This is a genomic window from Curtobacterium sp. Leaf183, from assembly GCF_001424385.1.
Classification (GTDB): Bacteria; Actinomycetota; Actinomycetes; order Actinomycetales; family Microbacteriaceae; genus Curtobacterium.
In genome coordinates this window covers 77295-134965 of the sequence record NZ_LMPO01000009.1, presented here as the reverse complement: position 1 = coordinate 134965, position 57671 = coordinate 77295, and the positions used below count along the sequence as shown (strand labels likewise).

Genomic DNA, 57671 nt, shown 5'->3' with positions numbered 1-57671 from the left:
GTCGTGCCGCCGTCCCGGCGCCGTCGAGCGCCTCGACCGCGGCCACCAGGCCCGCCCGACGCGGGGACCGCGGCGGCAGCACACCGAGCAGCGCGCGGAGCACTCGCGCGTCCTCGGCGCCGTCGGGCGTCCCCGCCCAGGCGAGCAGCGCGGCGGTGGACCCGTCGGACACCACCGCCTCGCGGAACCGGCTCCGGACCAGGTCACGGAGCGCGTCCACGCCCGGCGCGTCCGATGCGGGCAGGACGGGTCCGGGGTACCGGCTGACGGCCTGGAGGCGCGCCCCGCGGTCGAGCGCGGCCAGCACGCCGTCGACGTCGGTGCGCACACCGCCCACCCGGTACGGGCGTGAGGCCAGCGTCACGCGGGGGGCGCTCGCCGCGAGCACCCGACGCAGGCGCACGACCTCGGCGCGGACGGTGACGGTGGCGCCGGGGTCCCCGTACACGGCTTCGGCCAGGTCGGCAGCGGGCAGCCCCCCGGGTGCGGTCGCCAGGACGGCGAGGATCTCCGAGTGCCGAGCGGACAGCGCGACCGCGCGGCCGTCGACCCGCAGCACGGCCGTGTCGGCCCCGAGCAGGACGAGCTCGGCGTCCTCGGGCGCCGTCGTCCGGCCCCGGGCCGGCCGGCGGAGGGTCGCCAGCGCGAGTTCTGCCTCGGCGGCCGCGACCGTCGCGGCGAGGAGCGGGAGCGTGTGCCGTTCGACGGCACGGTCGTCACCGGTGACGTCGACCACGCCGATCGGTCGGCCGTCGGTGTCGTGCACGGGGACCGCGCTGCACGAGAACGGCTTGACCGCGGTGGCGTAGTGCTCCTCGCTGCGGATCTGCACCGGCCGGTCCAGTCGGAGCGCGGTGCCGGGGGCGCTGGTCCCGACGTGCTCCTCGGCCCAGTCCGCTCCGGCGACGAACCCCATGTCCTCGGCGGCGCGGCGGGCCTGCCGGGCCCCGTCGACGAACACGAGCCGACCGGCCGCGTCGCCGACCGCGACGATGCACCCGGCGGCCCGGGAGTCGTCGAGGAGCAGCCGTCGGACGATGGGCAGAAGCGTGGCGAGCGGGCCGCTCCGTCGGGCGGCGTCGAGCTCGTCGGTGCCGAGGGTGACCTCTGGCGTACTGTCCGGGTCGACCGACGCCGACCGCCGCCACGACGCAGCGACGAGGGGGCGGACGGACCCGGGACGGGGAGCGCGCATGCGTCCTCCGTCCGACCGGGTCCGCCCGTCGCGTCCTCGCGGCAGGTGCGGTCAGCCTACGTCCGCGCGCTCGACGGGACCAGGCCCAGGCCCTCCAGTTCGGTGTCGGTGAGCATGCGGGACCGGGTGAGGAACCGCTTGCCCTCGGGGACCTCGACCGAGAACCCGCCGCCGCGGCCGTCGACGACGTCGATCGTCAGGTGGGTGTACTTCCAGTACTCGTACTGGGACCGGGACATGTAGACCTCGACGGGCTCGATGCCGGTGACGTCGAGCGCCCCCAGCAGCACGTCGCCGGACCCGGTCCGGAACATCCCGACCGGGTAGCACATCGGGCTCGACCCGTCGCAGCAGCCGCCGGACTGGTGGAACATGAGCGGGCCGTGCCGGGCGGTGAGGGAGCGCAGGAGCTCCCCCGCCGCCGGCGTCACCGCGACACGTGCGGTGGGATGCGGCATCAGAAGAACCCCATCGGGCCTTCTGCGTACGACACCAGCAGGTTCTTCGTCTGCTGGTAGTGGTCGAGCATCATCTTGTGGTTCTCGCGCCCGACGCCGGACTGCTTGTACCCACCGAACGCCGCGCCGGCCGGGTACTGGTGGTACGTGTTCTCCCACACGCGTCCCGCCTGGATGTCACGGCCGGCCCGGTAGAGCGTGGTGGCCTCGCGGCTCCAGACCCCGGCGCCGAGTCCGTAGAGGGTGTCGTTCGCGATCGAGATCGCGTCGTCGTACCCGCTGAAGCTCGTGAGCGCGAGGACCGGTCCGAAGATCTCCTCCTGGAAGATGCGCATCGCGTTGTCGCCCTCGAACACCGTGGGCGTGACGTAGTACCCGCCGCTCAGTTCGCCGCCGAGGTCGGCGCGCTCGCCGCCGGTCAGGAGCTTCGCGCCCTCCTGCTTGCCGATGTCGATGTAGCTCAGGATCTTCTCGAGCTGGTCGTTGGACGCCTGCGCGCCGATCATGGTCGCCATGTCGAGGGGGTGCCCCTGCTTGACGGCACGGACGCGGTCGAGGCCGTCGGCGACGAAGCCGTCGTAGATCTCCTTCGCGACGAGCGCCCGGGACGGACACGTGCAGACCTCGCCCTGGTTGAGGTTGAAGAAGGCGAAGCCCTCGAGCGCCTTGTCGTAGAAGGCGTCCTTCTCCTGGGCGACGTCGGCGAAGAACACGTTCGGGCTCTTCCCGCCGAGTTCGAGCGTCACCGGGATCAGGTTCTGCGACGCGTACTGCATGATCAGTCGACCGGTCGTGGTCTCCCCCGTGAACGCCACCTTGCGGACGTCGGGGTGCTGCGCGAGCGGGGCGCCGACCTCGAAGCCGAAGCCGTTCACGACGTTGAGGACCCCGGCGGGGAGCAGGTCCTGGATCAGGTCGATGAGCACGTGGATGGACGCCGGCGTCTGCTCGGCGGGCTTCAGGACGACGCAGTTGCCGGCGGCCAAGGCGGGTGCGAGCTTCCACACCGCCATCAGGATCGGGAAGTTCCACGGGATGATCTGCGCGACGACGCCGAGCGGTTCGTGGAAGTGGTAGGCGACGGTGTCGTGGTCGATCTCCCCCGTCGACCCCTCCTGCGCGCGGATGGCCCCGGCGAAGTACCGGAAGTGGTCGATCGCGAGCGGGATGTCGGCGCCGAGGGTCTCGCGGATCGGCTTGCCGTTCTCCCACGTCTCGGCGACGGCGAGCATCTCGGTGTTCTGCTCCATCCGGTCGGCGATCCGGTTCAGGATGTTCGCGCGCTCGGTGATGCTCGTCCTCCCCCACGCCGGGAAGGCCTTCCACGCGGCGGCGACGGCCTTGTCGACGTCGGTGGAGTCGCCCCGTGCCACCTCGGTGAAGGTCCTGCCGGTGACGGGTGTCGGGTTCTCGAAGTACTGCCCACCGGTCGGCGGCACGTACTCCCCGCCGATGTAGTGGTCGTAGCGGGACCGGAAGGTGACGAGGGACCCGTCCTCCCCCGGTGCGGCGTAGGTGGTCGGCGAAGCTGCGATGGTCATGGTGGTGCCCTCTCGACGACGGTGTCGGTGGAGCGCGCGGTCCGTGCGCTCGGGAGCGACGCTACGAGCCGCGAGGTTGCATCCGGTTGCGAGTCCGGACGGTAGGGTCCATGCCATGGGGACGGAACACCCGCTGGTGGACGGGACCGGCGACGGGTACGTGGTGAGCGAGACGGTGCTGCCGGTCGTGGCACTGTCGCCGATGCGTGCCGACCTGTTCCTGCGGGCCGCGGCCGACGGCCGCCGGGTCGTCGTCCTGACACCGGACACCGCACGGCTCACCGAGTCCTTCCGCCAGGTGCTCGACGGCGCCGACGGACGCTGGGTCGTCCGCGCCGAGGACGGTGCGCTCCGCGACGGCATGACCGGGACCGCACTCACCCGGGCGGCCGACGCGTTCCGGACCCCCGGCAGCGGCGACGCGGTCGACCCCCGCCACCTCGCGGTCCCCGTGCCCGACCAGGTGCAGTTCGTCGTCTCCGCGTCCATCCGGCACCGCGCCGATGCCGGCATCCGACTCGGCCGGGCGTGGGAGACGTTCGCCGCACTCGGGCCGGGCTCGACCCCGGTCGGGTGGGGCACCCACGAACCCGTCGAGGACGCCTGGGACAAGGACACGCTGACCGCCGCAGCCCGCGCCCGCATGCCGCACGACGCCCGCTTCTCGGTCATCGGGTCCCCCGACGCACCGCTCGCCGGCTCGGTCACGGCGCGCCGCACCGACAAGGGCGTCGAGGAGGTCGTGACCGGCCTGGTCGGCGTCGGCGCGCCCGGCACCCCCGGCGTCCGACGCGCACACGACGCGGCCACCGTCCTGCTCGCCGACCTGTGCCGGACCGCGCTGCCGCTCGTCGCGATGGTGTTCGCCCGCGTCGGCTCGGCGGACCTGACCGTGCGCCCGGTGCTCGAACAGGACCCGGAGCCGGTCGCGATGCTGCTCGGGGCCCCCGCGGTGCAGGGCCTCGGGCTCGACGTCGACGAGATGCGGGAGCGCTTCGGCGCCGAACGCGTCGGCCGTCCACGCGTGCCGTCCCTGGTGCTGCGGTTCCGCGACGGCCCCTCGCGTCCGGACGCCACCGGGTGGGAACGCCTGCGCCCCGTGGTCGACCACCTCGGCCGCGACGCCGTCGAGCGGCTCACCGGACGCGACCTCGGCGCAGACCGGACCTCGGAGGATCACCCGCATGCCCCGTGAGCTCACCATCCTCGGGCCGGTCCTGGTCGGCGACGCCGAGTTCCGACCCGCCGCTGCCGCGGTCGACCCCGGACTCGGCATGCGCCTGGTCCGCGAGGGCCTGGTCGCCCGGTTCACCGACGGTGACGGTCGGCTCGTCGCCACCGTGCAGCACCCGCGCCGGGTCCGTTCGACGTCGGAGATCCGTCGGCTGCTGCCGGACGTGTCGATGCTGCCGCCCGAGGCGGACGGCGGCGGGTGGTGGTGGACGGACGTGTTCGTCCCGCTCGACGACGAGACCGAGCCGATCGGCAGTGCGCTGGCGACGGCGATCGCGGAGCGGGCGCACGGCGTGCTGTCCGCCCAGGACACGAGGCGACGATGACCGACGACCCACTGTTCACCAGCCTGTTCGCCGCGATGCAGGCGGCACCCGAGGACGTGGCTCTGCGTGGGCAGGTCGCGCAGCTGCTCCTGCAGCGCGGCCGTGCCGCCGAGGCGCTCCAGCACGCCGGGATGGTCCTGCAGCAGGACCCGGGCAACGCGCTCGCCCTGCAGGTCCTGACCGACGCGACCGCCGCACTGCGGCCGGGAGGCCCGGTGCCGGTCACCGACGACGCCACCGACACCGAGCCTCCCGCCCGGCCGGCACAGGAATTCGACTGGCGACGTGCCGAGGCGGAGCTGGGACGCAGCGTCCCGCCGCCGTTCGTCGAGCCGGCGGCGGACGACGCCGGGACGGACGAGTCGGCCGAGTCGGCCGACTCGGCCGGTGCGCCCGAGAAGATCCGCGTCGACGGCGAGGGCGAGCACGCCCTCGACATCGAGATCGAGCGACCCGACGTCACGCTCGACGACGTGGGCGGACTCGAGGACGTGAAGCAGCGCATCCGCGAGTCGTTCCTCGAGCCGATGCGCCACCCGGAGATCGCCGCCGCGTTCGGCAAGACCCTGCGCGGTGGGCTGCTGCTGTACGGGCCTCCCGGGTGCGGCAAGACCTTCATGGCCCGCGCGATCGCCGGCGAACTCGGGGCGCACTTCGTGACGGCACGGATCGACCAGATCCTCGACCCGTACGTGGGCAACACGGAGAAGAACCTGCACGCGGTGTTCCAGGCGGCCAGGACCCGGGGACCCTCGGTGCTGTTCCTGGACGAGATCGACGCGCTCGGCGCACGACGGTCGAGCATCGGCAGCGGGTGGAGCGGCCTGCGGCAGATGGTGAACCAGCTCCTGCTCGAACTCGACTCGGTCGGCTCGGAGAACGACGGCCTGTTCGTGCTCGCGGCGACGAACAGCCCGTGGGACGTCGACCCGGCGTTCCTGCGCCCCGGTCGGCTCGACCGGATGACCCTCGTGCTGCCACCCGACGCCCCGGCTCGCGAGGCCATCCTGCGGCACCACTTCGCCCGACGTCCAATCGCCGGCATCGACCTCGGCCAGGTCGTCGCGGCGACCGAGGACTTCTCCGGCGCCGACCTCGCGCACCTCGTGACCTCGGCCGCGGAACAGGCGATGGCGAAGTCCGTCGCCGCGGGCGAGATCCAGCCGCTCGGCATGGCCGAGGTCCGACACGCGCTGACCCAGGTGCGGCCGTCGACCGGGTCGTGGCTGGTCACGGCGAAGAACGTCGCGGCCTTTGCGAACGCGGACGGGCGGTACGACGAGCTGGTGGCGTACCTGAAGCAGAAGCGTGTCCTCTGACGCTCCCGCGGGTGCCGACGCGGTCGGGTCCGCTGCTGCTCGCGCGGGGTCGCTCCGCGCGCTCGGGCAGCTCGACATCGCCGAACGGGTGCTGCGCGAGGCGCTCGCCCAGGCGCCAGGCGACCCGGAGCTGCTCAGCGAGTGGGCCGCGCTCCACCAGGCGCGCGGTGAGCTGCAGCAGGCCGAACAGGCAGCGCGCGCCGCGGTCCAGGCCGCACCGGACACGCTGCCGCCGTACCTGCGGCTCGTCGCCGTCCTGATCGCCGCCGGCCGGGGTCCGGAAGCCCGTGTCATCACCGGCCGACTCGTCCCGATGGCGCCCGACGTGGCGGGGCTCTGGGCGCAGCACGCGATTGCGAGCATCGACGCACGGGGACGTCGACTGCCCGAGGTCCGGCAGGCGTACGAGCGGGCGATCGAGCTCGAGCCGGAGTCCCCGGACTGGTACGCCCTCGCCGCGGTCTGCGAGCGGGCGTACCGCAACACCCACTTCGCGCGCGAGCTCGTCGTCGAGGGACTGCAGCGGGCCCCACAGCATCCCGGGCTGCTCGCGATGCGCGCCGAGTACGCCCCGGTCGCCGACCAGCCGGACCTGCTGCTCGACCTGCTCGTGTCGAACCCGGGCGACGAGGAGTCCCGCGAGCTGCTCGACGCCGCCGTGACCTGGGAGCGCCGCGCCGCCGCGGCCGTTGCGCTCGTGCCGGCGCTCGTGGCCGTCGTGCTGCTCGCCGCCGGGCCGGGCGTGGTCGGCGCCGTCGTGACCACCCTCGCTGCTGCACTCGGCGGCGTCGGGTCGTGGTTCCTCCTGCGGCGCTACCGCCGTCGGCGGGACCGGCTCCCCGCAAGCTACCTGGGGACACTGCCGCGCCGCGGAGCGGTGCTCGCGCGGTGGGGCGGTCTCGCGGCGACGGCCCTGGTCGTCACCGCGGTGGCACTGCGGTGGGCTGCGCCGGTCCTGCCCGGGCCGGACGCGCTGCCCGCCGCCCTGGCCGCGGGCGGCGGCACCCTGCTCGGGCTGGCGTCGGTGGTCGCGCTCCTGCCCGGCGACGACCGTGTCCTGCGCACGGCACGGAACCGGACCGGACGGGTCCTGTGGGGAACGGCGTGGCAGTTCGGCAGCCTGCGGCAGGAGCTCGCGCTCTGGTCCGGCCTGGTGGTCGGCGTGCTCGGGATCATCGCGACGTCGACGTCCCTCGACGGTGCGGCCCCGGCCGGCCTGGTCACCGCCGTCGCGTGGCCCCTCGCGCTCGTGACCGCGTCGATGTTCGTCGAGGCGTTCCGCGCGGGACGGTTCGCCGCGCAGCGGTACTTCCGGAGCCTGGGGATCCGCTACCGGCTGTTCGCGCTGGTCGTGCTGACGGCGGGGCTGGTCGGGATCGGCGCCGCCGGGTTCCAGGCTCCCGGGGACCGCGGGTCGTCCGATGCGCCGGACCCAGAGCCAGGGTCGTCGTACTCGGTCCCGGGGTTCCAGGACCGCACGGTGACACCCGTGCCGGTGCCGACCTTCTCGATCCCCTCGTTCGACCTGCCGACCGTGCCGCCGATCACCGGCGAGGGCTGAGGGACCGATGGTCCTCACGCCGTCGTGCACGTTCCTGCAGGCCGTCCGGGTGCTCCACCACCGGGGCTGGCACTCGGTGCGGGTGTTCCCCGAGCTGTACGCGATCGGCGACTGGCGGTGCTGGCTCATCGCCTCGGGGTACGGATCCACCCGGAGGCCCTTTCGGATGACCCTGCACATCGGCTCCGAGGACTGGGCGATGCCGTTCTCCCACGACCCGACCGTCTCGCTGACGGCGGAGCAGATCGCTGACGGGCTCGAACCGCTGCTGGATCCCCGAGCACGCCAGGCGGACCCGGCGTACGGCCCCTGGTACGAGGAACTCCTCCGACAGAGCGGCCCCACCGCGCTGCCGGTGTTCCGGGGTGCAGGATTTCCGGGCGGGTCAGGTCCGGCGGTGATCGGTCAGGACGGCGAGGTCACGGTGCTCGACATCGCTCCGGAACCACCCGAGCCGGTCCGGGCAGGCGCTGTCGGCTGAGACCAGCGTCCACGCTGGTGCGTCCTCACCGGCTTCGCCCCGCGGAGGCGCCGCCGCTCGCGAGTCGCTGCGACACGGCGGTCACCTCGGCCGGCGCCACGGTGTCCACGTCAGCACCGTGCAGCGCGGCGAGCAGCACCCGGACGACACAGGCCGCGTCGTCGCCTGCACGTTCCGCCAACGCGATGGCCGCGGTCCCGTCGCCGACGTCCGGATGGGTCATGACGACGTAGACGGCCACAGCCAGCGTGTCAGCGTCGCTCGTGCCGCGCAGCGTTGCGAGCGCATCGCCGTGGTCAGACCCGTCCCGAGCCCGCGCTGCCGCAGCTCGGACGACAGAGTCCACTGCGGCACCTTCTGGCCGCTGACGAAGGCGGCGCAGAAGTGCCGAGGCGACACGCAGCCCCGCGAGCAGGTCGGCGCCGTTGCTGACGGCCCGGAGCACCGCCGCCAGAGCAGTACCGGCCACGATGCCGATCGGCCACGGACCCTCCGGTACCGAAGCCAGACCGAATCCCGTGAACGCCCGCTCCGGGGACCAGCCGCCGACGAGGCCGAACGGGACTGCCTGGATGATCGAGGCCGCGGAGCCGAGGACAGCCGACCGGCCAGGGACATCGGCGCGACCAGCCTGTGCTGCCAGGTCAGCAGCCGCGCGGATCCGCGCGCCGCCCTGATCAGCGTCCGGCTGCACCCACGCGGACAGTGCCGCCGTGATCCGTTCGACCGCCGGCAGGTCGGGGAGTGCGGACGCGGCGAGCCGTTCCCGGAGCACGGTCATCGTCGTGACGAACGGCTCGCTCTTCGCCTCCAACTCCAGGGCGAGGTCCATGACCGCGACGTCGGTCGGGACACCGGATCCACGAGCGGCCCGGAGTCGGTCGGCGACGAGGGACATCGCGCGGTCTGCAGCGAGACCACGGTCCGGAGCGGCAAGGAACCCACCGGCATCCGCACCACCACACCAGAGGAAGCCGTCGAACCGCGTCCGCTCGTCGCCGACCGCCCACGCCTGGATTGCACCCTCCATCGTGTCGGCAGCGAGGCCGATGATCTCTGGGACGACGCTGTCGCGCACGTGGCCGGACGGCGCAGGAACCAGCGGCTCGGCCGCTCCTCGCTCGTTCAGCGCGCCCATGAAGGGACGAACTGCGGCGCTCGTCCCTGCGATGCGAACTCCGCTCGCCACGCGTCGAGGTCCGGTACCGGCAGAGCATCTGTCCGCGGTACGCGGGGATCCGGAGCGCCGAAGTCGAGTCGTTCGTCGTACACGAACGAGAACGAGAACGAGCCCGCGGCGGTCACGTGCAGTCCGGCGCCGATCCACGTCCCCTTCTCTGGGTCTGCTCCGGCGCGGCGGAGAACCTGGAACTCGTCGACCATCGGGTCCGGAACTCCGATCGGGGTCGGCTGTCCTGCGGACGCAACGGAGCCCCGTGCGGTGTGTTCGCGGCCGCAGAACGCGACGAAGAAGTCCGCGGTGTCGAAAGACCCGCCCTGCGCCAACCACCGGTAGGCGTTGCCGGCAAGTGTCGTCTGCACCTGGTTCAACGCCTGGAGCGAACCCGCGGGCGGGTCCTGCTGCGATGCGGTCTCGTCTCCGGCGCTGTCCCGGGGCGCCGCCAGGAGCTGCGCAGGGATCTGCGGGTGCACGTGGGTAACGAGGGCGATCGGCAGGTACAGCTCCTGCGGACCGGGGTTGACCAGGACTCCGCGGTCTGGGTTGGCGAGATCGACGACCCGTGCCCCGTTCAGGACGACGACGTCGTTCGCTGCGGGGAGGTCAACCCGCAGACTGTGCCGTTCACCGGTGAAGACCACGAACGCGGCGCCGTCGGCCCGTGGCATCGAGATCGGGTAGGCCGTGCCGTCTTCCATCCGCATCGGTACGAGGAGCGGGCTGCCGAGGAACCCGTTGACGAACTCCCCGAGCGTGGAGGGATCGGTCAGGGCGCCGACGAGTCGGGCGTCGAGTTCCGGGTTGTCCATGCCGGTCATCGTTCGAACCGCCGCGCGAGCTGCCAGTCCACCAGATCGGTGATCGCGTCCGTCACGTCGTCCTCCGCCCCGGCCGGGCCGTTCGGGCCGTCGAGCTCTGCAGCGAGTGCCGCACAGGTCGACTCGTCGCTGACGAAACGGTGCAACAGCGGTCCGGTCGCGGACTCGCCGACCTGCTCGAGCGCCCGGTCGTCGACCTCGCGGCGGAGGAGCTCCGTCGCGGGAGTGTCCGCACGGAGTGCGCTCACGAGCTCCTCGGACACCGCATTGAACACCGTGGACCACCGCGGAGACGGCGCCAGCCGCGCCAGCGCCGGCGGCCACGTCGGTGTGGCCGCGACCCCGCGCTCGAGCGCCGCACCGTCGCCCTGTCCGGTGTCGTCGCCGGCGACCAGCGCCTGCAACCACGCCGGGATGTACGCCGGCGAGCGAGGGTGCTTGGCGAGCTCGTCGATCCACGAATCGTCGAGTGGCAGCGTCAGGTCGACCTCCGACGGGTCGAGATCCGGCACCAGACGATCGAACCAGACGCGTTCATCCCGGTTGTAGGAGAAGGTCGCCGAACCGGCAGCACGATCGAGGTCGAGCGTGCCGGAGAACCACGTTCCGCGCTCCGGCTCGACCATCGCCTCGCGCAGTTCGTCCCAGAGGGCAGTGAAGGGCATACGGACGCGGAGCGTCCCGAGTGTTCCGTCCGCCCGCGTGTACCTCGCGACCGACGTACCCTCCCCACCGATCTCCGCGATGGAGAACCGTGCAGTCTCCCAATCGTGTTGCGCGAGCAACCGACCGGCTTCCGCCGTGATCCGGGTCTCAAGGGCCTGCTGTTCGACTGTCACATGTCTCCTGGATGCTGTGTCGTCGCTCGGCGACTCACGAGGTCGGTTTGTTCGAGAAGCGGACCTGCCGAAGAGGGCCACCGTCGATCTGGTATTCCACATCGTAGCGAGACGGACGAAGTCCTTCCGGGTAGGACAGGTTCACCTCGACCCGGACCGACTTCCCCGAGTCGATCGCGGCAGCCCATTGGTTCTCGAGCGCCTTGTACGCGCCGAGGTTCACCTTGCTCCACTGCGCCGTCAGGTTGATGCCCTCGCCGGGTCCGCCGAAGAGCGTCGCGAAGATGTGGCCGCCGTGGTCGACGTCGAGGCGGTCAGCGCCGCCGGCCGACGTCTGCTGCCCCCCGTGGCGCGACCGGTCCTCGAGTTCCTTGACGACCTGGTCGAGGTTGCCCTCGGCGTGGACGACCCGAGCGTGCTCGTCGGTCTCGTAGACCCACTTGCCACCGTCGACCTCGTAGCGGGTGTTCGCCTCGATCGCCTTGTGGTAGAGGTCGGTGTTCCAGGCGCCCTTGCTTCCCGAGTCGTACTGACGGACGGCGCGTTCGACGCCGTCCTCCCCGACGTGCGTCCTCGGGGTTGCGTCGGTGGGTCCGTCCCCGTGCACTGCGGGTGCGGTGTCGCCGTGCTCAGTCGCCGGTGCTCCGTCATGCGCCGGTGCTCCGTCGTGCGCCGGTGCTCCGTCGTGCGCCGGTGCTCCGTCGTGCGCCGGTGCTCCGTCGTGCGCCGGCGTTCCGTCGTGGGCAGGTGACGGCGAGTCCCCGTGGCCGGATGTCGCATCACCGCGGGCGCCACCAGGTGCGTCGGCCCGATCCGGAGCGGGCGGGTCGCCACGCTCCGCAACCGGGGTGTCGCCACGCTCCGTGGGCGGTGCGTCATGGTGCGGGGCGGCCGGGGTGTCGCGACCGGCCGCGGGTGCCTCAGCGCGAGGCTCGGACGAGACCGGCGCATCACGGTGCGGCGCGGACGGGGCTCCGTCGTGGGGCCCAGCCGCGGACGGAGCGTCACTGTGCGGCGCCGGGGTGTCCACGTGCGGCGGAGGGACGTCCACCTTCGCGGCGTCACCGGCCAGGTCGACGCTCGTCGTGGGCAGCTCGCCCTCGCGGGTCACCTTCGCGACGTCGCCCGCGTCGATGCCCTTCGCGACACCAGCCAGGTCCGACCCCGTGATGCCCTTCGCAGCGTCGACGAACCCGTCGGCGCCACGGGCAGCCCGGGCAGCGTCGTCCGCGAACCCACCCGCACGGGCCACGTCGCCCGCGGCATCGGCAGCCGCGGCGGTCGCGTGAGCCCCGGCGCTCGCTTCGCCGGCGCCGGGGATGAACAGGGTGCCGATGTTGAACGCACTCGCGCCGGCGGCCCCGCCCGGGTCGTCGACCCACGACTGCGCGATGTTGTAGCCGTCCCACGACGACGACTCCCACCACTCGTCGGGGAGCTTCAGCCCGACGAGCCCGCCGACGGTGTCAGCCAGGGCGGTGGTGTCGTCGTGGCCCCAGTCGGACAGGAACTGCTGCGTGTCCTTCGGCAGGAAGTCGCCGAGCGGCGTGTTGCCGAGCGTGTTGACCACGGTGCCCACCGGCGACAACGCCGACGCCAGGTGGCCGAGACCGAGCCAGGACCCGGCGAACGTCTGCCCCGCGCGGTCGAACGCGTCGCCGACCATGTCGGAGCGCCCGGTGATCCCGCCGGCGATCGCCTCGGCGTACCAGGGGATCCCGGTGCCGTCCCACCCGGTCAGCAGCGAGCTCAGGCCCTTGGCCATGCCGCCGAGACCGTCGACCACGACGCCCTTGACCAGGTGCGCGGGGAACCCGGCGGCCTTCTCGCCGCAGGACTCCTTGCGGTCACCGGTGGAGCCCCACGGGGTGTCGATGTCCTGCTGGCCGGCCCACGGCATCGATGCCTCGGCCGCCGCCATGATCTGCGCCGGGGTCCCGGTGGGGCTGCCCGGCAACGGTGCCAGACACGCGGCCCCGAGGATCGCGTTCGCGCAGGTCTGCTGCGCGGCGAGCCACTCCTCGGCCAGGTCGGCGCCACGGCGGATCAGCCGGTTGTTCTCGTCGACCATGTCCGGGTCCTGGTCCCACGACGTGATCTCGACCTTGGTGCCGGTGATCAGGCTGACGCCGAGCGTGCTCACGGCCTGCGAGGCGATGACGTAGCCGTCGTCGGAGTTCTGCACCTTCGGTTGGAAGTGGTTCGCCCGGTAGACGAAGTCCTCGGCGTCGGTGCGCAGCGTGTCGAGCTTGGTCTTGATCGGGCCGACCGTCTCGGCATAGGTCGACAGTGCGGTCGCCACCGCGGTGAGCCCGTCACCGAGCAGCGTCGTCGCCGTCCCGACCGGGGTCATCACCGAGTACAGGTGTTCGGCGCCGTCCGACTGGTACGAGCCGGAGATCGCCTGCCAGGCGCGGACCGTGTCACCGCCACCGGTCGACACCGTGGTGCCGAGGGTCGAGATGGTCGACGCCCCCGTCGACACCGACGCGGCGTCGATCTTGTCCCCTGGCAGCTTGCTCGGGTCGATCAGGCTCACGGCGTGACACCCAGGATGGACAGGTCACCGTTGCCCGCGGCGATCCCCGCGTTGGTCTCCATGGTGGCCGCGATCTCCTCGTCGCCGTGCACGACGGCGTTCGTCGCGGCGACCGCACCGTCGATGGCCGCGGGGACGTGCCGTGTGATCGTCGTCACGTTGTCGGACATCGCGTCGAAGAACTGCGACAGCGCTCCGTTGATCAGCTCGGACTGGGCTCCGGTCGCGACGGTCTGCACCGCACCGTCGATCTTGCCGAGCGCGTCCATCACGGGCTGGCTCTTCGTCGCGACGTCGGTCAGGACGGTCTTCACCCCGGCGGGGTCGACGTTGTAGGTCATGGCTCACCTGTGTCCGCCCGGCCGTCGACCGGCCGGGCGATGTGCTCGGGTCGTCAGCCGATGCTGTCGACGGCGCTCTTGGCCTTCTGGATGGTCTGCTGCGCGGTCTGGTCGGTCGACTGCAGCGAGGTCCGGAGTGTCGCAATGATGCTGCGGACCTCGGATGCAGCGTTCTTCCAGCGGAGTTCCTTCGACTGGTACTCGTCGGAGACGCCGTCGGCCTGGTAGTCGCTCATCGCGGCGCGGACGTCTCCGTCGCGCTGGTCGATCAGTGCCTCGAGCTGGGCGGCGACGCGGTTGAAGTTGTCCTGCGCGCTCTGCGAGGCGGCGACGTCGTAGTCGCGGCGGTCTGCCTGGTTGCCTGCCATGGTGCTCCCCCTGGTGTCAGTGGCCGGCGCCGAAGCGCGCAGCGTCGAAGTTGACGGTGCCGGACGCCTGGGTGGCGTCGTCGGCCATCTGCTGGTCGCCCTGCCCGAACGCGGTGTCCATGCCGCCGATGCCGCTCAGCACAGCGGCGAGGGCGGCGTTGAGCTCGTTCGCCACCTGGTCCGACTGGGACTTGAACCGGTCGAAGGCCGCGCGGCCCGCACCGTTGAACTTGCCCTGCAGCGGCTCGGCCGCGGCGAGCAGCGCCTTCACCTGGGACCCGAGGTCCTGGGAGGCACTGCCGGTCTTCTTGCTCAGCTGGCCGAGTGTGTCGGCCCCCATCGCGAACTTCACGTCTGTTCCCCTCAGTCGGTCGTGCGCTCGTGCACCAACGACGACATTGTTCTCCATCGGAACGACTCGTGCAAGACGCAACGTGGCGTTCTCCTCTCGACTGCTAGCCTCTCCTCGCTGCAGTCCTGCGGATCCACGGGGAGGAACCGATGCCGAGCGCGCTCGTCGGCTCGTTGAGCTGTGCCCGGTGTTCGCGCATCCTGGCCGCCGCCGAACGGTTCTGCACCCGGTGCGGCGCACCCCAGGTGGGCGCGGCGACCGGGGCCGCCACCGCGACCGGTGCCGGCCTGCTGGCCGGGGTGGTACCGGCAGCCCCGCTCCGACGGCGGACCGCGGCCGTCGTCGACGGCCTGGCCACGATCCTCCCGGCCGGTGTCCTGGTGGTGTCGCTCGTCCGGACCGACACGGCGGGCGCCGTCGTCGCAGGCGTCGCGCTGGCCGTCCTCGTCGTCCTGGTCCAGCTGCTCGCCGTCTGCCGGACCGGCGTGACCCTCGGACTCGCCGTCACCCGGCTGCGCCGCGTCGACGTGCTCAGCGCCCTGCCGCCGACGGCCGCGACGGCGATCCGCGGCACCCTCGCCCCGTGGTCGCCGCACACCACGATCACCGCCGACGTGCGACGCGGCCGAGACCCGCTCACCCCGGCACTGCCGGCCCTGCACGTGCAGCAGCTGGGCCCGGCGGTGGTGCCGTCGGCACCCGTCGCGGGCGAGGGCCGCCGCGCAGCCCGCTCACGGCAGGACGGGACGACCGAGACCCGACGCGGCGCGCGCCAGCAGGTCGTGCCGCTCGCCGACGTCCGGCTGGTCCCCGCCTCGGGCGACACGATCGTCGTGCGCGGTACCGTGCTCGTGGGCCGCCGCCCCGAGGCGGACACCCCGGACGTGACCGTGCACGCGCTGCCCGACATCGCACGCACGCTGTCCCGCAACCACGCCGTGCTCGAGTGGGCGGACGACCTGCTCTGGGTGACGGACCTGCACACCACGAACGGCACGACGATCACCTCGCCCGAGGGTGCCGTCCAACCGCTCGTGCCGGGGCAGCGCACGGCCGCCGCGACCGGGTGGCGGGTCGAACTGGGCGAACGCGAGTACACGGTGACGGCCGGAGGACCGGCGTGATGCCCGGGCCCCGTCGCCACCACCACGAGGAGACGACCGAGCGTGCCTGACAACAACGACACGATCCTGCTGGAGTCGGTGCGCACGCACCGGGTCCGTCTGCGCGGGGCCTTCCTGATCGGCGAGCTGGCGGAGCGCCGCACGGTCAACGACAACGTCCGACGCCTGGTGGGCAGCATGGTGCTCGCCGCCGTCGTGTGTGCCGGGTGTGTCGGGACGGCCTTCGTCCTGAACGCCATCCAGAACGGACAGGCCGGCGGCCTCGGCGGGTCCACCGGCACCACGAGCACCACGGCACCCGCGAGCGGGACGAGCGTCGGGGGGAACCGGTGACCGACTTCACACGCCTGACCGTCGTCGGTGCCACCCGCCGAGCGACGCTCGTCATCCCGAGCGACGAGACCCTCGGGTCGCTCGTCCCACGGCTCGTCGAGCTGCTGGACGAACGGGTGGCGCCGGTCGCGCGTCCGCTCACGCTGCTCCGGTCGACCGGGGAACAGCTCGACACCACGGCCTCGGCTGCCGACCAGGGGGTCGCCGACGGCGAGGTGTTGCGGCTGCTGCGGCTCGACGAGGCCCCGCCGCCGCCCGAGGTCAGCGACGTGACCGACGCCGTCAGCGACGCGCTCGGGTCCCGCGCCGGTCTGTGGGGTCCGGGGCCACGCCTGCTGGTCGGCGGCGTGGGCATCGGTCTGCTGACGCTCGCCGCCGGGGTCGCCGCGCTCGACCTGCCGGGCCTCCGAGCCGTCCCGGCGATCGCGTGGGCCGTCTGCGTGGTCGCCGGGCTCGGCCTCGCCCTGGTCCGGGTCCGGACCGTGGCCTGGGCCCTCCTCGCCGCCGCCCTCGGGCTCGCGTTCCCGACGGCGGTCGGCCTGGAGGCCCTGCTCGCCTCCACCGGGCCGTCCGGCTCCGTCACGCTCGGCCTGGCCGCGCCCACCGCGACCGTCGCGTGGCTCGCGCTGTTCCTGGTGGCGGGACTGGGCCGCCGCTCCGCGCCGGCCGCACTGGGCTCGGCGGTCGGTGTGGTCGGAGCCGGCGCCGCGACGCTGCTCGAGCGGACCCCGATGACCGGGGTCGAGAGTGCCGGTGTGCTCGCCACCGCCGCGGTCGTCGTGATCGGGCTCATCCCCTGGTACGCGATGTCGCTGTCGGGGTTGACGGGGCTCGACGACCAGGTGATCACCGGACGCCTCGCCCGGCGCGAGACCGTGCTGACCACGGTGGACCGTGCCTACCGGACGCTCACGTGGGCCACCTTCGCGGTGGCCTCGACGCTCGCGGTCGCCCTCGTCGGGGTCGCCGAGGCGACCGGTCCGTGGGCGCAGTGGCTCGGCGTCGCACTCGTGACCGTGACCGCGCTGCGGACCCGTGCGTTCCCGCTCGCGGCGCAGGTCGCGGCGCTGTGGGCGGCGACGGTGCCGGCGGTCGTGGTCGGCGTGACGGTGCACCTGCGCGGCGACGACGGAGCACTGGCCCCCGCGGTCCTCGCCGGTCTGGCGGTCGTGGTCGCGCTGCTCGTGCTCGTGGCCCCCGCCCGGCACCAGCGTGCGTCGCTCCGGCGGCTCGGCAACGTCGTCGAGTCGCTCGCGGTGATCGCCCTCGTCCCCCTGCTGATCGGCACGTTCGGCGTGTACGGCCAGCTCCTCGGGGCGTTCTGATGGGCGTGCTGCGGTCACTCGTCGGCACCGCCCCGGCCGCGGTCCTCGGAGCCACGGCGTCCGGGACGGGCGTGCTGGAGCAGGCCGACCGTGCGATCCGCGCCCCGCTCGCCCTCAGTCGACGGCTCGGCTTCGTGCAGCTCACCGGCGGGGTCGGCGCATCCACGTCGGCGTCGCTCGTCGCCAACCTGGTGGCCCACCGCCGGACGGGTCCGGTCCTGGGGGTCGACGCTGCGGCCGGCGCGCGCTCGATGCTCTGGCACGCGGGGCTGCCCGACCTGCCGCCGACCGTCGACGACGCGCGACGGCGCGACCCGGCGAGCACGTCGGACGCCACCGCCGGACTCGCCCGCGCCGGTTCCGGGCTGTACGCCCTCGACGTCCGCGAGCCCGGCACGGCGGACGAACACGACGCACCGCCCCGTCAGGCGACCGAAGCTCGCTGGGCCGAGGCGGTCGCCCCGGTCACGCGGTTCTTCGACGTGGTCTGCACCGACTGGGGCGTCCGCGCCCCCGGCGTCGACCTGACCGCGGTCGCGTACGCCAGCCACGCCGTCTGCCTGGTCGCGAGGACCGACCGGGTGTCGCTCGAGCGTGCCATGGCCGTCGTCGAGGCCGTCCGCGCGCTCGAACACCGACCGACGGTCGTCGTGGCCGCGGTGGACGTCGGGCGCTCGGGCTCGCGAGCCGTCGAAGCCGTCCGGTGGCCGGACGCCACGGTCCTGCGGATCCCCGCCGACCTGGCACGGCTCGCGGGCGCCCCCAGGTCGACGCGCGACCTCACCGTCGCGACCCGCACCGCGCACGCCCGGCTCGCCGCCGCGCTGCTCGACACGACGACGGCCGGCACCGCGACCGAACGGAGCGACCGATGACGCGTCGACTCGTCCACCGCCCGACGCGCGTGAGCCGCCCGCTCCGCGACGAGCCGACCGAGCCGCTCGCCCCACCGCCCGCGCTGCCGGAGGGACCCGTCGGCGGCATCCCGATCCAGACGCTGCTGCCCGTCGTCGGATCGCTCTCGTCGATCGTGATGATCGTCGTGCTGCGCAACGCCAACCCCGTCTTCATGGTCATCGGTGCCGTCGTGCTCGTGGTCGCCCTGGTCGGGGGCGTCGGCATGGCCGTGTCCCAGCGCGGGAACCAGGCCAGGACCCGACGGTCGCAGCGTGAGCGCTACCTCGACTTCCTCGAACGGACCCGGACCGAGATGCGTGCGCGGGCCCGCGACGTCCGGGCGAAGGCCAGCGTGCTGAACCCGGAACCGGACGCCCTGATCGAGGTCGTCCGCGACCCGGCGCGGCTGTGGGAACGCCGGCGCGGCCACGACGACTTCCTCGTCGTCCGCGGTGGGGTCGGCGACGTGCGCTGGTTCGACCTGACGCTGCCCGACGACGAGAACCCGGTGCAGCCCTTCGACCCGATCATGCTCGACGAGGCGCGCACGGTCGTGCAGCACTACGCGACCGTCGCGGGCATGCCGGTGACCGTCGACCTGGACCGCGCCGGCCACGTCGCGGTCATCGGCGACCGGGACCGTGTGCTCGAGGTGGCGCGCGGGATGATCGCCCAGCTCGCGACGTTGCACTCCCCCGAGGACCTGCACCTGGCCCTCGTGCACCCCGGTGCCCGCGCCGACGACTGGCGCGGGTTCGACCTGCTGCCGCACGCCGTCGACGACGAGCTGCTCGACGGCGACGTCCCGGCGCGGCGCATCGCGCCCGACGTCCAGTCGCTCCTCGGGGTGATCGGCGGCGAACTGGCCGACCGGGCGCAGTTCGCCGCGACCGCCAAGCGCAGTTCCGGGACGAGCGACCAGGCCGAGAACGCCCGGCTCGTCGTGTTCGTCGACGACCACGGGCACATCGCCTCCGACCTGCCGGTACCGGACGCCGACCTCGGACTCGCGGAGCTCCAGGTCACGACCGTGCACCTGCTGTCGGACCGCCTGCACGAGCCGTCCGACGTCACCGTCCGGATCGTGGTCGAGGACGACGACGCCACCGTCACCGACGCGCGGCGCGAGGCCGACGGCGAGGTCGTCGAGACGCGCTTCCGGACCGACCGCGTGCCGGCGACGACCTTCGAGACCCTGGCCCGCGAACTCGCGCCGCTGCGGCTCAGCCTCACCGCGCAGGACGCCGCCGAGTCGGTGGACGGCATCGGCGTGACGGAGCTGCTCGGCATCACCGACATGGCCGACGTCTCGCCCGAGCAGGTCTGGCTGCCCCGCTCGCCCCGGGACTTCCTGCGGGTGCCGATCGGTCTCGACGACTTCGGCGCGCCCGTGCTCCTCGACCTGAAGGAGTCCGCGCAGCTCGGCATGGGCCCGCACGGCATCTGCATCGGTGCGACCGGCTCCGGCAAGTCCGAGATGCTCCGGACGCTCGTGCTCGGCCTCGCGCTCTCGCACTCCCCCGAGGACCTCAGCATGGTCCTCGTCGACTACAAGGGCGGGGCCGCGTTCGCCCCGTTCGCCGCACTCCCGCACATCGCCGGCATCATCGACAACCTCGAGGACGACGCCGGGCTCATCGAACGGGCACGCGCCTCGATCGCGGGCGAGGTCGTCCGACGACAGCGGGTGCTGCGCGACGCCGACAACGCGCCGTCGATCACGCACTACCGCGAACTCCGCACGCAGCGTCCGGAACTGCCGCCGCTGCCGCACCTGCTCCTCGTGATCGACGAGTTCGGCGAGCTGCTGACGGCGGAGCCCGAGTTCATCGAGCTGCTCATGACGATCGGGCGCATCGGCCGGTCCATCGGCGTGCACCTGCTGCTGTCCAGCCAGCGCATCGAGGCCGGACGGCTGCGGGGGCTCGACACGTACCTGTCGTACCGGCTGGGGCTCCGGACGTTCTCCGAGGCCGAGAGCTCCACGATCCTCGACCGCCCCGACGCGTTCCACCTGCCCGCGATCCCCGGGTACGGGTACCTCAAGGTCGACACCTCCGTCTACCGGCGGTTCCGTGCGGGGTACGTCTCCGGGCCCGTCGAGACGACCACCGTCCGGGCCGAGCCGGCGTCGCGACCGGAGCCGGTCCTCCTGCCCGTCTTCAACACCCTCGCCTCCGATGCGGGTGACGACGGACCGGGCGAGACCGAGCTCCGTCGTCCGCAGACCGGACGCGCACTGGTCGACGAAGCCGTCGAGCGCCTGCTCGACGCCGACCGCACCACCCGCCCGATCTGGCTGCCACCGCTGCCGACGCGACTCGCGCTCTCGCGGGTGATCACCGAGCGGGTCGAGGACGTGCCCGCGCTGCGTGTCCCCCTCGGACTGCTCGACGACCCGTCCGAGCAGACGCAGCGCCCCTGGTACCTCGACCTCACGCGAGCCGGCGGGCACGCCGCCGTGATCGGGGCCCCGCAGTCCGGTCGCTCCACGATGCTGCGGTCGATCGCCGCCTCCACGGCCCTGACGGCGACGCCCCAGCAGGTCAGCCTGTACGGGCTGGACCTCAGCGGGAGCGGCCTCGCGCGGATCGAGGCCTTCCCCCACGTCGGTGGCGTCGCGACCCGGGCGGACCCGGCACGCATGCAGCGGTTGCTCGAGGAGCTCCAGCTCATGCTCGCCACCCGTGAACGTGCGTTCCGCGTGCACGGCGTCGACTCCCTCGACGCGCTGCGTGCCCGGCACGCGGCCGGTGCGCTGCCGGAGCTCCCGAGCGCCGAGGTCGTCCTGCTCGTCGACGGGTACGGGGCCGTGCGCGACGAGTACGAGCGGTTCGAGCCCGTCCTCGGCGAACTGCTGCAGCGTGGCTCCGGACTGGGTGTGCACGTCGTCATGACGATGACGCGGTGGAACGAGCTGCGCATGGCCGTGCAGCCGCTCGTGGGGACGCGGGTCGAGCTGCGCCTGAACGACCCCGCCGACTCGGTGGTCGACCGTCGGCTGTCGCAGACGATCCGTGCCGACCAGCGCGGCCGGGCGATCACCGAGGAGCGGCGCTTCGTGCAGCTCGCACTGCCGGTCATGGACGACGTGGACGACGACGACGTGGCGGACGCCCTCGAGGCCCTGGCACGCCGGGCGGCGGACAGCTGGTCGGGCCCGGGAGCGGCACCCATCCGCCTGCTGCCGGCCGACTACGAACCGTCGGAGCTCCCCGACCCCTTCGTCGAGCCGGACCGCGTGCCGTTCGGGCTGCGCCAGGACACCATGCAGCCGGCGTTCCTCGAACTCGGCGACCGCGACCAGCATCTGCTCGTCTTCGGCGACTCCCGGTCGGGCAAGTCGACGCTGCTGCGCGGGGTCGTCGAGGGGCTGGTCGACCGGCACTCGCCCGACGAGCTCGTCGTCGCCGTCATGGACAGCCGTGGTGCCCTCGCCGACGTCTGCCCCGACGACTACCTGGGCGGACAGGCGTCGAGCGCCCTCGAGGCCCGGTCGCTCGCGGCGGCCATCGCCGAGGAACTCGCCAAGCGGCAGGCCTCGTCCGACCGCGGCTCCGGCCCCCGGATCGTCGTGGTCGTGGACGACTTCGACATCCTCGCCAGCGGCGGGACGCAGCCGCTGGAGCCGCTGTTGCCGTACCTGCCGTCGGCCCGCGACCTGCGCCTGCACGTGCTCGTGGCACGCCCGGTGGCCGGTCTGCAGCGGGCGCTGTTCGACCTGACCCTGCAGGCGCTCCGCGACACCGGCGGCAGCACCTTCCTGATGTCCGGGGAGCGGAGCGAGGGACAGATCGCGCCGCAGGTGTACGCCGAGCCGATGACCGCCGGCCGCGGTCGCATGCTGCGGCGCGGTGAACGGTCGTTCATCGCCCAGGTCGCGCACTTCCGGACTGCGGGCACGACCGCGGAGGACGACCGGTGAGCGTCACGCCCGTCCGGATCGTCGTCGCCGGCACGGCCGGCGGTGTCGGCACGACCACGGTCGCCGCGCTGCTGTTCGAGGCGCTCCGCCGCGCGTCCGTCGTCGGCGCCCCGGTGCTGTACGACCACTCGGGCGGCGACCTCGGCCTCCGGCTGCCGAACGGCGACGACGTGTCGGCGGTCGAGGACACCGTCGCCGTCCACGACGTCGGAGCGCACGCGTGGCGCGGCGGCATCGAGGCCCTGGCGTCGCCGGCCGACCTGCTCGTCGTCGTGGCACCGGCGACGGGCGTCGGGCTCGCCGACGCCGCGCGCGTCCTCGAGGCCGCCACCGGTCGCTCCGGACGGTCGGCGTCGACACGGACGCTCGTCGTCCTCAACACCCCGTTCGGCTCCGACGTCGACCGGCGGGACGTGGACGAGTTCCGGCTCCGGCACGACCACAGCAGCGTGCTGCGCCTGCCGTCCGACCGGGCGCTCGGGATCGGCGGCCGGATCCCGTCGTCCCGCCTGTCCGCCGCCACCCGACGGGCACTCGCCGAGTTCGACCGGCGCACCGTCGGCATGCTCGCGACGCAACGCCGCGGCTGATCCCCGGGTACCGTCTGAGTCCCGAACGATCAGGAGGACCTCCCGTGGACTCTCGTGCCGTCCGCACGTTCCGGGTGTTCGTCGTGGTGACCGCCGTCGTGGCGATCGTCCTCGGCGTCGTGGCCGTGGTGCTGCCCGACCCCTCGTTGGTCGTCGTCGCGCTGCTGTTCGGCGTCTACCTCGTCGTCGCCGGGGTGCTGCGGGTGTACGCGGCGGTGCGCGGACACGGCACGCCTCCCGTCTGGCGCTGGACCTCGGGGGTCGTCGGCACCCTCGTCGCGCTGGCCGGGCTCGTCACGCTCCTCGATCCGCTGGTCCCCCTCGTCGTCTACGCGGTGCTCGCCGGGGTGGGGTTCGTGATCGAGGGCGTCGTCGCCCTGGTCGGCGCCGTCGTCGGGCACCCCGGGTCCTCGCGCGTGCCCACGGTCGTCAGCGGTGTGTTGTCGGTCCTGGCGGGTGTCGCAGTGCTCGTCGCGCCCGGCATGGCCCTGACGGTGTTCATGGTGCTGGCGGGGATCGCGCTCGTCGTCGTCGGCATCGGGGCGCTGCTCCTCCTGCCGCCGCGGTCTGCGGTCCGCCGCCAGGGCGCTCCCGCCCACACCGACCGCCGCTAGGCCGCGCCGGTCCCGAACAGCAGGCCGAGCAGGTACGTCACCACGGCTGCGCCGAAGCCGATCGCGAGCTGCCGGAGCGCCCGGCGCAGCGGTGACGCCCCGCTCAGGACCCCGACGACCGCGCCGGTCCCGAGCAGCGCGACGCCGACCAGGAACGCCGCCACCGCGATCGCCGCCCAGCCCTCGAGCCCGAACAGGTACGGCAGCACCGGGATGATCGCGCCCGAGGCGAAGAAGCAGAAGCTCGAGATGGCGGCGCTCATGCCGTTGCCGACCGCCTCGTGGTCGTCGGCGACCCGGGTGGGCCCGGTCGCGGGCCCGCTGCCCAGACCGGCGATGACCTCGGCGGCGTGCGACTCGGCTTCGGCCTCGGGCATGCCGCGCGCCCGGTAGACCAGCGCGAGCTCGTTCGCGTCGACGTCGAGGTGCGCGACCGCGTCCCCGGCGTCGGGGTGCGGTGCCGATGCCTCGAGCAGCTCCCGCTGGGACCGGACGGAGACGTACTCGCCGGCACCCATCGACAGCGCACCGGCGAGGAGCCCGGCGATGCCGCTCAGCAGCACGAAGTGCCGGTCGGCCCCGCTGGCGCTGATGCCGATGATCAGCGCGAGGTTCGACACCAGGCCGTCGTTCGCGCCGAACACCGCCGCCCGGAACGTGCCGGACAACCGCATCCGCCCGCGGTTCGCGAGGCCGCGGACGACCTCGCCGTGGATCCGCTCGTCGGCCGCCATCTGCGCGGTGGCGTCGTCGTCGTCGGCGTACGGGGAGCGGTCCTCGGCGCGCTGCATGAGCGCGAGCACGAACACCGACCCGAAGCGCTTCGCCAGGGCGGCGAGCACCCGCGTGCGCAGACTGCCCCGCAGCGGCCGACCGGCGTCGTCACCGAGCAGGTCGACCCAGTGCTGCTCGTGCCGGCCCTCGGCCTCGGCCAGCGCCGCCAGGATCTCGCGCTCCTCACCGTCACGTCGCGCAGCGAGGTTGCGGTACACGGCCGCTTCGGCGCGCTCGTCCGCCAGGTAACGACGCCAGCGACGCACGTCGCCCGGTTGACGGGCCGCCGCGTCGGTCTGGAGGCTGTGCTCGCTCATCGGGTCGTCTCCTGTCGGTGGCTGGCCGGGTCTCGACCCGGCGCGCGCCCCGGGCCAGGCCGCGCACTGGACGCGGCGAGGGCGCGGTCTGGAGCCTGCCTGCACCCGTGTACAGGGCCTCCGGTCCGCGCCCTCGCGCGTCGCGGGACTAGTCCCGAACGTACGCCGGGGCCGCCTCGGCGTGCGCGTCGCCGACGCGGTGCACGCGCAGGTCGTTCGTCGAGCCCTCGATGCCGGGAGGCGAACCGGCCGTCACGATCACACGGTCGCCGGGCGACGCCAGGCCGTTCTCGAGCAGGACGTCGTCCACCTGCGAGAACAGCTCGTCGGTGTGCGTCTTCCGCTCGACCAGGAACGAGCGGACGCCCCAGGTGAGGGTCATCCGACGGCGGGTGGCCTCGTTCGGGGTGAAGGCGATGATGGGCAGGCCGTGCCGCAGTCGCGACATGCGGCGGGCGGAGTCACCGGACTCGGTGAACACGCAGAGGTAGGACGCCTCGGTGAACTCGGCGATCTCGACCGCTGCGAGCGTGATGGCTCCACCGAGCGTGCGTGGCTTCGTGCCGAGCGGCGCGATGCGCTCGAGGCCGTGGTCCTCGGTGGACTCGACGATGCGGGCCATCGTGCGGACGGTCTGCACCGGGTACTCACCGACGCTCGTCTCGCCGGACAGCATGACCGCGTCGGCCCCGTCGAGCACGGCGTTCGCGACGTCGGAGGTCTCGGCGCGGGTGGGGATCGGCGACGAGATCATCGACTCGAGCATCTGCGTCGCGACGATGACCGGCTTGGCCATGCGGCGGGCGAGCTCGACGGCGCGCTTCTGCACGATCGGGACGGCCTCGAGCGGGAGCTCGACGCCGAGGTCACCGCGGGCGACCATGATCGAGTCGAAGGCGTCGATGATCTCCTCGAGCGCATCGACCGCCTGCGGCTTCTCGATCTTGGCGATGACGGGCAGGCGCTTGCCCTCTTCGTCCATGATCTCGTGCGCACGGACGACGTCCGAGGCGTTGCGGACGAACGACAGTGCGATGAGGTCGGCGCCCTGGCGGATGCCCCAGCGCAGGTCGGCCTCGTCCTTCTCGCTGAGCGCGGGGACGTTGACCGCGACACCGGGCAGGTTGATGCCCTTGTTGTTCGAGACCGTGCCGGCGACGACGACCTCGGTGCGGACACGCACGCCGTCGGTGTCGAGGACGCGCAGCCGCACGCGACCGTCGTCGATGAGCAGTGGGTCGCCGGGCTTGACGTCCTGCGGGAGCCCCTTGAAGGTCGTGCCGCAGATCTCCTTCGAGCCGGGCACGTCCTCGGTCGTGATCGTGAAGACGTCGCCCACGTCCAGGTGGTGCGGGCCGTCGGCGAACCGGGCGAGGCGGATCTTCGGACCCTGCAGGTCGACGAGGATCGCGACGGGCTTGCCGAGCTCCGCCGCCGCGCGACGGACGTTCTCGTAGTTCGCCTCGTGGACGCTGTAGTCACCGTGGCTGAGGTTGAGTCGAGCGACGTCGACACCCGCCTCGATGATCTCCTTGACGGTCTCGTAGTCCGAGGTGGCCGGTCCGAGGGTCGAAACGATCTTTGCGCGTCTCACTGGATTCCTTCGTGTGTGGTGGTGGGGCCTGCGTGCATGGTGTTCGTGGGGCTTCGCGGTACGAAGAGAGGCCACCAGCACCCTATCGAGTGCCGGTGGCCTCCTGCTCACCCTGAGACGTGCATCAGACGGAGATCGCCCGGTCGGTCGCCTTGACCGGGGCGGGGAGCATCGTCGTGCCCTCGAGGTACTCGTCGACCTTCGCGGCGGCCGCCCGACCCTCGGCGATCGCCCACACGATGAGCGACTGCCCACGACCCGCGTCACCGGCGACGAAGACGCCGGGCTCGTTGGTCGTGTAGTCGGCGCCGCGTGCGACCACGCCCCCGGCGTTGAGCGGCAGGCCGAGCTGGGGTTCGAGGGTGTCGGTCTCCGGTCCGGTGAAGCCCATCGCGACGAGGACCAGGTCGGCCGGGATCTCGCGCTCGGTGCCGGCCCTGGGGACACGACGCCCGTCGAGGTACTCGGTCTCGGCCACGCGCAGCGCACGGACCTCGCCCGCCTCGTTGCCCAGGAACTCGACCGTCGAGGCCAGGAACGCACGTTCGCCGCCCTCTTCGTGGGCGCTCGTGACCTCGAACACGGTCGGGAACATCGGCCACGGCTGGTCCTCGGGACGTTCCTCGGGAGGCTGCTTGCCGATGGCCAGGTTCGTGACGCTCAGGGCGCCCTGTCGGTGGGCGGTGCCGATGCAGTCCGCGCCGGTGTCACCGCCGCCGATCACGACGACGTGCTTGCCCTCGGCGGTGACCTGGTTGTCGACCACCGTGCCGGCGCCGGCACGGTTCTGCTGGACGAGGTACTCCATCGCGAAGTGCACGCCGGCCAGGTCGCGACCCGGGATCGGCAGGTCGCGCGGCACCGTCGCACCCGTGGCGACCACGACCGCGTCGTACCGCGACTTCAGGTCGTCCCAGGTGATGTCGACGCCGATCTCGACGCCGGCGCGGAAGCGCGTGCCCTCGGCCTGCATCTGGGCGAGTCGCGCGTCGATCTGGCGCTTCTCCATCTTGAAGTCCGGGATGCCGTAGCGCAGCAGCCCGCCGATGCGGTCGTCGCGCTCGTAGACCGCGACGGTGTGCCCGGCTCGGGTGAGCTGCTGGGCGGCCGCGAGTCCGGCTGGTCCGGAACCGACCACGGCCACGGTCTTGCCGGTCAGGCGCTCCGGCGGGTGCGGGGTGACCCACCCGTTCTGGAAGGCCTGGTCGATGATCGAGACCTCGACCTGCTTGATCGTCACCGGCGGCTGGTTGATGCCCAGCACGCAGGACGACTCGCAGGGTGCCGGGCACAGACGGCCGGTGAACTCGGGGAAGTTGTTCGTCGCGTGCAGCCGCTCGATCGCCTGACGACCCTCGCCACGCCAGGTCAGGTCGTTCCACTCGGGGATGAGGTTGCCGAGGGGGCAGCCCTGGTGGCAGAACGGCACGCCGCAGTCCATGCAGCGGCCGGCCTGGCGCTTGAGCTGACCCGACTCCTGCTGCTCGTAGACCTCTTTCCAGTCCATGAGCCGCACCGGGACGGGCCGACGCTTCGGCAGTTCGCGTTCCTGGACCTTCAGGAAGCCCTTGGGGTCAGCCATGTGTTGCCTCCGGGGTGTCGGTCTGGTGTGTCGTCAGGGAGTCAGCCACCTGCGGTCACCTCCATGATGCGGTTCCAGACGACGTCGCCGTCGGGGTCGAGTCCCTCGTCGACGGCCTGTCTGCGGGTCTCGAGCACGGCCGCGTAGTCGCGCGGCAGCACCTTGACGAACGCGGACAGGTCGCCGGAGGCCAGCAGGTCGGCCGCGACCGTCGAGCCCGTCTCGGCGGTGTGCCGCTCGAGCAGGTCGGTGACGATCTCGACGTCCGCGCTGTCGAGCGCTTCGAGGCGCAGCTCACCGCTGGCCAGCGCATCGGCGTTCACGTGCTCGGTCCGGAGACCGAGCACGTACGCGGTGCCACCCGACATGCCGGCGCCGAGGTTGCGCCCGGTCTCGCCGAGCACGACGGCCAGCCCGCCGGTCATGTACTCGAGCGCGTGGTCGCCGACGCCCTCGACCACGGCGGTCGCACCGGAGTTGCGCACCAGGAACCGCTCCCCCACGATGCCGCGGATGAACATGCTGCCCTGCGTCGCGCCGTAGCCGATGACGTTGCCGGCGATGACGTTCTCGCTCGGCTCGAACCCGCCGCCCTCGGTCGGACGCACGACGATGTCCCCGCCGGACAGGCCCTTGCCGACGTAGTCGTTGCTGTCGCCGATGAGCCGCAGCGTGATGCCCGCCGGCAGGAACGCTCCGAGCGACTGCCCGGCCGACCCGCGCAGCGTGATGTCGATCGACCCCGCCGGCAGCCCGTTCTCACCGTGGCGGAGCGTGACCTCGTGGCCGAGCATCGTGCCGACCGCGCGCTCCGTGTTGCGGATCGGCAGGTCGAGCGTGATCGTGCCGCCGTGTTCGAGCACGTCGGACGCCCGGTGGATGAGCTGCACGTCGAAGTGGTGCTCGAGCTCGTGGTCCTGGTCGCGGTGGTGCCGGCGCGGCTCGTCGGCCGTGAAGTCCGGACCGTGCAGCACCGGGGCCAGGTCGAGGCCCGATGCCTTCCAGTGCTCCACCGCGCGGTCGACGTCGAGCACGTCGGTCGCCCCGATCGCCTCGTCGAGGGTGCGGAAGCCGAGCTCGGCCAGCAGCTCGCGCACCTCTTGCGCGATGAACTCGAAGAAGTTGACGACGAACTCGGGCTTGCCGGAGAAGCGCTTGCGGAGCTCGGGGTTCTGCGTGGCGACGCCGACCGGGCACGTGTCGAGGTGGCACACCCGCATCAGGATGCAGCCCTCGACCACGAGCGGGGCCGTGGCGAAGCCGTACTCCTCGGCGCCGAGCAGCGCTGCGACGACCACGTCACGACCGGTCTTCATCTGGCCGTCGACCTGCACCACGACGCGGTCGCGCATGCCGTTGAGCATGAGCGTCTGCTGGGTCTCGGCCAGGCCGATCTCCCACGGGGTGCCGGCGTGCTTGAGCGAGTTCAGCGGCGAGGCTCCTGTGCCGCCGTCGTGGCCGGAGACCAGCACGACGTCGGCGAGGGCCTTCGTCACGCCGGCTGCCACGGCACCGATGCCGGACTGACTGACGAGCTTGACGTGCACGCGCGCCGAGGGGTTCGCGCGCTTGACGTCGAAGATCAGCTGCTTGAGGTCCTCGATCGAGTAGATGTCGTGGTGCGGCGGCGGCGAGATCAGCCCGACGCCGGCCGTGGCGTGCCGCGTGCGCGCGATCCACGGGTACACCTTCTGGGGCGGGAGCTGCCCGCCCTCGCCGGGCTTGGCACCCTGCGCCATCTTGAGCTGGATGTCGGTGGCGTGCGTCAGGTACATGCTCGTCACGCCGAACCGCCCGGAGGCGACCTGCTTGATCGCACTGCGCCGCTCGGGGTCGAGCAGCCGGTCGACGTCCTCGCCGCCCTCGCCGGTGTTCGACCGGCCGCCCAGGCGGTTCATCGCGATCGCGAGGGTCTCGTGGGCTTCCTTCGAGATCGATCCGTACGACATCGCGCCGGTGTTGAACCGCTTGACGATCGACTCGATCGGCTCGACGTCCTCGAGCGGGATCGGCGAGCGGACGCCGTGCTTGAAGCGGAACAGTCCGCGCAGCGTCATCAGCTCTTCGGCCTGGTCGTCGACCGCCTTGGAGTACTCGCGGAAGATGTCGTACCGGCGCGCGCGCGTGGCGTGCTGCAGCCGGAACACGGTGTCCGGGTTGAACAGGTGCGGCGGGCCCTCGCGGCGCCACTGGTACTCGCCGCCGGTCTGCAGTCGCTCGTGCGCGAGCACCGAGCCGTCCTGCGGGTACGCCTGCACGTGGCGCTCGGCGTTCTCCTTCGCGATGACGTCGATGTCGACGCCGCCGAGGATCGACGAGGTGCCGGTGAAGTAGCGGTCGACGAACTCCTGCGACAGGCCGACCGCCTCGAAGGCCTGGGCGCCCGCGTAGCTGGACACCGTCGAGATGCCCATCTTCGACATGATCTTGAGCACGCCCTTGCCGAGCGCCTTGATGACGTTCTTGACCGCCTGCTCCGGGGTGATGCCGGCGATCATGCCCTGGCGCACCAGGTTCTCGCAGGTCTCCATCGCCAGGTACGGGTTGATCGCCGAGGCGCCGTACCCGATCAGGGTGGCGACGTGGTGGACCTCGCGGACGTCACCGGCCTCGACGATGAGCCCGACCTTCATGCGCTGCTCGGTGCGGATCAGGTGGTGGTGGACGGCGGCCAGCAGCAGCAGGCTCGGGACGGGCGCGTTCTCGGCGTTGCCGTCACGGTCCGACAGCACGATGAACTGCTTGCCGGACTCGATCGCGTCGTCGACCTCGTCGCAGACGGCCTGGATGCGTTGCTCCATCGCCTGTTCGCCGGCGTCGACGCGGTACAGCCCGCGGATCGTCACGGTGAGGTGGCGCCCCGAGTCGGTCTCGAAGTGCTGGACCTTGGCGAGCTGGTCGTTGTCGATGACCGGGAAGTCGAGCACGATCTGCTTGGCGTGCTCGGGGCCGGCGTCGAGCAGGTTGCGCTCCGGCCCGAGCCCCATGCCCATCGACGTGATGACCTGCTCGCGGATCGAGTCGAGCGGTGGGTTCGTGACCTGGGCGAACTGCTGCGTGAAGTAGTCGAACAGCAGACGCGGTCGCTGGGACAGGACCGCGATGGGCGTGTCCGACCCCATGGCCCCGAGGGGCTCGGCACCCGCAGCCGCCATCGGCCGCAGCAGCACGCGCACTTCTTCTTCGGTGTACCCGAACGCCCGCTGGCGCCGCGTGACCGAGGCGGGGGTGTGCACGATGTGCTCGCGCTCGGGCAGGTCGCGCAGGTTGATGCGGCCGGCGGCGAGCCACTCGCCCCACGGACCCGACGTCGCGAGCTCGCGCTTGACCTCGTCGTCCTCGATGATGCGGCCGGCCTCGGTATCGACGAGGAAGAGTCGACCCGGGCGCAGGCGGCCCTTGCGGACGACCTTCGACGCGGGCACGTCGATGACACCGGTCTCCGAGCCCATGACGATCAGTCCGTCGTCGGTGACCAGGAACCGACCAGGGCGCAGGCCGTTGCGGTCGAGCGTGGCACCGACGAGCGAGCCATCGGTGAACGTGATCGCCGCGGGGCCGTCCCACGGCTCCATGAGCATCGAGTGGTACTCGTAGAAGTCGCGGAGTTCCGGGTCCATGTCGGTCTGGTTCTCCCAGGCCTCGGGAACCATCATCGACACCGCGTGCGGGAGCGACCGCCCGGTCAGGGTCAGCAGCTCGAGGGTCTCGTCGAACGAGGCCGAGTCACTGGCGCCGGGGCTGACGATCGGCAGCAGGGGTGCCATGTCGCCGAGCAGGTCGCTCTCGAGCTGCGACTGCCGAGCGCGCATCCAGTTGCGGTTGCCACGGACGGTGTTGATCTCGCCGTTGTGGGCGAGCGTGCGGAACGGCTGGGCGAGCGGCCACGAGGGGAAGGTGTTGGTCGAGTAGCGCGAGTGCACGATCGCCAGCTTCGACGCGAACCGCTCGTCGCTGAGATCGGGGTAGAACGGCTCGAGCTGGAGCGTCGTGACCATGCCCTTGTAGACCATGGTCCGGCTCGACAGCGACATGAAGTAGATCTCCTGCTCGCGCTCGACGCGCTTGCGGAGGCGGAAGGTCTGTCGGTCCAGGGCGACGCCGCTGCGCGGGGTGCCGTCCTGCTCGTGGTGTTCGGACACGACGAAGCACTGTTCGAACGCGGGCATGGCGGCACGCGCGAGGGAGCCGAGCACCTCGGGTCGCACCGGGACCTCGCGCCAGCCGAGGACGCGCAGGCCCTCGTCCGTCGCGGTGGCCTCGACCGCGGCCTTGACGGCGGCGCGGTCGTCGGCGTCGAGCGGCAGGTAGGCGGTCCCCACGGCGTACTCCCCCGCCGCCGGGAGCTCGACTGGCGCCTCGGCACGGAAGAACTCGTCGGGCACCTGGCACAGGATGCCGGCGCCGTCGCCGGTCCCCGCGTCGGAGCCGACGGCCCCGCGGTGCTCGAGGTTGCGGAGCGCACCGAGCGCGGCGTCGACGATGTCGTGGCCCGGCGTCCCGCGGAGCGTCGCGACCATCGCCAGGCCGCACGCGTCCTTCTCGTTCGCCGGGTCGTACATGCCGGCTGCGTCCGGCACCGCGGAGAACCGCTGGTGCGCGGGCCGCAGCGCGGACCCGGTGGTCGAGGGGAGCTGGGGTGGCTGGAGCGCCATGGGGACCGTCCTCACGAGCGAGTGGAACAGGGGCAGCGATGGCCGTGGGGCGAGACTGGAGTCGAGCTCGCCCACCGTCCGACCCCGTGGGGCCGGGCCGTCAGGAACGGTCGGCAGCTGTGGCGACCGAGCTGGAACCGGCGGCGATGGGTGCGTCGTCGTCGTGCTCCGAGTAGGTGTCCTCGGAGTCTACATCGGTCTTCGAGCGCGGCTCGCGACCCGGCAGGTAGGCGCTGGGTTCCTTGCCGGTGTGGCGCTTCGACTGGACGTAGAAGACGACCAGCCCGATGATGATCGCCGCGAACGAGGCCCAGACGTTCGTCCGGATGCCGAAGAAGGTCTCGCTCGTGTCGACGCGGATGGACTCGAGGACCGACCGGCCGATGCCGTACCAGATCAGGTACAGCGAGAGGACCCGGCCCCACTGCAGCTGGAACTTCCGGTCGATCAGCATGATGACCGCGAACCCGATGACGTTCCAGATGATCTCGTACAGGAACGTCGGGTGGAAGAGCGTGCCCTCGGGCAGCCCGGTCGGGTACGCGGCGTTCGACGACTCGATCTGCAGGCCCCACGGCAGGCTGGTCGGCATGCCGAAGAGCTCGTGGTTGAAGTAGTTGCCGAGGCGTCCGAACGCCTGGGCCAGCAGCATCGCCGGGGCGACGGCGTCGAGGAACGCCGTGAACCGCAGCCCGACCTGACGGCACCCGAAGTACGCACCGACGGAACCGAGGATCAGCGCGCCGAAGATCGCCAGGCCGCCCTCCCAGATGTAGAGGAACGACAGCGGGTCGCGCCCGGGCCCGAAGTAGTCGCTGACGTGCGTGAACACGTGGAACAACCGGCCGCCGACGATGCCGAACGGCACCGCCCAGATCGCGATGTCGATGATGATCCACCGCTCGACGCCGCGGGCGTTGAGCCGGCGGTTCGTGACCACCACCGCGGCGACGATCCCGAGCAGGATGCAGATCGCGTAGGCGTGGATGCGGAAGTCGAGCGGCAGCGACCAGCCGAACACGTCACGGAGCCAGGCGGTCAGGTCGAAGTACTGCCAGGCCGTGCTGGGGCTCGGGATGCTCAGGAGGGGCATGGAGGAACTGGCGCCTTTCAGTGCAGCTGTCGGTGCCGATCCGGTTGCGTCGACCCCGGATCACTGTAGCGCGGGTGGCCCGCCGGTCAGGAACCGCCGGGGGCTGTCTGTGGAAACCGTGATGCGCAGGAGACGGGAGGCCCGGTGCTCGTGAGCTGGACTGCTCACCCGCACCGGGCCTCCCGGTCGGTCGGTGACGGACCGTCAGCGCCGCACAGCACCCGCCGACAGCTCGGCGGCCCGCTGACCGACACCGGTCACCCCGAGGTCGGCGAGGGCACGGACGAAGGCGGACCCGACGATGGCACCGTCGGCGTACTCGAGGACCTCGGTCACCTGGTCAGCCGTCGAGATGCCGAGCCCCACGCACGTCCGGGCGACGCCCGCGTCACGGAGCCGTGACACGACGGTGCGCGCGGCGACGTCGACGCCCGCGCGTGCACCGGTGACACCCATCGTCGAGACCGCGTACACGAACCCACGGCTGGAGTCGACGGCCTGCTTCATGCGGACGTCGGACGACGACGGAGCGGCCAGGAACACGCGGTCGAGTCCGGTGCGCTCGGAAGCGCCCATCCACTCGCGGGCCTCGTCGGGGACCAGGTCGGGCGTGATCAGCCCGGCAGCGCCCGCGGCGACCAGGTCGTCGGCGAACCGCTCGACCCCGTACCGCAGGACCGGGTTCCAGTAGGTCATCACCAGGACCGGCACGTCGGCACGTTCGGTGATCCGGTGGACCGCGTCGAAGACCTGCGCGACACGGAAGCCGTTGGCCAGGCTCTCCTCCGCCGCACGCTGGATGACCGGGCCGTCCATGACCGGGTCGGAGTAGGGCAGTCCGAGCTCGATGACGTCGACGCCGTTCTCGGCGAGGGCCACGGCCGCGTCGACGCTCGTGTCGAGGTCGGGGTAGCCAGCCGGCAGGTAGCCGACGACCGCGCCGGCTCGGTCGGCGTTGGCCTGGTCGATCGTCGTCGCGACGGTCCGGGCGGTCACAGCTGCACCGCGGTCTCGTCGAGGACACCGAAGTACCGGCTGGCCGTGGCCACGTCCTTGTCGCCGCGTCCGGACATGTTGACGAGGATGACCCCGTCCGGCCCGAGTTCCCGGCCGAGCTTCATCACGCCGGCCAGGGCGTGCGACGTCTCGATCGCGGGCAGGATGCCCTCGGTGCGACTGAGCAGCCGGAACGCCTCCATCGCCTCGGTGTCCGTGATCGGTTCGTACTGGGCGCGGCCGATCGCCGCCAGGTGCGCGTGCTCCGGTCCGACGCTCGGGTAGTCGAGACCGGCGGAGATGCTGTGGCTCTCGATGGTCTGGCCGTCCTCGTCCTGCATGAGGTAGGACTTGGCGCCCTGCAGCACGCCTTCGCGCCCGAGCGTGATGCTGGCGGCGTGCCGACCGGTCTCGACGCCGTCGCCACCGGCCTCGTAGCCGAGCAGCCGGACGGACTCGTCGTCGAGGAACGCCTCGAAGATGCCCATCGCGTTCGACCCGCCGCCGACGCACGCGGCGACGGCGTCGGGAAGCCGACCGACCAGGTCGAGGACCTGCTGGCGGGCCTCGATGCCGATCACCTTGTGGAACTCGCGGACCATCTCCGGGAACGGGTGGGGGCCGGCGACCGTGCCGAGCAGGTAGTGCGTCGAGTCGACGTTCGCGACCCAGTCGCGGAGGGCGTCGTTGATCGCGTCCTTGAGCGTGCGCGAGCCGGTCTCGACCGGGATCACCTGGGCGCCGAGCAGCCGCATCCGGGCGACGTTGAGGGCCTGTCGCTCGGTGTCGACGGCGCCCATGTAGACGACGCAGTCCATGCCGAACAGGGCGGCAGCCGTCGCGGTCGCGACACCGTGCTGCCCCGCACCGGTCTCGGCGATCAGCCGGGTCTTGCCGAGGCGCTTCGCCACCAGTGCCTGGCCGAGCACGTTGTTGATCTTGTGCGAACCGGTGTGGTTGAGGTCCTCGCGCTTGAGGATCACCCGGGCACCGCCGGCGTGCTTGGCGAACCGCGGTACCTCGGTGATGATCGAGGGTCGGCCGGTGTAGTCGCGGTGCAGGGCGTCGAGCTCGGCGTGGAACGCGGGATCGGCCCAGGCCTCGCGGAAGGCCGCTTCGAGCTCGTCGAGCGCCAGCACGAGCGACTCGGGGACGAAGCGTCCGCCGAAGTCGCCGAAGTACGGACCGTGCAGGTCACGGAGTGAGGTCACGTTGGTGCTCCAGACGAGTCCGGCTCGTGGCCGGACCATCGAGGTGTCAGGCGTCGAGGAACGACGCGAGTGCAGCGGCGGGGTCGGCACCGGTGACGAGTGCTTCGCCCACCAGGACGACGTCAGCTCCGGCGCGGCGGTAGTGCGCCACGTCGGCGGGGCCGGTGACGGCGGACTCGGCGACACGGACGACCCCGTCGGGGATCCGGTCGGCCAGGGAGCCGAACAGGTCGCGGTCGAGCGAGAAGTCGGTGAGGTCGCGGGCGTTCACGCCGAGGATGCGGGCACCGGCGTCCAGCCCACGCGAGACCTCGTCGCCCGAGTGGGCCTCGACCAGGACACGCATGCCGAGCTGTTCGGCCAGCTCGTGGAGCTCGACCAGCTGCTGCTGCTCGAGCGCCGCGACGATGAGGAGCACCACGTCGGCGCCGGACGCCCGGGCCTCGACGACCTGGTACGGGTCTGCGATGAAGTCCTTGCGGAGCACCGGGACCGACACGCGCGCCTTGACGGCCTCGAGGTCGGCGAGCGAGCCGAGGAACTTGCGCCCCTCGGTCAGGACGCTTATCGCCGACGCGCCACCGCGTTCGTAGTCCGCGGCGAGACCGGCCGGGTCGGTGATCGGCGCCATCGACCCGCGCGACGGGCTGGCACGCTTGACCTCGGCGAGGACCTTGACGCGGTCGCCGGGTGCCAGGAAGTCGAGGGCGTCGAGCGGCGAAGTGACACGGTCGAGGTCACGTTCGACGTCGGAGTACGGGCGGTCGACGCGGCGGGCGGCTGCGTCCTCGAGCGCGCCCGCGACGAGGGTCTCGAGCACGTTGGGCATGCGCGGCCTACTCGTTGTGGTGCTTGGAGACGTACTTCGGACCGTTGACGCCGTACCCGGCCCTGCCCATCACCCAGCCGACGATGAGCCCGATCACGACGATGGCGGCCGAGGCCCAGACGCCCCAGACGATGTCGAACCAGAAGCAGAGCGTGCCGATCGTGAAGCCCACCAGCATGATGATGACGGACGTCCAGGCTGCCGGCGAGTGGCCTTCGCCGAGTTCTGCGGGCTCAGTGGTGCTCACGGTGCTCCTCGTGGTCGGGTGCGTCGTCGGTCGAACGACGCGACTCCGATCCTACCGTGTCGTCCGGAGCGGACACCGACAGCGGCGACGTGCCCGGCGCCGCGTCCGTGGGGTCGACACCGGCGCTCAGGTCGTCCCAGTCGACGATCGCGTCGCGCTGCACCGGGGCCTTCGGAGCGGTCTCGGTCGGCGACGCCGCGTACTTGCGACTCGGCCCGGGCCAGGAGCCCTGGACCACCAGGACGAGGACCCCGAGCAGCGCCGCGAGCACCCCACCGACGATCCCCACGACCGGCCACGCGGAGACGTCGACGGTCGTGACGATGCGACGCACGGCGGACAGATCGCTCACCCCGGCGACGTCGCCGATCGCGCCCTTCGCCGCGCCGACCGGGTCGGCCAGGGCGCTGATGCCGGAGACGACGATGCCTATCCCGAGCAGGACCTGGATGACCGCGAGGACGACACGGACGACGCGTCCGGCGATGGTCATCGCGAGGAACAGCGCCAGCGACGCGATCGCCAGCGCCGTGAACTGCGGCACCGCCGCCGACCCGTCGGCGACCACCGTGGACGAGACCGCCGCGGCCGCGTCGAGGTGCACGGTGAACCAGGTCTGGGTCCAGGACAGCATCACGATGCCGGCGACGACGAGCCCGAGGAGGACCACGAGCGGACGCGACCGCAGCCGCTTCACGAGCGGACCTCGCGCATCCGGTTCGCGGTGGCGACCGCCCGGAGCGGCGCGGCCGCCTTGTTGACGGCCTCGGCGTGCTCGGTGGCCGGGTCCGAGTCGGCGACCAGACCCGCGCCGGCCTGCACGCGAGCGATGCCGTCCTGGATCAGGGCGGTGCGGATCGCGATTGCCAGGTCGGCATCGCCGGCGAAGTCGAAGTAGCCGACCACGCCGGCGTACGCGCCGCGCTTGGCCGGTTCGAGCTCGTCGATGATCTCGAGGGCCCGCGGCTTCGGCGCACCGGACAGGGTGCCGGCGGGGAAGGTCGCGCGGAAGACGTCGATGGCGGACTGGCCCGGCCGGACGACCCCTTCGACGCTCGACACCAGGTGCATGATGTGGCTGAAGCGCTCGACCGTCATGAACTCGGTCACCGCGACGGTGCCCGGTTCGCAGACCTTCTGCAGGTCGTTGCGCGACAGGTCGACGAGCATCAGGTGCTCGGCGCGCTCCTTGGGGTCCTCGAGCAGGTCCGCACCGAAGCGGACGTCCTCTTCCGGGGTGGCACCGCGCGGACGCGACCCGGCGATCGGGTGCGTGATGGCCCGGCCGTCCTGCACCTTCACGAGGGCCTCGGGCGAGGCGCCGACGATCCAGAACGGCTTGCCCGCGGTGTCCTCCATCGACAGGAAGTACATGTACGGGCTGGGGTTCAGCGTGCGCAGGACGCGGTAGACGTCGATCGGGTCCGCCGTCACCTCGTGGTCGAAGCGCTGCGAGATGACGACCTGGAACACGTCGCCGTCACGGATGAAGTCCTTCGACCGGACCACGGACGCCATGTAGTCCTCGGGGGTGGTGCGGTGCGTCGGTGTGGGGTCGGCGATGTCGAAGGCCTGTGCCACGGTGGCCGGGGTCGGCTGCACCAGGTCGGCCTGCATCCGGTCGAGTCGCTGCTGCGCGCCGGTCCAGAGTGCGTCGGCGTCGTCCGTGCCGTCGTTGAGCGCGCTGGCGACGAGCAGGACCAGCCCGGTGCGGTGGTCGAGCGCGGCCATCTCGGCGACGAAGGCCAGTGACTGTCCGGGCACGTCGAAGTCCGCAGCGGGGACGTTCGGCAGGTGCTCGAGCTGGCGCACGGCCTCCCATCCGATGAACCCGACCGTCCCGCCGACCAGCGGCGGTGTGCCGGGGACGCGCGGCGTGGCCCAGCGCTCGTGCAGGCGCGCGAGGACCTGGAGCGGCGCGCCGTCGAGCGAACCGACGGCGCGCTCGGCGCTCATGCCGGTGTCGATCCAGGCGGCGCGGTCGCCGTCCTGGGTCAGGACGCCGAAGCTGCGGACGCCGACGAACGACCAGCGCGACCACAGGCCGCCCTGGCCGGCGGACTCGAGCAGGAACGAACCGGGACGCCCGTCGGCGAGCTTGCGGTAGACCCCGACCGGTGTCTCGCTGTCGCCGTAGAGCGCCCGGACGACGGGGACGACGCGGTGGCCGTCCGCCACCAGGTCGTCGAACTCCGGACGGGAGGTCGTGTGCGGCTTGTCGGGGACCGTGGCGGACGGCGCGGTGGTCGCGTTCGTCATCGGGTCGCCCCCGCCGTGTCGGCCGGGGTCGCCTCGGGTGCGGTCGCGGTGACCGGGTCGAGCGGATCGACGTCGAAGCAGCGGTGCGCGCCGGTGTGGCACGCCGCGCCCACCTGCTGCACGGTCACGAGCAGGGTGTCGTCGTCGCAGTCCAGCGCGGCGGCACGCACGTACTGGGCGTGCCCCGAGGTGTCGCCCTTCCGCCAGTACTCCTGCCGCGAGCGGGACCAGAAGGTCACCCGCCCCTCGGTCAGGGTGCGGCGGAGGGCTTCGCGGTCCATCCAGCCGAGCATGAGGACGTCCTTCGACGCTTCCTCTTGCACGACTGCCGGGAGCAGCCCGTCCGCACCGAAGCGCGCACGGTCGAGGACCGCGTCGGTGCTGGTGCTGGTGCTGTCGGTCATGAGGCTCCTAGCGTACGGCGTGCCCGGACTCCCGCAGGGCGTCCTTGACGTCGCCGATGGTCATCTCGCCACGGTGGAACACGCTCGCCGCCAGCACCGCGTCGGCGCCGGCGTCGACCGCCGGCGCGAAGTGCTCGACGAGCCCCGCTCCACCCGATGCGATGACCGGGACGCTCGACACGGCTCGGACGGCACGGACCAGTTCGAGGTCGAAGCCGTTCTTCGTGCCGTCGGCGTCGATCGAGTTGACCAGCAGCTCGCCCGCGCCCCGGTCGACGGCCTCGGCGGCCCACCGGACCGCGTCGAGGTCGGACTCGGTGCGACCACCGTGCGTCGTGACGACGAACCCGGACGGCATCCGGTCCGAGCGCTTGACGTCGAGCGACAGGACCACGGCCTGGGCACCGAAGCGGTCCGCGATCTCCCCCACCAGGTCGGGCCGGGCGATCGCGGCGCTGTTCACGCCGATCTTGTCCGCGCCGCACTGCTGCAGCCGCGAGACGTCGTCGACGCTGCGGACCCCGCCGCCGACGGTGAGCGGGATGAAGACCTGCTCGGCCGTGCGGGTGACGGTCTCGTACATCGTCGAGCGGTTCTCGACCGTGGCCCCCACGTCGAGGAACGTCAGCTCGTCGGCGCCCTGCTCGTAGTAGCGCGCCGCCAGCTCGACCGGGTCGCCGGCGTCCTGCAGGTCGAGGAAGTTGACGCCCTTGACGACGCGACCGTCCGACACGTCGAGGCACGGGACGACGCGCACGGCGACACCGCCGCGGGGACCGCCGACCGTGCCGCTCACAGGCGTGCGGCGTGGATCGGGCTGACCAGGATCGCGCGGGCGCCCAGGTCGTAGAGCGCGTCCATGATCAGGTTCGCGTCGTCGCGCGGGATCATCACGCGCACCGCGGACCAGTCGCGGCCGTGCAGCGGCGACACGGTGGGCGACTCGATGCCCGATGCGACGGCCGTCGCCTGTTCGAGCAGTGCCGTGGGGATGTCGTAGTCGAGCATGACGTAGCCACGGGCGACCAGCACGCCCTGCAGGCGGCGACGCAGGACGTCGATGCCCGGGATGGTCTCGTCGGTGGTGATGAGCAGCGCGGTCGACTCGAGGATGACCGGCCCGAAGATCTCGAGACCGGCCGCCCTGAGGGTGCTGCCGGTCGAGACGACGTCGGCCACGGCGTCGGCGACCCCGAGTCGCACGGCGCTCTCGACCGCGCCGTCGAGCTTGACGAGCGTGGCGGTCACCCCGTGCCGGCCGAGGAACTCCCCCACGAGACCCGGGTAGCTGGTGGCGACGCGGACGCCCTCGAGGTCCTGCAGCGACGAGAAGCGCCCCGGGGTGCCCGCGAACCGGAACGTCGAGTCGGCGAACCCGAGCGCGTCGACCTCGTGCGCCAGGGACCCGGAGTCGAGCAGCAGGTCGCGGCCGGTGATGCCGACGTCGAGGGCACCGGATCCGACGTAGGTGGCGATGTCGCGCGGCCGGAGGAAGAAGAACTCGACGCCGTTGCGCTCGTCGAGCAGGTGGAGTGCCTTCGGGTCACGGCGACCGGCGTACCCGGCCTCGCGCAGCATCTCGGAGGCGGTCTCGGAGAGGGAGCCCTTGTTGGGCACGGCGATGCGGAGCATCAGGGGGTCTGCTTTCTGGTCGGCTGGGTCGGTGACTGCTCTGTCGGGTGCGCCGGGGCGCGTCCTACAGATGTCGCCAGACGTCGGCCGGGGTCAGGCCCTTGGCGATCATCAGGACCTGCAGGTGGTAGACGAGCTGGGAGATCTCCTCTGCCGTGCGCTCGTCGCCCTCGTACTCGGCGGCCATCCAGACCTCGGCCGCCTCTTCCACGATCTTCTTGCCGATCTGGTGCACGCCGGCGTCCAGTTCGGCGACGGTGCCGGAGCCCTCGGGGCGCGCGGCGGCCTTGTCGGTCAGCTCCGCGAACAGGTCGTCGAACGTCTTCACCGTCCCAGGCTACCGTCCCGCGAGCGCCCGCTGCGCCGCGTCCCGGAGGTCCTGGATGCGCGCCGCCGGCTCGCCGCCGTACACCGCCGAGCCCGCGACCAGCGTGTCGGCACCGCTCTGCACCGCTGTCGGCACCGTGTCGACCGCGATGCCGCCGTCGACCTCGAGCCAGACGTCGAGCCCCGAGGCGTCGACCGCCGCGCGCGCGTCGGCGAGCTTGGGCATGACCGACGGCATGAACGACTGGCCGCCGAACCCGGGCTCAACGGTCATGAGCAGGACCATGTCGAAGGCGTCCAGGTGTCGCAGGACCTGCGTGACCGGGGTACCGGGCTTGAGCGCGACGGCGGCACGGGCACCGTTCGACCGGATCGCCGCGGCGGTTGCGAGGGCGTCGGTCGCCGCCTCGTAGTGGAACGTGACGCTGGCCGCACCCGTCTCGGCGTACTTCGGGGCCTGGGTGTCGGCGTCGGTGATCATCAGGTGCACGTCGAGCGGCACCGGCGACACCTCTTGCAGGCGCTGCACGATCGGCAGGCCCAGGGTCAGGTTCGGGACGAAGTGGTTGTCCATCACGTCGACGTGCACCATGTCGGCGGTCGTGATGCGCTCGAGCTCCCGCTCGAGGTTCGCGAAGTCGGCGGACAGGATGCTCGGCGAGATGCGGATCGTCACGCGGCAACCCTACCGGCGCGGGACGGGGCCCCTTTAGGCTGATGACATGACGGATGTTCAACGAGAGTCCATCCGCGTGCAGATCACCTTCGCGCAGGACGACGACGCCCCGCTGACCGAGGTGATCCGGAACCAGCAGGACGTCCTCGAGCTCCTGGACTTCGCACTGTTCCTGACGCACGGTGACGTGGTGCGCTGGACGAACGGCGGCGGCCGGGGACAGATCCGGCTGGCGCGGCTGGACCACGGCTCGCCCGTGGAGATGGACATCGACATGGTCATGTCCGGCGGGCTCGGCCTCACGCACGGTGACGCCCACGCGGGTGTGACCGCAGCGGGCACCGTGCTGCTCACCGCAGCGCGGAGCCACACCGGCGTCCCGGATCCGGAGCGCTCGGACCGCCAGCGTGCGTCGGATGCCGAGAAGCACGTCCTCGAGGCCATGGAGCGGGTGGCCTACGACGCCCGCGGCACCGACCTCGCCTGGCGCATCCGCGAGGCCGAGCAGCACAACGGCAGCACCCCCGAGGGCACGACGGGCAAGGGGCTGCGATTCGTCCGGGCGGCGGCCCGCCTGTCGCAGAAGGACGGCATCGACTTCCGCATGGAGTGAGCGACCGACACCTGGACCCCGCGGTCCAGCCAGGGCTCAGCGGCGACGGAACAGCGCGATGAACATCGCGTCGGTGCCCACACGATGCGGCCAGAGCTGCGCCGTCATGCCGTCGGCGACCTGCGGGTCCCGGGCGGCGACCGAGCGCACGACCGCGGCCGTGTCGAGCTGCTCGAGCACGTCGCCGTGGCGCGCCATCAGCGCATCGACCTGGCCGCGGGTCTCGGCCAGGTGCGGCGAGCAGGTCACGTACGCCAGCGTCCCGCCCGGGGCCAGCACGCGGACCGCGGCGTCGAGCAGTTCCCGTTGCAGGACCGCGAGCTCCTGGACGTCCTCAGGCGCCTTCCGCCAGCGCGCTTCCGGGCGACGGCGGAGCGCACCCAGCCCGGTGCAGGGGGCGTCGAGCAACACGCGGTCGTACGTCACGCTCGAGCCGTCCTGGCCGTAGCGACGACCGTCCCCCTCGACGACGGTGACGGTCTCCCCGAAGCCGTCGAGGGCGTTGCGGACGAGTCCGGCACGCGCCGGCACGAGCTCGTTCGCGACGAGGGTCGCGCCGCCCTGGGCGGCCTCCGCCGCGAGCAGCGCCGCCTTGCCGCCCGGTCCGGCGCACAGGTCCAGCCACCGCTCGCCCGCGCGGACCGCGGACGACCGGCTCAGTGCCAGCGCCGCGAGCTGCGAGCCCTCGTCCTGCACGCGCAGCCGACCGGCCGCGACGCCGGGCACCCGTGCCGGGTCCCCGGACAGGCCGCGGATCCCGACGGGTGAGACCGGCAGGGCGTCGGCGTCCGCCACGACGCCCGCCACGTCGGCCGGGACGGGAGGCTCGGAACCGGCAGCGACGTCGTCCTGCGGCCCGTCGTCGTCCGACTCCACCGCCCGGGTCACCGACGCCACGTCGGCCTCGGTCGCGAGTCCGGGCAGCGCGGCGAGCTGGACGCGCGGCGCGACGTCGTCCGCCGCGAGCAGCGCCACGAGCTCGTCGCGGGACCGCTCCGCCGCCAGGGCGTCCCGGAGCGAGGCCACCACCCACGCGGGGTGGGACCACCGCGTGGCCAGCAGTTCGTCGCCGGACAGGTCGCGGGTGATCTCGGTGTCCCACTGTTCGGGTGTCCGTGCCGCGATCTTGCGCATCACGGCGTTGACGAACCCGGTCGCCCGGTGCGCGCCGACCTCGCGCGCGAGCTCCACCGTCGCCGACACCGCGGCGTGGGTCGGGGTGCGCATCGCGAGCAGCTGGTGCACACCGAGGCGCAGGACGTCGAGCACGTCAGCCTCGACGTTGGCGACCCGGCGACCGGAGGCGGCCTCGACGACGGCGTCGTACCGGCCGATCATCCGGATCGTGCCGTAGGTGAGCTCGGTGGCGAACCCGGCGTCGCGCGGAGACAGTGCGGCGCGGCGGATGCGCGTCGGGAGCAGCAGGTTCGCGTAGGCGTCGTCGACCTGGACGGCGCGGAGGACGTCGAACGCCACCCGCCGCGCGCTCGGGCCGCGCACCGTCCGGGTCGGCTGCTGCCGCTGCTGGTGCGGGCTCATGCCAGGACCTTCCCCTCGAGTCCGCCCAGGCCCCGGGCCCAGGCGGCGGCGTCCATCGGCTTCTTGCCCGCGGGCTGCACCTCGGTGAGCACGAGCGGACCGTCGGCGGTGCCGACCAACAGCCGACCGTCGTCGAGCCGGAGCGCGCCGGGCGCGAGCGACGGGGCGGACTGCTCCGGGCCTCCCGTCGGGAACCGGCTCGCGCGGAGCAGCTTGACGCGCGCGTCACCGAGGTGCGCGAAGGCGCCGGGCTCGGGCGTGACCCCGCGGACGTGTGCGTGGACGACGGCCGCGGGACGGGCGAAGTCGACGTGCCCGTCCTCGATCGTGGTCTTCGGGGCGGTGGTGGGCTGGCCCACCTGGTCGGACGCGGTGGCGCTGCCGTCGGCGATGCCGTCCACGACGCGGGCGACGACGTCGGCGCCGACCTCGGCCATCGCGGCCAGGACCTCGCCCGCGGTGGCATCGGCGTCGATGTCGAACGGCTCGGTGGCGAACACCGGGCCGGCGTCGAGGGCCTCGACCAGCTGGAAGACGGTCGCGGCGGTGCGGGTGTCGCCGGCCATCACGGCTCGCTGGACGGGTGCCGCGCCGCGGTACGCCGGCAGGTCGGAGAAGTGCAGGTTCACCCAGCCGTGCTGCGGGACGTCGAGCGCGGCGCGGCGCAGCAGTGCGCCGTAGGCGACGATGACGCCCAGGTCGAGGTCGAGTCCGGCGAGCTGTTCGGTCACTGTGGCATCGACACGCGAGGCCTCGATCACGGGCAGGCCGAGCTCGGCGGCGACCTGGGCGACGGGCGTCGGGGTCAGGACGCGCTTGCGGCCCTGGGGCGTCGGCGGACGGGTGAGCACCGCGGCGATCTCGTGGTCCGAGGCCGCGAGCCGACGGAGGGTGGGGACGGCCGCAGCGGGGCTGCCGGCGACGACGAGACGCATGGGTTCGATCCTCCCACGCCGCCGCCGGTCGGGCCGCCGGTCAGGCTGCGGCCTGCCGGGCGGCGACGAAGGCGTCCACGCACGTGTCGATCTGTTCGTCCGTGTGCGCGGCGGACAGCTGGACGCGGATGCGTGCGCGGCCCTTCGGCACCACGGGGTAGCTGAACGCGGTGACGTAGACCCCGCGGGCCTGCATCTCGTCCGCGACCCGGGCGGTCAGTGCGGCGTCGTGGAACATCACGGGGACGATCGGGTGCTCCCCCGGCAGCAGGTCGAACCCGGCGTCGGTCATCCGGGTGCGGAAGCGCTCCGCGTTGCGGACGAGTCGGGCTCGGGCGTCGTCGGAGCGCTCGATGCGGTCGAGCGCCGCGACGGTGCCGGCGACGATCACGGGCGCGAGCGAGTTCGAGAACAGGTACGGGCGGGAGCGCTGCCGGAGCAGGTCGACGATCTCACGTCGGCTCGACACGTAGCCCCCGGACGCCCCGCCGAGCGCCTTGCCGAACGTCCCCGTGTACACGTCGACGCGGTCCGCGACGCCGCAGAGCTCCGGGGTGCCGCGGCCGTGCTCCCCCACGAAGCCGACTGCGTGCGAGTCGTCGACGATCACGAGTGCGTCGTACCGATCGGCGAGGTCGCAGATCGCCGCCAGCGGCGCGATCGACCCGTCCATCGAGAAGACGCCGTCGGTGACGATCGCCCGGAACCGCGCGTCGCCGGCGGCGACGAGCTGCGCCTCGAGGTCCTGCACGTCGCGGTTGCGGTAGCGGAAGCGCTGCGCCTTGCTCAACCGGATGCCGTCGATGATCGAGGCGTGGTTGAGCTCGTCCGAGATGATCGCGTCCTCGGGGCCGAGCAGCACCTCGAACAGGCCGCCGTTCGCGTCGAAGCACGACGAGTACAGGATCGTCGCCTCGGTGCCCAGGAACGCCGACACCCGGCGCTCGAGGTCGACGTGCAGGTCCTGCGTGCCGCAGATGAACCGCACGCTGGCCATGCCGTAGCCCCACCGGTCGAGGGCGTCCTTCGCGGCGTCGACCAGGTCGGTCGCGTCGGCGAGTCCCAGGTAGTTGTTCGCGCAGAAGTTCAGCAGCTCGGCGCCGTCCGCCTGGATCGACGCGCGCTGCGGCCCGGTGATGCGCCGCTCGTGCTTCGTCAGTCCCGCTGCCTCGATGCCGGCGAGCTCGCCCGCCAGGTGGTCCTTGATCGAGCCGTACACCTAGATCTCCGTCCAGTCGATGACGACCTTGCCGCCGCCAGCCGTTCCCGCCGCGTCGAACGCCTGCTCCCACGCGCGCACCGGGTACCGCGCGGTCACGAGGGACCCGATGCGGTCACGGAGCGTGCTGCTCGTCTGCAGCATCGAGCTCATGGTTTGCCACGTCTCGAACATCTCGCGGCCGTAGATGCCCTTCACGGTGAGCATGTGCGTGACGACGAGTCCCCAGTCCACGGCGATCGCGCTCGACGGCAGCCCGAGCATCGCGATCCGCCCGCCGTGGTTCATGTTCGCGACCATCGACGGCAGCGCGGTCGGGGCGCCGGACATCTCGAAGCCGACGTCGAAGCCCTCGCGCATCCCGAGCGTGCGCTGCGCCCCGCGGACCGCGGCGGCCGCGTCGTCTCGGACGTCCACGGCGAGGTCGGCGCCCATCGCCGTGGCCATCGCCAACCGGGCCGCGCTGACGTCGGTGCCGACCACGAAGCGGGCCCCGGCATGCCGGGCGACGGCGATCGCCATCAGCCCGATCGGCCCGCACCCGGTGACCAGGACGTCCTCACCGACGACCGGGAACGCCAGGGCCGTGTGCACCGCGTTGCCGAGGGGGTCGAACAGCGCGCCGACCTCGGGGTCGACGGGGCCGTGGTGCACCCAGACGTTCGCACCGGGCAGCGTCAGGAACTCGGCGAAGGCGCCGTCGCGCTGGACCCCGAGGCCCGTCGTGCGGATGCACATCTGCCGCCGACCCGCACGACAGTTCCGGCACGTCCCGCACACGATGTGGCCCTCGCCGGACACCAGGTCCCCGACGGCGACGTCCCGCACCGCCGAGCCGACCTCGACCACCTCGCCGCAGAACTCGTGGCCGGGGACGAGCGGCGCGGTCACGGCGGACGCCGCCCAGTCGTCCCAGCGGCGGATGTGCAGGTCGGTGCCGCAGATCCCGGTGCGGAGCACGCGGATCAAGACCTCGTCCTCGGTGGGCACCGGGTCGGGTCGTTCCGTCATCTCGAGGCCGGGTGCAGCCTGGGGTTTGTACAGCGCGCGCATGCGTCCACCTCGTCGTGGGTCTGCCGGTGGGCGACTCGTGGTCGCCCGCCTCCACCCTTCCACATCGGAACGAGTTCGCGAACCCATGGGTACGTTCGCATGCATGGCAGACGTCATCACATCCAGCACCCGGTACGCCGGTTCCTCCATCCAGAAGGCCACGCTCGTCGTCGGCGTCGTGTTCCTGGTCGTCGGGATCGCAGGGTTCGTCCCCGGGCTGACCTCCGGCTCGCTCGCGGGCGCCGGCAACGGCTCGATGGCGATGCTGCTCGGACTGTTCCAGGTGTCCGTTCTGCACAACGTCGTGCACCTGCTGTTCGGCGTGGTCGGTCTCGTCGCGGCGTCCCAGGCGACGGGGTCGCGCATGTACCTCGTCATCGGCGGGATCGTGTACCTGGTGCTCTTCGTCTACGGGCTCTTCACCGCCGGGCACGACTCGGGTGCCAACTTCGTGCCGCTCAACACGGCCGACAACTGGCTGCACCTGCTGCTGGCCGGCGGCATGGTGGCGCTCGGCGTGTTCCTGCCCCGGATCGGGACCCGGGCGTCGGCCCGCTCCTGACGGAAGTCGCGGGCGTCGGCCCGCTCCTGCCGGGTCAGACCTCGGAGAAGGGCTCGGCGTCGTCGAGCCGCACCCGCAGCGTCGGGGCCGCGCGTCGTCGGTTGCCGCCGGGCAGCACCCGCCGGGTGGAGGACCGCCGGATCACCTCGGCCTTCAGCGTCGCAGCGACCTCGGCTCCGTGCGCGTAGGGGAACCGCACGATGGCGCGCACCGTGCCCGGCGTCGGGTCGTCGACCGGCACGGGGCCGAGCACGGGGCCGACCGGCGCCTCACCCAGAGCCTCGACCGCGGCCGTCACCGCCTGCTCGGTCCCGGTGAGCGTCGCGACGCGCACGGTGGGTGGGAACAGCAGCTCGCGGCGGTCGACGAGTTCGTCGTGCGCCGGAGCGTCGAGCTTCCACAGCACCATCGCGGTGGCGAGCTTCCCGCCGATCCCGACCAGGTACGTCTCGGCACCCGGCGCGCCCTTCGCGGCGGCGTTCGTCCAGAAGCGCAGCACTTCTTCCTGCACGCGGAGACCCTCACGCGCCAGCATGCGCTCGCCGTCGAGCAGCAGGACGCACGCGTAGCCGCCGGGCGTCGAGGGCTCCGCTCCGCGCGTCGCGACGACCACCGCGGGCTTCGCCGGGACCTCGTCGATCGGTCGTGACCCGTCCGCGACCACGATCCGGGTACCGGGGAACGCCCGCCCGAGCTCGTCCGCGGTGCGCTGCGCTCCCTGGCCGACGGGCTTGAGCTTCCCGCCGCCGCACGTCGGACAGCGGTACCCCGCGGCGAGTGCGCCGCAGAACCGACACTGGGGGACGGCACCGTGCGTCGGGCTGCCCAGGGGCCCGGCACAGACGCGACAGTGCGCCCGCTCGCCGCAGTCGGCGCAGACCAGCCCGGTCCCGAACCCGGGGTTCGCGACCTGCACCAGGACCGGCCCCGTGCGGCTGGCCTCGCGCGCGGCCCGCCAGGCGCTGCTCGGGATCCGGGCCTGCGCCGCGAAGCCCTCGGCACTCACCTGCTGCGCGGTCGGGACGACCTTCGGCACTGCGGCCCGGTACGGGGTGACGTCGTCGAGCCAGTGCAGCTCGACCAGCCGCTGCACGTCGGTGCTCCGCGCGTGCGCCAGGAACAGGAGCGCAGCACCCGACTGCGCGGCGCGGACCAGTGCCACGTCGCGCGTGTGCACGTACGGGGCTCGCGGTTCGGTGAACGACGCGTCGCCGTCGTCCCACATGGCGATGAGCCCGAGGTCGTCTGCCGGGGCGTACACGGCCGTGCGGTTGCCGATCGCCACCACCGCGTGCGTCCGGGCCCGCAGCAGCGCCTTCGCCCGCTGGCCGTTGGTCTGCTTGGCGTCGAACCGGACGACCCGGTCCGTCGGCAGCAGTGCGAGGAGGGCGCGCTCGAGGTCGGTCACGTCTCGGAAGTCAGGCACCGCGATGACGGCGGAGCGCTCCCCCGCCACCGTGCGCGCCGCTGCCTGTGCCAGGGTCGCCGCCCACCCGGGGACCCACACCGGGTCGCCGCCCTCGACGTCGAGCTGGACCGGGTGCGGCACGGCCGACACGGCGGCACGCCCGTTCGATGCGAGCGTCTCCTCGACGACGCCGGGAGCGTAGCCCGTCACCGCTGGCGGCTCCACCGGGTCGGGCACGTGGTCGGGGTCGCGCGCCAGCCACGCCTTCTCGGCCCGGACCTGGCGTGTCGGCACCGCGAGGCGCAGCACGTCCGACGCAACGCCGGCGGCACGGTCGGCGACCGCGCGGGCGAGCCGCCAGATCTCCGGCGCCAGGACCGGCACCGGACTGACCAGCGTCTCGATCATGCTCAGCTCGCCGGGCCAGTCCCCCTCGTCGACGATCTCGACGACGTAGGCGTCCGACATCCGCGCACCGGTCCGCAGCGGCACCTTGACGCGCACCCCCGGCACGCAGTCGTCCGCGAGCTCGGCGGGCACCCGGTAGTCGAACAGACGGTCGAGTTGCGGGAGCGGCGAGTCGAGGACGACGCGCGCGACGGTGGTCACGCGGGGACCCTAGACGGCGGCGGCGACGAGTCCTGCGGCCTGGCGGAGTTCCTCGACGCGGTCGAGGTGCTCCCAGGTGAACCCGGGGAGCTCGCGGCCGAAGTGGCCGTAGGTCGCGGTCTGCGCGTAGCGCGGCTTGAGCAGGTCGAGGTCGCGGATGATCGCCGCGGGACGCAGGTCGAACACGGTCCGGATCGCGGCCTCGATCACGGCGTCGTCCACGTGCCCGGTGCCGAAGGTCTCGACGTACAGTCCGACCGGCTTGGCGCGACCGATCGCGTACGCGACCTGGACCTCGAGGCGGTCGGCCAGGCCGGCGGCCACGGCGTTCTTCGCGACCCAGCGCAGCGCGTACGCGGCGGACCGGTCGACCTTGGACGGGTCCTTGCCGCTGAACGCGCCACCCCCGTGGCGGGACGCCCCGCCGTAGGTGTCGACGATGACCTTGCGACCGGTGAGTCCGGCGTCGCCCTGGGGGCCACCGATCTCGAACCGGCCGGTCGGGTTGACGATGACCTCGACGCCGGACGAGTCGAGGTCGACCAGGGCGAGGACCGGGCGGATCACGTGCTCGGTGATCGCGGCGGTGAGGTCGTCGAGCGTGACGCTCGGAGAGTGCTGCGTCGAGACCACGATGGTCTCGACGGTCTTCGGCACGACGCCGTCGTACCCGACCGTCACCTGGGTCTTGCCGTCCGGGCGCAGGAACGTCAGCTCGCCGGACTTGCGGACCGCGGCGAGTCGCTCGGCCAGACGGTGGGCGAGCCAGATCGCGACGGGCATGTACTCGGGGGTCTCGTTCGTCGCGAAGCCGAACATGATGCCCTGGTCGCCCGCGCCCTGGCGGTCGAGCGGGTCGACGCCGGCGCCCGAGCGGGAGTCCAGCGACTCGTCGACGCCCTGCGCGATGTCCGGCGACTGCGCCCCGATCGAGACCTCGACGCCGCACGTGGCGCCGTCGAAGCTGACCTCGGACGAGTTGTACCCGATGCCGGTGATGACGTCACGGACGAGCTTGGGGATCTCGACGTAGCCCGAGGTGGTGACCTCGCCCGCGACGTGGACGAGTCCGGTCGTCACCATCGTCTCGACAGCGACCCGGGCGTGCGGGTCGACCGCCAGCAGGGCGTCGAGGATGGTGTCCGAGATCTGGTCGCAGATCTTGTCGGGGTGCCCCTCGGTCACCGACTCGGACGTGAAGAGGCGCAGCGTGCTGGACGTCACCGGGCTCAGACGGTGGGCTGCGGCTGCTGCTTGGTGACGGTGAGCTTGTCCTCGTTGATCTCGTGGAGGGCCACCGACAGCGGCTTGTCGTCGATCGTGGAGTCGACGAGCGGTCCGACGTTGTCGAAGAGCGAGCCCTCGTGCAGGTCGGCGTAGTAGTCGTTGATCTGGCGCGCACGCTTGGACGCGAAGATGACGAGCGCGTACTTCGACTCGACCTTGGACAGCAGGTCGTCGATGGGCGGGTCGATGATGCCCTGGGGGTTGGCCATGGTGTCTCCAGACAACGAGCGGATGCGCTCCCGGCTAGGGCGCAGTGAACAAGTCTACGACCTCGCGCGCCGCGGTGCCGACATCGGAGTTCACGATGCGCACGTCGAACTCGTCCTGGGCGGCGAGCTCGACCTTGGCCGTCTCGAGCCGCCGGGCCTGTTCCTCGCTCGACTCGGTGCCGCGGCCGATCAGCCTGCGGACCAGTTCTTCCCAGGTCGGCGGCAGCAGGAACACCAGGACGGCCTCGGGCATGGCGTCCCGGACCTGTCGCGCACCCTGCAGGTCGATCTCGAGCATCACCTTGTCGCCGGCGTCGAGCGCGCGGTCGATCGGTGGGCGCGGTGTGCCGTACCGGTACGAGTTGTGCACCGTGGCCCACTCGAGCAGTTCGCGGTCGCGGATCATCCGGTCGAACTCGGCGTCGTCGACGAAGAAGTAGTGCACGCCGTCGACCTCGCCCGGCCGGGGCTGTCGCGTCGTGGCCGACACACTGAGGTTGACGTCCGGGTACTGCTCGCGGATGTAGGCGCTGACCGTTCCCTTGCCGACCGCGGTCGGCCCGGCGAGGACGACGAGCTTCGAGGTCCCGCGCTTGCGCCCGCGCGCAGCGAGCCAGTCGGCGAGGACGCCGCGCTGCCGCGTCCCGAGTCCGCCGAGCCGCTTGGACGGCGCGATCCGGAGCGTGCCCATGATGGTCTCGGCGCGTGCCGGCCCGATGCCGGCGAGGCTGGTGAGCAGGTCGCGCACGCGCAGGGTCTTCTCGGCCGAGGCGTCGTCGTCGCCCCACGCGGACCGCGCCACGTCGAGCGCCGAGCGCTCCCCGGACGCCACCGCGGACTTGACCGCGGCCCGGGCGCGTCGCGCGGCCACGGCCGCGCGTGCGGCGGCAGCCCGGTCGACCTCGGGCGGGTTCCGGTGGGCGGGCAGGTCCGCGCGGTCCGGGCTCATGCCGCCGACCCGGTCGTGGCCAGCGCGGCGCGGACACGCTCGGCGCGGTCGGTGACGAGACCGACGACACCGTCGGGGCCGTCACCGAGCAGCCCGCGCGACTCGCTGACCAGGACCTGCTCAGCACGCGACCCGTACAGCCCACGGAGGTCCTCGATGCGGGCACCCTGCGCGCCGAACCCCGGTGCGAGCACGGGGGACGTCCCGATCTCGTGCTCGTCGATGCCGAAGTCCGTCAGGTCGAGGGTGGCGCCGAGCACGAGCCCGACGTCGCCGATGGCCTGGTCGCCCACGGCCGGGTTGTCGTCTGCCACGTCCAGAACGATACCGGCCGCGACGCTCCGTCCCGCGCGCGGACCCTCGGCGAGCACCGCGGTCTGCAGCACCCGGGCCTCCGGGTTGCTCGTCGCGGCGAGGACGAACACCCCGGCGCCGTTCGCCCGCGCGACGTCGATGGTCCCCCGCAGCGAGCCGTACCCGAGGTACGGCGAGACCGTCATCGCGTCAGCCGCGAACGGCCCGTCGCGGTCCAGCCACGCGAGCGCGTAGTCGTCACCCGTGGTCCCGATGTCGCCGCGCTTGACGTCGGCGACGACCAGGAGGCCCGCATCACGTGCCCGACGGATCGTCGCGTCGAGTGCGCGGTAGCCGGCGACCCCCGCCGCCTCGAAGAACGCGACCTGCGGCTTCACGACCGCGGCGCGGCCCGCGGCCGCGTCGACGAGGGTCGCACCGAACGCGGTCAGACCGGCCTCGTCACGGCCGAGCCCCCACGCCGCCAGGGTGGCGGCATGGGGGTCGATCCCGACGCACAGGGCGGAACGCGACCCGATGGCGGCCGCGAGTCGGACACCGAACGATGCCCGGCCTCTCCCCACCGGCACGGCCGGCCCGCCGCTGGCGCGTCGGTCTGGAACCGGCGGCGTGGGCCCGGTCTGGGTGGACGTCACCAGCCCGCCCGCTCGAGCGCGTAGTCCTGCAGGCTGCGCACCGCGTGCGGGGTGCCGATCGTCTCGATGGCTGCGACGGCGGCGCCGAGCTGCGCGATCGTCGTGAAGAGCGGCTTGTCCGCCGCGACGGTCGCCGCACGGATCTCGTAGCCGTCGGCGCGACCCGACGCCCCGCTCGGGGTGTTGATCACGATGTCGACCTCGTTGCGCGCGAGCAGGTCCACCACGCTCTCGCCGCCCTGGCTGTACTTGCCGACCACGTCGACCAGGATGCCGTTGCGGCGGAGGACCTCGGCGGTCCCCTCGGTCGCGGTGATCGTGAAGCCGAGCTGCTGCAGGCGGTGCACCGGCAGGACGATCGCGCGCTTGTCGGTGTCGGCGACGCTCACGAAGACCGTCCCGCTGGTCGGCAGGCCGCCGTACGCGGCGATCTGGGACTTCAGGAACGCCCGCGGGAAGTCGCGGTCGATGCCCATGACCTCACCGGTGGAGCGCATCTCGGGGCTGAGGACCGAGTCGACGACCTGGCCCTCGGCGGTGCGGAACCGCCGGAACGGCAGCACCGCTTCCTTGACGGCGACCGGCGCCTGCGCCGGGACGAACGCACCGTCGCGGGCGGGCAGCAGCCCCTCGGCGACGAGGGCGTCGACCGAGGTGCCGGTCATGATCCGCGCCGCCGCCTTGGCCAGCGCGATGCCGAGCGCCTTCGAGACGAACGGGACGGTGCGGCTGGCGCGGGGGTTCGCCTCGAGCACGTAGAGCACGCCGGCGCCGATCGCGAACTGCACGTTGAGCAGGCCGCGCACGCCGATGCCGCGCGCGATCTTCTCGGTCGCGTCGACCACGGCCTGGATCTCACCGCGACCGAGGCCGACCGGCGGGAGCGTGCAGGACGAGTCACCCGAGTGGATGCCCGCCTCTTCGATGTGCTCCATGATGCCGCCGATGTAGAGCCGCTCGCCGTCGAACAGGGCGTCGACGTCGATCTCCACGGCGTCGTCGAGGAACCGGTCCACCAGGAGCGGCAGGTCCGGGCCGATGATCGCCTGGTCGGCCATGCGGTCGAAGTAGTCGGCCATCGCGGCGGAGTCGTAGACGATCTCCATGCCGCGGCCGCCGAGCACGAACGACGGGCGGACGAGGACCGGGTAACCGATCTCCTCGGCCACCGCGGTCGCGCTGTCGAGGTCGTGCGCCGTGCCGTTGCGCGGTGCGAGCAGACCGGCGGCGTCGAGGATCGCGGAGAACTGCCCGCGCTCCTCGGCGGAGTCGATCGCCGTCGGGGTGGTGCCGAGGATCGGGATGCCCGCGGCCTCGAGCGGCTTCGCGAGTCCGAGCGCGGTCTGGCCGCCCAGCTGCACCACGACGCCGACGAGCTCGCCCGAGGCGGCCTCGGCCTCGATGACCTCGAGGACGTCCTCGGTGGTGAGCGGCTCGAAGTACAGCCGGTCCGAGGTGTCGTAGTCGGTCGAGACGGTCTCCGGGTTGCAGTTGACCATGATGGTCTCGAACCCGGCGTCGCTCAGCGCGAACGACGCGTGCACGCACGAGTAGTCGAACTCGACGCCCTGCCCGATGCGGTTCGGCCCGGAGCCGAGGATGACGACCTTCTTGCGGGCGCTCGGCGCCACCTCGGTCTCGGTGTCGTAGGACGAGTAGTGGTACGGCGTCAGGGCCGGGAACTCACCGGCGCAGGTGTCGACCGTCTTGAAGACCGGGCGGATGCCGAACCCGTGCCGGACGTCGCGCACCTGCTGCTCGGTGACGCCGCGGAGCGCCGCGATCTGGATGTCGCTGAAGCCGTGCTCCTTCGCCCAGCGGATCGTGTCCGCGTCGAGCTCGGCGGCGTCACGGACCTCGGCCGCGACCTCGTTGATCAGCACGATCTGGTCGAGGTACCACGGGTCGATCGCGTTCGCCGCGAAGACCTCTTCGACGGTGGCACCGGCGTACAAGGCCTGCTGGACCGTGACGATGCGGCCGTCGGTCGGGATCTTCGACTTCTCGAGGAGGGCGTCCTTGTCGAGCTCGGCCGCCGGGGTGTCCCAGTGGAAGCTCGACCCGCGCTTCTCGAGTGACCGCAGCGACTTCTGCAGCGCGGTCGTGAAGTTGCGACCGATGGCCATCGCCTCGCCCACGCTCTTCATCGTCGTGGTCAGGGTGGCGTCGGCCGCAGGGAACTTCTCGAACGCGAAACGCGGGGTCTTCACGACGACGTAGTCGAGCGTCGGCTCGAAGCTCGCCGGGGTGACCCGCGTGATGTCGTTCTGGATCTCGTCGAGGCGGTACCCGATGGCGAGCTTCGCGGCGATCTTCGCGATCGGGAAGCCCGTCGCCTTCGACGCCAGCGCACTCGAACGCGACACGCGCGGGTTCATCTCGATGACGATGAGGCGGCCGTTCGACGGGTCCACCGCGAACTGGATGTTGCAGCCGCCGGTGTCGACGCCGACGCGACGGATGATGTCGATGCCGATGTCGCGCATGTTCTGGTACTCGCGGTCGGTCAGGGTCAGCGCGGGGGCGACCGTGATCGAGTCACCGGTGTGAACACCGACCGGGTCGACGTTCTCGATCGAGCAGACGACGACGGTGTTGTCGAAGTTGTCCCGCATCAGCTCGAGTTCGTACTCCTTCCAGCCGAGGATCGACTCCTCGAGCAGGACCTCGGTGGTCGGGCTGGACTGCAGACCGTCGCCGACGAAGCGGACGAGCTCGGCCTCGTTGTACGCGAATCCGGAGCCCAGACCGCCCATGGTGAAGGACGGGCGGACGACCAGCGGGTAGCCGAGGTCCTTCGCGAACTCCTTCGCCTCGTCGAGCGTGTGGGCGATGTGGCTGCGGGCGACGTCGGCGCCCGACTCGAGCACGAGCTCCTTGAAGAGCTGGCGGTCCTCACCACGCTGGATCGCGTCGACCTTCGCGCCGATGAGCTCGACACCGTGCGCCTCGAGGATGCCGGCCTCGTCGAGCGCGATCGCCGCGTTCAGCGCGGTCTGCCCGCCGAGCGTCGGCAGGATCGCGTCCGGCTGCTCGATGCGGATGATCTCCTCGATCGAGGCGTTCGTGATCGGCTCGATGTAGGTGGCGTCCGCGAAGTCCGGGTCGGTCATGATCGTCGCCGGGTTCGGGTTGACGAGGATCACGCGGATGCCCTCGGCACGCAGGACACGGCAGGCCTGGGTGCCGGAGTAGTCGAACTCGGCGGCCTGCCCGATCACGATCGGGCCGGAGCCGATGACCAGGACGGAGTTGATGTCAGGGCGCTTCGGCATCAGTTGCCTTCCTTCGTGACGTCGGCTGCGGGGGTGGTCGCGTCGGCGGTGGCTGCGTCCAGCGGACGGCCCTCCTTGCGCGCGACGACCATGTCCCGGAAGCGGTCGAACAGGTACATGCTGTCGTGCGGCCCGGCGGCGGCCTCGGGGTGGTACTGCACGCTGAACGCCGGGATGTCGAGCGCGCGGAGGCCCTCGACGACGTCGTCGTTGAGCGAGTAGTGGGAGACCTCGACGCGGCCGAAGCCGGCCGGGGACTCGAGTACCTGACCGACGGGGGCGTCGACCGCGAAGCCGTGGTTCTGGCTCGTGATCTCGACCTTGCCCGTGGTGGTGTCGAGCACCGGCTGGTTGATGCCGCGGTGGCCGAAGGGCAGCTTGTAGGTGCCGAAGCCGAGCGCGCGTCCGAGCAGCTGGTTCCCGAAGCAGATGCCGAAGAACGGGCGGCCGTCGCGGAGGCTCTCCTGCAGCAGCGTCACCTGCGACTCCGACGCCGCCGGGTCACCGGGACCGTTCGAGTAGAACAGCGCGTCCGGGGCCAGTTCGCGCAGTTCCTGGATCGTGACGTCCTGCGGCAGCACGTGCACCGCGAAGCCGCGGGCGGCGAGGTAGCGCGTGGTCGATGCCTTGACGCCCAGGTCGAGCACCGCGAGGGTGCCGATCTGCTCGCCGACCGCGGGGACGACGTACGGCTCGGCCGTGGACACCGCGGCGGACAGGCTCTGCCCGGCCATGCCGGCCTGGTCCCGCACGAGCTGCAGCTGCTCGGCGGCGGACAGGGACGCGTCCGGACCGCTGAACACACCGCCCTTCATCGCGCCGGCGTCGCGGATGCGACGGGTCAGCGCACGGGTGTCGACGCCGGAGATGCCGACGATGCCGTCGCGGACCAGGTGCTCGTCGAGCGAGGCGTTCGCCCGGTGGTTCGAGACCACGCGGCTGGGGTCGCGCACCACGTACCCGGCGACCCAGATGCGCCGCGACTCGGGGTCCTCGTCGTTGACGCCCGTGTTGCCGATGTGCGGCGCGGTCTGCACCACGATCTGCCCGGCGTAGGACGGGTCGGTCAGGGTCTCCTGGTAGCCGGTCATCCCGGTGGCGAACACCA

Annotated in this window: 51 protein-coding genes (2 of these 51 cut by a window edge); 14 read left to right on the top strand and 37 right to left on the bottom strand. The window is 72.2% G+C overall.

The window, feature by feature from the left end:
• The 3 genes in view from ASG04_RS11460 to ASG04_RS11450 are tightly spaced (at most 56 nt apart) and all read right to left on the bottom strand, a layout consistent with a single transcriptional unit that may run on beyond the window.
• Positions 1–1195 carry the 5' portion of a GAF domain-containing protein gene (locus ASG04_RS11460; RefSeq protein WP_056124327.1) on the bottom strand. The gene continues 29 nt to the left of window position 1, outside the view, so the window shows 1195 of its 1224 coding nt (coding positions 1–1195); its start codon is at positions 1193–1195; its stop codon lies off the left edge, out of view.
• Positions 1196–1251: 56 nt separating this feature from the next.
• Positions 1252–1653, bottom strand: a complete 402-nt coding sequence (locus ASG04_RS11455; protein ID WP_056124324.1) for a DUF779 domain-containing protein — start codon at positions 1651–1653, stop codon at positions 1252–1254.
• A complete protein-coding gene (locus ASG04_RS11450; protein ID WP_056124322.1) occupies positions 1653–3194 on the bottom strand; it encodes an aldehyde dehydrogenase family protein in 1542 nt (513 codons plus the stop codon). The genes ASG04_RS11455 and ASG04_RS11450 overlap by 1 nt, the downstream gene beginning before the upstream one ends.
• A gap of 115 nt (positions 3195–3309) precedes the next feature.
• Here ASG04_RS11450 and ASG04_RS11445 point away from each other — a divergent pair, with 115 nt between their 5' ends.
• From ASG04_RS11445 to ASG04_RS11425, 5 genes are read left to right on the top strand one after another with little or no spacing between them, the layout of a single operon-like run.
• Complete coding sequence (locus tag ASG04_RS11445; protein ID WP_056124320.1) at positions 3310–4389, top strand: DUF6177 family protein; 1080 nt, start codon at positions 3310–3312, stop codon at positions 4387–4389.
• Complete coding sequence (locus ASG04_RS11440; RefSeq protein WP_056124317.1) at positions 4379–4753, top strand: hypothetical protein; 375 nt, start codon at positions 4379–4381, stop codon at positions 4751–4753. The genes ASG04_RS11445 and ASG04_RS11440 overlap by 11 nt, the downstream gene beginning before the upstream one ends.
• Positions 4750–6072, top strand: a complete 1323-nt coding sequence (locus ASG04_RS11435; RefSeq protein WP_056124314.1) for an ATP-binding protein — start codon at positions 4750–4752, stop codon at positions 6070–6072. The genes ASG04_RS11440 and ASG04_RS11435 overlap by 4 nt, the downstream gene beginning before the upstream one ends.
• The gene (locus ASG04_RS11430) at positions 6062–7633 is read left to right on the top strand and encodes a tetratricopeptide repeat protein (protein ID WP_056124312.1); all 1572 of its coding nucleotides are present in this window, start codon (positions 6062–6064) and stop codon (positions 7631–7633) included. Before ASG04_RS11435 ends, ASG04_RS11430 begins: the two co-directional genes overlap by 11 nt.
• Before the next feature lie 7 nt (positions 7634–7640).
• Positions 7641–8114, top strand: coding sequence for a hypothetical protein (locus ASG04_RS11425; protein WP_056124309.1), 474 nt, complete (start codon positions 7641–7643; stop codon positions 8112–8114).
• Between the two features lie 25 nt (positions 8115–8139).
• On the opposite strand, the gene ASG04_RS11420 is transcribed toward ASG04_RS11425, so the two are convergent.
• The 7 genes from ASG04_RS11420 to ASG04_RS11390 all read right to left on the bottom strand — a co-directional run bounded on the left by ASG04_RS11420 (position 8140) and on the right by ASG04_RS11390 (position 14551).
• Positions 8140–9252: a hypothetical protein gene (locus ASG04_RS11420; protein WP_056124307.1), complete on the bottom strand. Its 1113-nt coding sequence runs from the start codon at positions 9250–9252 to the stop codon at positions 8140–8142.
• Positions 9240–10103 (bottom strand): SseB family protein, encoded by an 864-nt coding sequence (locus tag ASG04_RS11415; RefSeq protein WP_056124304.1) that lies wholly within the window; start codon positions 10101–10103, stop codon positions 9240–9242. The genes ASG04_RS11420 and ASG04_RS11415 overlap by 13 nt, the downstream gene beginning before the upstream one ends.
• Positions 10104–10108: 5 nt before the next feature.
• Positions 10109–10777 carry a hypothetical protein gene (locus ASG04_RS11410; protein WP_056124302.1) on the bottom strand — a complete coding sequence of 223 codons (669 nt, stop codon included), beginning with the start codon at positions 10775–10777 and terminating at the stop codon, positions 10109–10111.
• Positions 10778–10985: 208 nt separating this feature from the next.
• The gene (locus ASG04_RS11405) at positions 10986–13490 is read right to left on the bottom strand and encodes a DNA/RNA non-specific endonuclease (RefSeq protein ID WP_056124300.1); all 2505 of its coding nucleotides are present in this window, start codon (positions 13488–13490) and stop codon (positions 10986–10988) included.
• Positions 13487–13831 (bottom strand): DUF6507 family protein, encoded by a 345-nt coding sequence (locus ASG04_RS11400; protein ID WP_056124298.1) that lies wholly within the window; start codon positions 13829–13831, stop codon positions 13487–13489. The genes ASG04_RS11405 and ASG04_RS11400 overlap by 4 nt, the downstream gene beginning before the upstream one ends.
• A gap of 53 nt (positions 13832–13884) precedes the next feature.
• Positions 13885–14199 (bottom strand): pore-forming ESAT-6 family protein, encoded by a 315-nt coding sequence (locus ASG04_RS11395; protein WP_056124295.1) that lies wholly within the window; start codon positions 14197–14199, stop codon positions 13885–13887.
• A 16-nt stretch (positions 14200–14215) separates the two neighbouring features.
• Positions 14216–14551, bottom strand: coding sequence for a WXG100 family type VII secretion target (locus ASG04_RS11390; RefSeq protein WP_056124291.1), 336 nt, complete (start codon positions 14549–14551; stop codon positions 14216–14218).
• Positions 14552–14700: 149 nt separating this feature from the next.
• Between ASG04_RS11390 and ASG04_RS11385 the strand changes: the two genes are divergently transcribed.
• The 7 genes from ASG04_RS11385 to ASG04_RS17605 are packed head-to-tail and all read left to right on the top strand — an operon-like array spanning position 14701 to position 23359.
• Positions 14701–15675, top strand: a complete 975-nt coding sequence (locus ASG04_RS11385; protein WP_056124288.1) for an FHA domain-containing protein — start codon at positions 14701–14703, stop codon at positions 15673–15675.
• A 42-nt stretch (positions 15676–15717) separates the two neighbouring features.
• Positions 15718–16008 carry a hypothetical protein gene (locus ASG04_RS11380; protein ID WP_056124284.1) on the top strand — a complete coding sequence of 97 codons (291 nt, stop codon included), beginning with the start codon at positions 15718–15720 and terminating at the stop codon, positions 16006–16008.
• Positions 16005–17333 (top strand): type VII secretion integral membrane protein EccD, encoded by a 1329-nt coding sequence (gene eccD / locus ASG04_RS11375; protein ID WP_056124281.1) that lies wholly within the window; start codon positions 16005–16007, stop codon positions 17331–17333. The genes ASG04_RS11380 and eccD overlap by 4 nt, the downstream gene beginning before the upstream one ends.
• Entirely contained in the window at positions 17333–18208 is an 876-nt protein-coding gene (locus ASG04_RS11370; protein WP_056124277.1) for a hypothetical protein, read from the top strand. Before eccD ends, ASG04_RS11370 begins: the two co-directional genes overlap by 1 nt.
• On the top strand, positions 18205–22155 hold the full coding sequence (gene eccCa, locus ASG04_RS11365) for a type VII secretion protein EccCa (protein ID WP_056124274.1): 3951 nt from the start codon (positions 18205–18207) through the stop codon (positions 22153–22155). Before ASG04_RS11370 ends, eccCa begins: the two co-directional genes overlap by 4 nt.
• Positions 22152–22745, top strand: coding sequence for a hypothetical protein (locus ASG04_RS17610; RefSeq protein WP_056124271.1), 594 nt, complete (start codon positions 22152–22154; stop codon positions 22743–22745). The genes eccCa and ASG04_RS17610 overlap by 4 nt, the downstream gene beginning before the upstream one ends.
• Positions 22746–22789: 44 nt before the next feature.
• Entirely contained in the window at positions 22790–23359 is a 570-nt protein-coding gene (locus ASG04_RS17605) for an HdeD family acid-resistance protein (protein ID WP_056124269.1), read from the top strand.
• Here ASG04_RS17605 and ASG04_RS11350 read toward each other — a convergent pair.
• The 16 genes from ASG04_RS11350 to rpe form a co-directional block, all read right to left on the bottom strand.
• Positions 23356–24450, bottom strand: a complete 1095-nt coding sequence (locus ASG04_RS11350) for a VIT1/CCC1 transporter family protein (RefSeq protein WP_056124266.1) — start codon at positions 24448–24450, stop codon at positions 23356–23358. The two genes, ASG04_RS17605 and ASG04_RS11350, sit on opposite strands and share 4 nt — an antisense overlap.
• A 148-nt stretch (positions 24451–24598) precedes the next feature.
• Complete coding sequence (gene pyk, locus ASG04_RS11345; RefSeq protein WP_056124261.1) at positions 24599–26044, bottom strand: pyruvate kinase; 1446 nt, start codon at positions 26042–26044, stop codon at positions 24599–24601.
• A gap of 124 nt (positions 26045–26168) precedes the next feature.
• The gene (locus ASG04_RS11340) at positions 26169–27626 is read right to left on the bottom strand and encodes a glutamate synthase subunit beta (RefSeq protein ID WP_056124258.1); all 1458 of its coding nucleotides are present in this window, start codon (positions 27624–27626) and stop codon (positions 26169–26171) included.
• Positions 27627–27667: 41 nt separating this feature from the next.
• On the bottom strand, positions 27668–32281 hold the full coding sequence (gltB, locus tag ASG04_RS11335) for a glutamate synthase large subunit (RefSeq protein WP_056124255.1): 4614 nt from the start codon (positions 32279–32281) through the stop codon (positions 27668–27670).
• 100 nt (positions 32282–32381) lie between these two features.
• Positions 32382–33374 (bottom strand): prolipoprotein diacylglyceryl transferase, encoded by a 993-nt coding sequence (gene lgt, locus ASG04_RS11330; RefSeq protein WP_082518060.1) that lies wholly within the window; start codon positions 33372–33374, stop codon positions 32382–32384.
• Between the two features lie 204 nt (positions 33375–33578).
• Positions 33579–34370 carry a tryptophan synthase subunit alpha gene (gene trpA / locus ASG04_RS11325; protein WP_056124252.1) on the bottom strand — a complete coding sequence of 264 codons (792 nt, stop codon included), beginning with the start codon at positions 34368–34370 and terminating at the stop codon, positions 33579–33581.
• Complete coding sequence (trpB, locus tag ASG04_RS11320) at positions 34367–35620, bottom strand: tryptophan synthase subunit beta (RefSeq protein WP_082518183.1); 1254 nt, start codon at positions 35618–35620, stop codon at positions 34367–34369. The genes trpA and trpB overlap by 4 nt, the downstream gene beginning before the upstream one ends.
• Before the next feature lie 7 nt (positions 35621–35627).
• Positions 35628–36401 (bottom strand): indole-3-glycerol phosphate synthase TrpC, encoded by a 774-nt coding sequence (gene trpC, locus ASG04_RS11315; protein WP_056125711.1) that lies wholly within the window; start codon positions 36399–36401, stop codon positions 35628–35630.
• Positions 36402–36417: 16 nt separating this feature from the next.
• Entirely contained in the window at positions 36418–36657 is a 240-nt protein-coding gene (locus tag ASG04_RS11310; RefSeq protein ID WP_056124249.1) for a DUF6704 family protein, read from the bottom strand.
• A complete protein-coding gene (locus ASG04_RS11305) occupies positions 36644–37354 on the bottom strand; it encodes a Trp biosynthesis-associated membrane protein (RefSeq protein WP_056124245.1) in 711 nt (236 codons plus the stop codon). Before ASG04_RS11305 ends, ASG04_RS11310 begins: the two co-directional genes overlap by 14 nt.
• Positions 37351–38916, bottom strand: coding sequence for an anthranilate synthase component I (locus ASG04_RS11300; protein WP_056124242.1), 1566 nt, complete (start codon positions 38914–38916; stop codon positions 37351–37353). The genes ASG04_RS11305 and ASG04_RS11300 overlap by 4 nt, the downstream gene beginning before the upstream one ends.
• The gene (hisI, locus tag ASG04_RS11295) at positions 38913–39320 is read right to left on the bottom strand and encodes a phosphoribosyl-AMP cyclohydrolase (protein WP_056124240.1); all 408 of its coding nucleotides are present in this window, start codon (positions 39318–39320) and stop codon (positions 38913–38915) included. Before hisI ends, ASG04_RS11300 begins: the two co-directional genes overlap by 4 nt.
• Before the next feature lie 7 nt (positions 39321–39327).
• Positions 39328–40116, bottom strand: a complete 789-nt coding sequence (gene hisF / locus ASG04_RS11290) for an imidazole glycerol phosphate synthase subunit HisF (RefSeq protein ID WP_056124237.1) — start codon at positions 40114–40116, stop codon at positions 39328–39330.
• The gene (gene hisG / locus ASG04_RS11285) at positions 40113–40952 is read right to left on the bottom strand and encodes an ATP phosphoribosyltransferase (RefSeq protein WP_056124234.1); all 840 of its coding nucleotides are present in this window, start codon (positions 40950–40952) and stop codon (positions 40113–40115) included. The genes hisF and hisG overlap by 4 nt, the downstream gene beginning before the upstream one ends.
• A 64-nt stretch (positions 40953–41016) precedes the next feature.
• Positions 41017–41280, bottom strand: a complete 264-nt coding sequence (locus ASG04_RS11280) for a phosphoribosyl-ATP diphosphatase (protein WP_056124231.1) — start codon at positions 41278–41280, stop codon at positions 41017–41019.
• Positions 41281–41289: 9 nt separating this feature from the next.
• Positions 41290–41955, bottom strand: a complete 666-nt coding sequence (gene rpe / locus ASG04_RS11275; RefSeq protein WP_056124230.1) for a ribulose-phosphate 3-epimerase — start codon at positions 41953–41955, stop codon at positions 41290–41292.
• Between the two features lie 46 nt (positions 41956–42001).
• On the opposite strand from rpe, the gene ASG04_RS11270 reads away from it, so the two are divergent.
• Positions 42002–42568 (top strand): hypothetical protein, encoded by a 567-nt coding sequence (locus ASG04_RS11270; RefSeq protein ID WP_156463642.1) that lies wholly within the window; start codon positions 42002–42004, stop codon positions 42566–42568.
• Positions 42569–42604: 36 nt separating this feature from the next.
• On the opposite strand, the gene ASG04_RS11265 is transcribed toward ASG04_RS11270, so the two are convergent.
• From ASG04_RS11265 to tdh, 4 genes are read right to left on the bottom strand one after another with little or no spacing between them, the layout of a single operon-like run.
• Positions 42605–44107 carry an RsmB/NOP family class I SAM-dependent RNA methyltransferase gene (locus ASG04_RS11265; RefSeq protein WP_056124224.1) on the bottom strand — a complete coding sequence of 501 codons (1503 nt, stop codon included), beginning with the start codon at positions 44105–44107 and terminating at the stop codon, positions 42605–42607.
• The gene (locus ASG04_RS11260) at positions 44104–45042 is read right to left on the bottom strand and encodes a methionyl-tRNA formyltransferase (protein ID WP_056124221.1); all 939 of its coding nucleotides are present in this window, start codon (positions 45040–45042) and stop codon (positions 44104–44106) included. Before ASG04_RS11260 ends, ASG04_RS11265 begins: the two co-directional genes overlap by 4 nt.
• A gap of 40 nt (positions 45043–45082) precedes the next feature.
• Positions 45083–46261 (bottom strand): glycine C-acetyltransferase, encoded by a 1179-nt coding sequence (locus ASG04_RS11255; RefSeq protein WP_056124220.1) that lies wholly within the window; start codon positions 46259–46261, stop codon positions 45083–45085.
• A complete protein-coding gene (tdh, locus tag ASG04_RS11250; protein ID WP_056124217.1) occupies positions 46262–47314 on the bottom strand; it encodes an L-threonine 3-dehydrogenase in 1053 nt (350 codons plus the stop codon). It abuts the gene before it with no gap.
• A gap of 103 nt (positions 47315–47417) precedes the next feature.
• Here tdh and ASG04_RS11245 point away from each other — a divergent pair, with 103 nt between their 5' ends.
• On the top strand, positions 47418–47876 hold the full coding sequence (locus ASG04_RS11245) for a DUF4383 domain-containing protein (RefSeq protein WP_082518058.1): 459 nt from the start codon (positions 47418–47420) through the stop codon (positions 47874–47876).
• Positions 47877–47910: 34 nt separating this feature from the next.
• Here the strand turns inward: ASG04_RS11245 and ASG04_RS11240 are convergent, their stop codons facing one another.
• The 7 genes from ASG04_RS11240 to carA form a co-directional block, all read right to left on the bottom strand.
• Complete coding sequence (locus ASG04_RS11240; RefSeq protein ID WP_056124213.1) at positions 47911–49893, bottom strand: hypothetical protein; 1983 nt, start codon at positions 49891–49893, stop codon at positions 47911–47913.
• Between the two features lie 9 nt (positions 49894–49902).
• Positions 49903–51117, bottom strand: a complete 1215-nt coding sequence (gene metK / locus ASG04_RS11235; RefSeq protein ID WP_056124211.1) for a methionine adenosyltransferase — start codon at positions 51115–51117, stop codon at positions 49903–49905.
• 5 nt (positions 51118–51122) lie between these two features.
• Positions 51123–51389 (bottom strand): DNA-directed RNA polymerase subunit omega, encoded by a 267-nt coding sequence (gene rpoZ, locus ASG04_RS11230; protein ID WP_056124209.1) that lies wholly within the window; start codon positions 51387–51389, stop codon positions 51123–51125.
• A 34-nt stretch (positions 51390–51423) separates the two neighbouring features.
• A complete protein-coding gene (gmk, locus tag ASG04_RS11225) occupies positions 51424–52338 on the bottom strand; it encodes a guanylate kinase (protein WP_056124206.1) in 915 nt (304 codons plus the stop codon).
• Entirely contained in the window at positions 52335–53222 is an 888-nt protein-coding gene (pyrF, locus tag ASG04_RS11220) for an orotidine-5'-phosphate decarboxylase (protein WP_181436961.1), read from the bottom strand. The genes gmk and pyrF overlap by 4 nt, the downstream gene beginning before the upstream one ends.
• A gap of 62 nt (positions 53223–53284) precedes the next feature.
• Positions 53285–56563 carry a carbamoyl-phosphate synthase large subunit gene (gene carB, locus ASG04_RS11215; RefSeq protein WP_056124202.1) on the bottom strand — a complete coding sequence of 1093 codons (3279 nt, stop codon included), beginning with the start codon at positions 56561–56563 and terminating at the stop codon, positions 53285–53287.
• A protein-coding gene (gene carA, locus ASG04_RS11210; RefSeq protein WP_056124199.1) for a glutamine-hydrolyzing carbamoyl-phosphate synthase small subunit crosses the window boundary here: on the bottom strand, positions 56563–57671 show its 3' portion. The gene runs 91 nt beyond the window's last position; only the last 1109 of its 1200 coding nucleotides appear in the window; its start codon lies off the right edge, out of view — the gene reads right to left on this strand; its stop codon occupies positions 56563–56565. The genes carB and carA overlap by 1 nt, the downstream gene beginning before the upstream one ends.

What these genes read in the sequence shown, in the direction of transcription:
- ASG04_RS11455 (WP_056124324.1), bottom strand. Translation starts at nt 1,653, where the DNA reads ATGCCGCATCCCACCGCACGTGTCGCGGTGACGCCGGCGGCGGGGGAG.
- ASG04_RS11450 (WP_056124322.1), bottom strand. Translation starts at nt 3,194, where the DNA reads ATGACCATCGCAGCTTCGCCGACCACCTACGCCGCACCGGGGGAGGAC.
- ASG04_RS11445 (WP_056124320.1), top strand. Translation starts at nt 3,310, where the DNA reads ATGGGGACGGAACACCCGCTGGTGGACGGGACCGGCGACGGGTACGTG.
- ASG04_RS11440 (WP_056124317.1), top strand. Translation starts at nt 4,379, where the DNA reads ATGCCCCGTGAGCTCACCATCCTCGGGCCGGTCCTGGTCGGCGACGCC.
- ASG04_RS11435 (WP_056124314.1), top strand. Translation starts at nt 4,750, where the DNA reads ATGACCGACGACCCACTGTTCACCAGCCTGTTCGCCGCGATGCAGGCG.
- ASG04_RS11425 (WP_056124309.1), top strand. Translation starts at nt 7,641, where the DNA reads ATGGTCCTCACGCCGTCGTGCACGTTCCTGCAGGCCGTCCGGGTGCTC.
- ASG04_RS11420 (WP_056124307.1), bottom strand. Translation starts at nt 9,252, where the DNA reads ATGGGCGCGCTGAACGAGCGAGGAGCGGCCGAGCCGCTGGTTCCTGCG.
- ASG04_RS11415 (WP_056124304.1), bottom strand. Translation starts at nt 10,103, where the DNA reads ATGGACAACCCGGAACTCGACGCCCGACTCGTCGGCGCCCTGACCGAT.
- ASG04_RS11410 (WP_056124302.1), bottom strand. Translation starts at nt 10,777, where the DNA reads ATGCCCTTCACTGCCCTCTGGGACGAACTGCGCGAGGCGATGGTCGAG.
- ASG04_RS11400 (WP_056124298.1), bottom strand. Translation starts at nt 13,831, where the DNA reads ATGACCTACAACGTCGACCCCGCCGGGGTGAAGACCGTCCTGACCGAC.
- ASG04_RS11395 (WP_056124295.1), bottom strand. Translation starts at nt 14,199, where the DNA reads ATGGCAGGCAACCAGGCAGACCGCCGCGACTACGACGTCGCCGCCTCG.
- ASG04_RS11385 (WP_056124288.1), top strand. Translation starts at nt 14,701, where the DNA reads ATGCCGAGCGCGCTCGTCGGCTCGTTGAGCTGTGCCCGGTGTTCGCGC.
- ASG04_RS11370 (WP_056124277.1), top strand. Translation starts at nt 17,333, where the DNA reads ATGGGCGTGCTGCGGTCACTCGTCGGCACCGCCCCGGCCGCGGTCCTC.
- eccCa (WP_056124274.1), top strand. Translation starts at nt 18,205, where the DNA reads ATGACGCGTCGACTCGTCCACCGCCCGACGCGCGTGAGCCGCCCGCTC.
- ASG04_RS11350 (WP_056124266.1), bottom strand. Translation starts at nt 24,450, where the DNA reads ATGAGCGAGCACAGCCTCCAGACCGACGCGGCGGCCCGTCAACCGGGC.
- ASG04_RS11340 (WP_056124258.1), bottom strand. Translation starts at nt 27,626, where the DNA reads ATGGCTGACCCCAAGGGCTTCCTGAAGGTCCAGGAACGCGAACTGCCG.
- gltB (WP_056124255.1), bottom strand. Translation starts at nt 32,281, where the DNA reads ATGGCGCTCCAGCCACCCCAGCTCCCCTCGACCACCGGGTCCGCGCTG.
- lgt (WP_082518060.1), bottom strand. Translation starts at nt 33,374, where the DNA reads ATGCCCCTCCTGAGCATCCCGAGCCCCAGCACGGCCTGGCAGTACTTC.
- trpB (WP_082518183.1), bottom strand. Translation starts at nt 35,620, where the DNA reads ATGGTCCGGCCACGAGCCGGACTCGTCTGGAGCACCAACGTGACCTCA.
- ASG04_RS11300 (WP_056124242.1), bottom strand. Translation starts at nt 38,916, where the DNA reads ATGACGAACGCGACCACCGCGCCGTCCGCCACGGTCCCCGACAAGCCG.
- hisI (WP_056124240.1), bottom strand. Translation starts at nt 39,320, where the DNA reads ATGACCGACAGCACCAGCACCAGCACCGACGCGGTCCTCGACCGTGCG.
- hisG (WP_056124234.1), bottom strand. Translation starts at nt 40,952, where the DNA reads ATGCTCCGCATCGCCGTGCCCAACAAGGGCTCCCTCTCCGAGACCGCC.
- ASG04_RS11270 (WP_156463642.1), top strand. Translation starts at nt 42,002, where the DNA reads ATGACGGATGTTCAACGAGAGTCCATCCGCGTGCAGATCACCTTCGCG.
- ASG04_RS11265 (WP_056124224.1), bottom strand. Translation starts at nt 44,107, where the DNA reads ATGAGCCCGCACCAGCAGCGGCAGCAGCCGACCCGGACGGTGCGCGGC.
- ASG04_RS11260 (WP_056124221.1), bottom strand. Translation starts at nt 45,042, where the DNA reads ATGCGTCTCGTCGTCGCCGGCAGCCCCGCTGCGGCCGTCCCCACCCTC.
- tdh (WP_056124217.1), bottom strand. Translation starts at nt 47,314, where the DNA reads ATGCGCGCGCTGTACAAACCCCAGGCTGCACCCGGCCTCGAGATGACG.
- ASG04_RS11245 (WP_082518058.1), top strand. Translation starts at nt 47,418, where the DNA reads ATGGCAGACGTCATCACATCCAGCACCCGGTACGCCGGTTCCTCCATC.
- rpoZ (WP_056124209.1), bottom strand. Translation starts at nt 51,389, where the DNA reads ATGGCCAACCCCCAGGGCATCATCGACCCGCCCATCGACGACCTGCTG.
- gmk (WP_056124206.1), bottom strand. Translation starts at nt 52,338, where the DNA reads ATGAGCCCGGACCGCGCGGACCTGCCCGCCCACCGGAACCCGCCCGAG.
- carB (WP_056124202.1), bottom strand. Translation starts at nt 56,563, where the DNA reads ATGCCGAAGCGCCCTGACATCAACTCCGTCCTGGTCATCGGCTCCGGC.